This window comes from Thioalkalivibrio sp. ALE22 (assembly GCF_000381445.1).
GTDB lineage: Bacteria > Pseudomonadota > Gammaproteobacteria > Ectothiorhodospirales > Ectothiorhodospiraceae > Thioalkalivibrio.
Genome location: NZ_KB906505.1, coordinates 1 through 57431, shown reverse-complemented (window position 1 = coordinate 57431; position 57431 = coordinate 1). Strand labels below are relative to the sequence as shown.

Genomic DNA, 57431 nt, shown 5'->3' with positions numbered 1-57431 from the left:
CCCTGCACCACCGGGTCGTTGTCGGACTTGGACGCACCGTCATCGATGTAGTCGGTGAACACGCCGATGTTGAATTCGGCCTCGGCGGCCTGGATAGTCGGGATGCCAAATGCGAACACCCCAGCCACGGCTGCGGCCAGCACGCCGCGCTGGAAGTTGCGATGGTTCATGTCGATTCCTCTTCTATCAAACGTTCTTTGCAGGCGTGTTGCCGGATTCTGTCTCCGGCAACACGGTTCGGGTTCCCCGGCATTCAGGCCGGCATGTGCGCGCTCAGCAGCCAGGCGGCCATACCGAAGTACACAGCCAGGCCGGTGAAATCCTTGATGGTGGTGATGAACGGGTCCGCGCCCGGTGCATGGTCCACCCCGATCTTCAGCAGCACCCACGGCAGCAGGAAGCCCAGGATCGAGGCGGTGAACACCGAGAAGAACAGCGCCGTGCCAACCACGAAACCCAGCTGCGGGATGTCATTCGGCGCACCCTGCCAGAAGTAGGCGATCGTCCCGGCGAGCACCGCCATGATTACCCCCATGGCCAGGCCCACGCCCCCCTCGCGCACCAGATGGTTGCGGAAGAAGCGACCCAGGTTGATATGCCCCAGGGCAAGCCCGCGGGCGAAGATCGTGGTCGACTGCGTGCCGACGTTGCCGCCCATGTCCATCACCAGCGGGATGAAGATGGCCAGCGCGACCACCGCCGCCAGGGTGTCCTCGAAGAAGTCGATCACCCCGCCCACGGCCAAGCCGCCGGCCAGCGTCACCATCAGGAAGGCCATGCGCACCTTGACCGCATAGCCAATTCCGCCGGAGGTCAGCTTCTCCGAGCGCACGACATCCTTGTGATGCAGCAGGTCACCGATCCCCGCCTTCTTGTAGAAGTCCTCCGAGGTGTCCTCCTCGAGAACATCCATTGCATCGTCAATGCGCAGCACACCCACCAGCACGCCATCGGCATCCACCACCGGCAGGTACGGCAGATCCGTGCGCTGCAGCAGGCGAGCGGCCTCCACCTTGTCACCGTCGGGCGTGGTGCAGAAGTCCTCCAGCTCGATCAGCTCGCCGACCGCCTGGTCGGGCTCCGCGCGGAACATGCGGCCCAGGCGCACCAGTCCCTTGTAGTGATGGTCGCGATCGGTAATCAGCAGCGCCGCCCCGACATCGTCCGGCATGTTGCGATCCCCACGCAGGCGGGCAGTGACCTCGGCAACGGTCTCTTCCGGGGTCACCCAGAACACCGGGCGCCGCATCACGCGGGCCACGGTGTCCTCGTCCTGCCGCCACAGGGCACGCACCTTGTCGCGCTTGGCCCCGGGCAGGGCATTCAGGAGATCGTCCGCCAGGGCCTTGCCCACCAGCGTCAAAGACCGCGCCAGCGTGTAAGCCGGCAGGGCCTGGACCAGCTCACGCGCCTCCGGCTCGGGCATGTGTTCGAACAGGACCGCCTGCTCTTCATCGTCCATCGCCAGGAAGATGGCGCGGCGCTCGTTGGTATCCACGCCCTCCAGAATCACCCAGCGCGAACGCGGGTCCAGCTCGGACAGGCGATTGGCGGTGATAGCCGGCACCGGATGGATCATCTCGTCGCGGGCAGCGCCCACGTCGCCGGCATGAATCATTTCCAGGATCTTGTCGTTCATTGCAATGCTCCTTGTGCTTAAAAAATAAAAACGCACGCGGGGCATCACAAAAGACAAAAGAATCCCGTGACCGCTGGTGGCGGTCTTTTACAAAACCCCCATCAGCGAGACGAACACACTTTTACTTTTTTCACTGCCCCGCAGTGAATTTCCGGGCTAGACCCGGGGTCGTCGTCTTCAGGCGCTGGCATGGCGGCCTCCTGCTGGGTGTTCATGGGTGTGATCCATATCCGTTACGCGCACAGCAATGCACGCACCGGCCCGGTATCCGGGCAGAGGCAGGACAAATCGAATGGCATGGGAGCCCAACCGCCGCGCACACGGGCGGGCGCAGGGACAGGCTTCGGGGCTGGGGAGGCGCCCGCGAGGGGCGTTAGGGGAAAGGCGTTCTGTCACCCCCCCGGAGTCACGCATATCGCTGACACCGGGGAGACACCACCGCATTACCGGGTGACGGGACCCCGCTGGCAACGATATGCACGCTCGTACCGGCCACCGGCCCGACGCTCATGCATCCATCGACAACAGTCCATTGACAGACCTCTGCTACTCAAGATGGGCGCGATTGTAGTTGCGCATATTCAATGGCGCAACCCGGAAAAGTAAAATTCTAGCCAGTCTTTTGTTCAAACCGCTGGATCAGCGCTTTCAGCTCGGCGGCCTCGGCCTGCATGCGGGCACTGGCGTCGCGCGCGTGCACCGAGACCGATCCGGTTTCGCTGGCCACATCACGGATGGAGGTGACGTTGCGGTTGATCTCCTCGGAGACCGCGCTTTGTTCTTCGACGGCCGTGGCGATCTGGGTATTCATCTCGGTGATCTGGGCCACGGCCTCGCGGATCGTGGTCAGCGAGTCGCCCGCCGCCTGCGCCTTTTCCACCCCGTCGGCGGCCTGCTCCTGACTGGCTCGCATCGCGGACATCGCCTCGCGCGCGCCACTTTGCAGGGTCTCGATCATGTTGCGGATGGTCACGGTGGACTCGTCGGTGCGCTGCGACAGCGAGCGCACCTCGTCGGCCACCACCGCGAAACCGCGGCCGTGCTCGCCGGCGCGCGCGGCCTCGATCGCGGCATTCAGCGCCAGCAGGTTGGTCTGCTCGGCGATCTCGCGGATCACGCTCAGGATCTTGTCGATCTCCTCGGTGCTGGCCTCGAGCTTGCCCAGCTTCTCGGCGGTGGATTCCACCTCCGCCGCCATGCGATTGATCACGGACACTGTACCGTTCACGACATCCTGCCCGGCGCCGGTCTCCTTCTCGGCGTTGTTGGCGGCCTCGGCCGCGCGCGCGGAATTGCTCGCCATCTCCTGGATGGTCGAGGTCATCTCGTTCATCGCGGTGGCGACCTGGTCGATCTCGTTTTGCTGGCGCTCCACGCCGGAGGCGGTCTGCTCCACGCTGCTGGCCATGGCATGGGCATCGTCGTTCACCGCGTCGGCCTTGTCCTCGATCCGGCCCAGCACGGTGCGCAGCTTCGCCTCGCCGAACTGCTGCACCAGCTCCAGCGAAGCGCTGTCATCGCGGCGCCCGGTGTAGATGGCCTCCATTACCGGGTTGTCGAACTGCTCCCGGGCTCGATTGACCGCCTGGCGGATACCGGACGTGAACGCCAGCGACGCGATGCCGCCGGCGGCAAAGATCAATACCAGCAGGCCCGCCTGCACGAGTGGCGAGGACGCCAGAAACACGACCGCCAGCGCCAACAGGAAGCCGACGATCCAGGTCCCGGCGAGGCGGCAGGTGAGGCCGTGGTACCAGCGCCGAGCGAAGCTCCGGCCCCGGTTGATCGCGGCATACACCTTCTCCGCACGGGCGACATGCTCGCGCTCGGGGATCGCCCGCACCGACTCGTAGCCGGTCTTGCAGCCGTGCTCGTAGGCGGGGGTCACGAAGGCGTCCACCCAGTAGTGATCCCCGTCCTTGCGGCGGTTCTTGACGATGCCCATCCAGGCCCGGTCAGCCTTCAGGGTCTCCCACATGTTCGCGTAGGCGGCCTCGGGCATATCCGGGTGGCGGACGATGTTATGGGCGGCACCCTCCAGTTCCTCGCAGACGAACCCGCTGACCTCGACGAAATCACTGTTGGCGTAGCGAATACGCCCCTTCTCGTCGGTGGCCGAAATCAGGTCACCGTGCTGATCAATCGAGTACTCCGTCTGGGTGACGGGCAGGTTCTTGCGCATGTCGTACGTCCTTTTGATTGTTCCACGGGCTCGGGGCCCGTGGGATCAGCCATACGCCGTGGCCAACCCCTCGCGAATGCTGCGGATTATGATCGCCTATATACGACCCTGTACATGTATCGACCATCCCGCGACAGACTTGAGCCACCACCCCGCGCCCCGCCCCGGGGAGTACTCAGGGGCCGACAGGACGCGCGGCCGCGGCCAGCACGCGGCGAAACCCCTCGAAGGCCACCGGGGTCAGGTCCAGATCGTGCGCACGCCGGTCGGCATAGACCATGCCCAGCACGCGGTCGCCGTCGCACAACCGGGCGACCAGACAGTCCACCCCGCCGGTCAGGCGGCGGACAGCCGCCGGCATCTCGTCATGGATGCGTCGGCGATCCCACCACTGGGCGGCGTCCTCCTCCAGGACCCGACCCAGCGGTCCGAGCGCGGACCGGTTGATCACGAAGTGGCTGAACTCCGGTTCGTGCAGGGTCCCGACCAGGTGCTCGGCGCGCAGGCTCTCGCCATCGCGGGACAGGCGGGCGAACACCACCCGGTTCAACCCCACGCCGAACTGCATCACTCGCAGCATCCGGCGTATCCGGGCCTCGCGATTCGTTTCCTGTTCGAGGGCGCGGAGCCCGGTCTCCAGCAGGTCGGCCCGCGGCATCAGGGCCAGGCGCGGGCGATAGCGCCCGCCCAGCCAGACGCGACCGGGGGTCTGCGGGTCCAGCGGCGGCCGCTGATAGACGGCGACATCCTCGTTGAAACGCTCGATGACCGCGCCCACGCGGTCCGCGGCCTCCTTGTCCGTCAGCCCCATCAGGCCGGCCAGCAGCCCGAGGTCGCGATCGCCGCGCGCGGTGTCCATGCCGCGGAAGACCTGCCAGGCCACGGCGCTCGCAACCATGACCTCATAGGCCCGGTGGTGGGCCGCGTTGACCGCACGCAGCGTGCCCTGCACCAGTTCCGGCAGGGCCATCTGCTCCGCCATGGCACGTGACAGGTCGTCCGTCGCATACCCCAGCGCGGCGTAGCTGGCCTCGTCCGGCAGGGCGCTGAGCTCCAGCATCTCCAGCAGCCGATCCAGGCGCGGCTCGCCCTCGGCCAGCAACGCCAGAAGGCCCAGCTGGTTCAGCAGGGCCGCCAGCGCCACCTCGCCGGGCTCGGTGTCGTGGCGCTTGTGCGCAATCTCGCCTGCGATCATTGCCGCCAGCCGCGACTGCGCCGCCAGCTCGCGATAGGCCTGGGGTCTTGTGACCACATCCGCGACGCGCGGGGCCTCGGCCGCCTCCCGGTGCACGTTCTCCAGGCCCAGCATGGAAATCGCGTCGCCCACCGCGTGCACCTCCTGGCGCAGACCGCGACGCGAGGCGTTGGCCCGCCGCACCAGGCGCAGGCTCAGGCCGGGATCGCGCTCGGCGTAGCGCGCCAGTTCGCGCAGGGAACGATTCACCAGGGCATCCGGGTCCGCAAACACCGCATCGCTGGCTTCGAGAATCGGCCATTCCAGCGCCGCCAGGCGCGCGGCCTCTTCCATGTAGGGCGCGTCCTTGTCCAGGGACATGCTGTACCTCGCGCAGGGGAGTCGTTATCGTAAAGCCCGTCAACTATAGCAACGCATGCGGGCGGATACCCTGTCCGGCATGGCGCTTCAGCAATGTGGGGTCGCGGTCCGTGAAGTATTTTCTGGGTATCGTCATCGTTTTTTCTTCGGTCTTCGGTGGATACTACTTTCATGGCGGCGACCTCCGGGTCATGTGGCAACCCTACGAGTACTGGATCATCGGGGGCGCGGCGCTCGGGGCATTTCTGATCGCCAACCCGCCCCGCGTCGTCTTCACCGTCTTCAAGTCCATCCCCAGCCTGATGAAGGGCAGCAAGTACAAGTCGGACGACTATCTCGACCTGCTGGCCATGATGTACAAGCTGTTCACCAAGGCCCGGAAAGAGGGCCTGATGGCGGTGGAAGCCGACATCGAGGAGCCGGAAGAAAGCGAGGTCTTCAAGGCCCATCCCCGGATCCTGCAGGATCACCACGCGATGGAGTTCATCACCGACTACATGCGCCTGATCATCTCCGGCAGCATGAACCCGCATGAACTCGATGCCCTGATGGACCTGGACCTCGAGACCCACCATGAGGAATCGCACAAGCCCGCCCATGCGGTTCACCGCGTGGCCGAGGCCCTCCCCGGCTTCGGTATCGTGGCGGCGGTCCTGGGCATCGTGATGACAATGGGCAAACTCGACGGCTCCATCGCGGAGATCGGCTCGAGCGTGGCGGCTGCCCTGGTCGGCTCGTTCCTCGGGATTCTGCTGGCCTACGGCTTTGCCGGGCCGACCTCGACCGCCCTCGAGTCCCGTGCCCAGGAGGAGGCCAAGTTCCTGCAGTGCATCAAGGCCTGCATCCTCGCCAATGTCCAGGGCTACAGCCCGCAGGTCGCGGTGGAGTTCGGTCGCAAGACCATGGAAAGCGCGATGCGCCCGAGCTTTACCGAACTGGAAGAGTACGTGAAGGGGGCCTGACGGCCTCCGGATCACTACCATGGGAGTCGAGGACAAGACCCAGCCGATCATCGTCAAGAAGAAGGTGGTCCAGGGCGGCCACCACGGCGGCGCGTGGAAGATCGCTTTCGCCGACTTCACGCTCGCGATGATGGGCTTCTTCCTGGTGATGTGGCTGCTTGTTGCGCTGGATGACGAGCAGCGCGCCGGGATCTCCGAGTACTTCCAGAACCCCTCCGCCTTCGTGGGCGAAGCCGCTGCGCCGGGCCAGGCGCCCGGCGACGGAACCGGCGTGGACCCATCAATCATCGACTTCGAGGGTATGCCGGAGCTCATCCAGGACCCGGAGGCCATGGAGGCCCCGACAGGGATCGATGAAGAAACCCTCGACGAGCTGGCCGAGGCGCGCGATCGCGAGGCCCTGGAGACCCTGCAGGAGGCGCTGGAGGAGGCCCTGGACCAGAGCCAGGCGCTGGAGCCCTTCAAGGACCAGCTGCTGCTGGATATCACGCCGGAGGGCCTGCGCATCCAGATCATCGATCGCGAAAACCGGCCGATGTTCGCCAGCGCCAGCGCGCGCCCGCTGGAGCACGCGGACGCGATCCTGCGCGAGCTGGCCAGCCTGATTAACAAGGTCCCCAACCGCGTCTCGATCACCGGACACACCGACGCCCGGGCCCTGCTGCGCCCGGACTACACCAACTGGGAGCTCTCGGCCGATCGCGCCAACGCCGCCCGCCGCGCCCTGATCGCCGGCGGCACCGAGCCCGACCAGATCGCCCGCGTGGTGGGGCTGGCCGCCAGCGTGCCCTTCAACCGCGACGATCCGGAGGCCGCGATCAACCGGCGGATCACCCTGATTGTGCTGAACCAGGAAGCGGAAGAGGCGATGTACCGCAGCCTGGAAAGCGAAGGGACCGCCCCGGAAACGCTCCGCGACAGCCCGGAACCCTCCGGCAACGGGGCCGGATAGCATGCAGCGGCACCACGACATCCCGCTCAACCTGATCACCGGGTTTCTCGGCGTCGGCAAGACCACCGCCATCCGCCACCTGCTCGCGCAGCGCCCGGAGGGCGAACACTGGGCCGTGCTGGTCAACGAGTTCGGCGAGACCGGGGTGGACGGCGGCCTGCTGGCCGATACCGGCGTGGCGCTGGAGGAGATCCCCGGCGGCTGCCTGTGCTGCGTCTCCGCGCAGATGTTCACCGTCGGGCTCAACCGACTGATCCGCAGCCAGCGCCCCGACCGCATCCTGATCGAACCCACGGGCCTCGGCCACCCGGCGCAGATTATCCGCACCCTGACCGAGCCGCCCTACGCCGGGGTACTGGACCTGCGCGCCACCGTCACCCTGATGGACGCCCGCCACCTGGCCTCGCCGCGCCACCGGGAGCACGCGAACTGGCGCGACCAGATCGCCCTGGCCGACGTGCTGCTGGCCAACAAGGCCGACCTCTACAGCGAGGCGGACCGCGAGGCGTTGCAGGCCTTCGTCGCGGCGATGCCGCCACCACGCCCGCTGGTCGTGGAGACCACCCAGGGCCGCATCGAACGCGACTGGCTGGACCGCCCGCGACTGGATCGGGGCGGCGCCCTGTTCCCGGAGGCCCGCGACTTTCTCGCGTCCACGAGCGCGGATGCGCACGCCGACCACGACCACGACCACGACCACGACCACCGGCATGATGACACCGCCCATGCAGCCGACGAGTGGGTCACCATCGACACCCGCGGTGACGGCTACATCGGCCGCAGCTGGCTGCTGCCCGAGGGACAGCTCATCGACCATGCCGCCCTCGCGGGCCTGGTCGCGGATTTCACCGGTGATCGACTGAAAGGCCTGGTCGAGACCGACCGCGGCTGGCACCGCCTTAACCGGGTGGACGGCCACGGCGCCCTGGAACCGATGACCGCCCCGGCGGCCCGGCTGCGCCCTCGCATCGAGGCCATCCTGCCGGAATCCGCGACCGCCACGCTGGACGACCTCGCCCGCCGCCTCGAAACCGCCGTCACGCCAAGTCGCTGATCGGTACCCGCTGGCCGCGCCCCGCCGCCTACAGACGTGGCAGCAGCCAGGCGGGTTCGAGGAAGAACAGGGCGGTAACCGCAGCACCGATCAGGGTCACCACCTGGCGGTAGCCCGACTCGGGCAGCCGGCGCACCAGGATGATCCCGATACGCGCGCCCAGGATCGCGCCCGCCCCGACCGCCAGCAGCCCGGTCGCCACCACCTGCCCGCCCGCGATGTAGACGGCCACCGCCATCAGCGTCAGCACCGAGGACAGAACATTCTTCAGGGCATTGGCCCGCGCCAGATCCGCGATGCCCTGGCCCCGCAGGATCGCCAGCAGCAGGATGCCGACGCCGCCGTTGAAATAACCCCCATAGGCACAGCCCAGCCCCGCCCCCAGGGCGCGCAGCGGCCCCGGATGCGGCCGCGCGGCCAGACGCCGCAGCCAGGGTCCCAGCGCAAACAGCAAGGTCGCGACCAGCAGCAGCCAGGGGATCAGGACACGGAAAGCGGCGTCTCCGGTCAGCAGCAAGGCGACCGCGCCAACGGCCCCGCCGAGCACGCCCGCCAGCAGCAGCCCCCCGGCCAGCCCCGGGCCGAGGTCGCGCCAGGCGGCGCGCAGCCCGTGCCGATCCGCCAGCACGCTGGCCAGATAGCCGGGCAACAGTGCCGCGGTCCCGGTGGCATTGGCGGCCACCGGCGGGACGCCCACACTCATCAGCGCCGGGAGGGTCAGGAAGCTGCCACCACCGGCCACCGCATTCAGCAAGCCGGCGAAAAAGCCGGCGGCCAGGAGCAGCAGCGCAACACCGGAGGGCGCGAGATCCATGCGGGGCGGGCAGAAGCGCGGCTCAGATCACCCGGCGGTCGCTGAACTCGGCGCGATAGAACCACTCGTTGCCCGGCAGCGAATTGGGGTTGGGGAACACGATAAACCCGGGTTCCGGCGCCCGCACCTCGGTCCCGTCGGCGCGGACGCCGATCAGGTCACCCGCCTCCAGCGGGTCGAAGCTCTTCCACTCGCGCGCAAACCGGTCCTCCGGGTGATCGCGGTCGATCACCTCGACCAGGCGCAGGACCTCCGGGTCATCCTGGCCCGGCGTGGCCGGCGCCGGCAGCATGCCCAGGTGCGCGAGGGTATTGATGATCGCGTTGTAGGCGACCAACGGGGCCTGCGGGTCGTCGTGCTGCCCGCACTCCAGGGTCACGCCATAGCCGCCCTGGCTGCGCATGTACTCGGTGGTCCCGACCCCGTAGCTGGGATCGGTGCTCAGGATCTGCGCCCGGTGGCTCGCGTTCGGGTTCTTCATCCGCGCCGCCACGCCCCGGGCATAGGTATCCAGCCAGCCCTCGACCATGCGCCGCGGGCCCAGGCAGGCCGCCAGTGCCTCTTCCTCGCGCGCCTGCGCGAAGCCTTCCAGCGGGCCTTCGTTATTGCGTGGGCCGAGCATGATGAACGGCTGCCCGCCGGTGTGAAACGAGTGCAGGTCCAGCAGCACGTCGTGCGCCGCCAGCAGCGGGCACAACACGTTGGCGATGCGGTCCTCGAAATCCTGCGGATCCTCGGTCACCCGGAGGTTGCGGTTCAGGTTGCGTTCGCCCATGCGCTGTCCGAGGTCATAGGCCAGCGGATTGGTGCGCGGCACCAGCGTCAGGCTGCCACGCAGCAGATCCCGTTCGCGCGCCTCCAGCTCGGCATGGACCCGCTCGGCGGCCTGGGTCCCGCAAGTCTCGTTGCCATGCACCGCGCCCAGTACGATCAGGCGCGGCCCCGGCTCCAGCCCGTGAAAGGTGATCGAACGCAGCGCAGTGGGACGGGAGGGATCGGCCATCGGGGAAACTCCGGGCAAGGGGTAACGGATATCCTGCGGCGCAAAGGCTACCGGAGCCATCCGTCCGGCGCCACGGGAAGGCCGTCAGTCCACCGGTAGCGCGCCATGCTCGGTCATCCAGCCCTGCAGCACGTCGAGTTCCAGCGGCCGGCTGTAGAGGTATCCCTGCCCCAGGGCGCAACCGCGTTCGTGCAGGAAGGCGGCCTGCTCGGCGGTCTCCACGCCCTCGGCGATGACCTGCATGTTCAGGTTGCGCCCCATGGCGATGATGGTGGCGGCAATCTCGCGATCGGCGCTCTCGCTGGCCACCCCGTCGACAAAGCTGCGGTCGATCTTCAGCACGTCCAGCGGATAGGTCCGCAGCGCGGCCAGCGAGGAATAACCGGTGCCGAAGTCGTCGATGGCCAGGCGCACGCCCAGCTCCTTCAGTGCCGCGAGCCGCGCGATGGCCTGCTCGCCCTGCTGCATGATCGCGGTCTCGGTGATCTCCAGTTCCAGCTGCACGGCGGGGAAGCCGGTCAGCGCCAGGATCTCCGCCACCCGGTTCACGAAATCGCCACGCTGCAGCTGCACCGGCGACAGATTGACCGCGAGACTGAAATCCGCGGCCCCCAGATCCAGCAGACGCTTGGCGGCGTCGCAGGCCTCGCGCAACACCCATTCGCCCAGCGCGACGATCAGGCCGGTGTCCTCGGCGATCGGGATGAACCGATCCGGCGGGATCATCGGCCCGTCCTCCGGCTGCCAACGCAGCAGCGCCTCCATGCCGAAGGGCTGTCCATCCTCCAGGCGGACCTGCGGCTGGAAGTGCAGGCGCAGCTCTCCGTTCTCGGTCTCCAGGGCCTGTCGCAGGCGGTTCTCGAGCTCCAGGCGTTCGTCCGCCGCGCGGGTCAGGGCCTGGGTGTAGACGCTCCAGGTCTGGCGCCCGGAGGCCTTGGCCTGGTACATGGCCGCATCGGCATGCTGGATCAGTTCCGTCACCGAGTCGCCATGCTCGGGGTAGAGGCTGATGCCAATGCTAGCGTTCAGGTACACCGAACGCCCATCGTCCAGCACCAGCGGGCGCTCCAGGCTGGCCAGCAGGTCGCGGGCACAACGGGCCACGGTCTCGTCACTGGCCGGATTCTCCGCCACGATCAGGAACTCGTCACCACCCAGGCGGCCCAGTGCGTGGGAGGGCCCGACCGCCTCGCGCAGCCGCCGCGCAACCTCCACCAGCACCCGGTCGCCGACCGGGTGGCCCATGGAGTCGTTGACGTTCTTGAAGCGGTCGAGATCCAGATTCAGCACCGCGACGCGATAGCCGTGGGCCCGGGCGCGTTCCAGCGCCTGGCCCAGGATTACCTGCAGCTGCGTACGGTTGGGCAGATCGGTCAGAGCATCATGCCGGGCCAGGTGCTGGAGCTCTTCCTCCGAGCGGCGCAACTCCGACATATCCGTCAACACCCCGGCGTAGTGCAGGGCCTGGCCCTGCTCGTCGTAGACGGTATTGAGGCTCAGCCATTGCGGGGCCACCTCGCTGTTGCGCCGGCGGTTCCAGATCTCGCCCTGCCAGTGCCCCTCATGATGGAGAGCGTCCCACATGCGCTGGAAGAACGCCGCATCGTGACGCCCGGACTGCAGGAAACTCGGGTTGCGCCCCAGCGCCTCCACCTCGGAAAAGCCGGTGATATCGACGAAGGCCGGGTTCACCGCAATGATCCGCGGGGTCAGGTCGGTGATGATGATCCCGTCCCGGGTACTCTCGAAGACCGCCGCCATGCGCCGCAGGCCCAGCAAGGCCTGACGCCGTTCCAGTGCGGCGCCCAGGCTGGAAGCCACGATGCGCGCCAGACTCTGGTCCGCCGCGGTCCAGCGTTGCGCGCGCCGCACTCGATCGAGGGCCAGGAAGCCGCGGTATTCGCCCTCCACGTACAGCGGGACCAGCAGGGCCGCCTGGCTTTGCGCGGCCTCCAGGATCTCGCGTTCGGCCTCCGGCAGCTCCCGGGTCAGCACCTCGACCGCACCGCCCCCCTGCAGGATCTCGTGCCAGCGCGGCAGGACCGATTCCAGACTCAGGTTGCGCAGCGGCGGCGGCCGCACTACCTGATCAGTGTCCGTGCGCACCCAGTAGTAGCGATGGATATCCAGGGCCTCGCGCACCGCATGGTCCAGCTCGGCCACCAGCACGTAGGCCCGATCGGCATGCGCCTCCTGCCCCAGTTCGGCCAGCAGCCGGTGGATTACGCTCGCGGGGTTGTCCTCGCGCAGCAACTCCACGGTTAGCTCGGCCGCGGTGCGCAGCGCCCGCTCGCGCTCGCCCAGCGCCTGCGACACGCGCAGCTTCTGTGCCGCCAGGCCGGCGATCTGGGTGAACTCGTCGATCAGCACGCGCTCGCCGGCATGCGGACCGCGGGCCCCCGCTACATAGATCCCCAGCGTGCCCAGCACGCTGCCATCGGCATCGCGGAAGGGGAACGACCAGCAGGCCCGGAACCCCGCGCCATGCGCGAGATCGCAGAACCCGACCCAGTTGGGGTGGGCACTGCAATCCTCGATGATCACCGGCTCGCCGCTCCAGGCGGCCTCGCCGCAGGAACCCAGACCCTGCTCGGCGCGGATGCGGCGGGTGGCGCTGCGCAACGGATCCGGCACCCGCGGGGCTGCCACACCGTGCAGCTCCCGGGTGTCGCCGTCCAGCAGCATGATGCACCCGTGCAGCTCCGGGGCCAGGGCCTCCAGCCCCTTGACCACGTCCTCCAGCAGGCGCGGGTCACGCTCGCCGGTGGCCAGGCGCCCGAGCACGTTCGCGCGGACCTCCTGGATCCGCTGGTCCAGGACCCGCCGGGTCACGTCCACCAGGCTGCCGGACAACCCGATCGGCCGCCCCTCGGCATCCAGATTGGCCTGGCCACGCAGCTCCAGCCAGCAAAGGGACCCATCCGCCGTGCGCAGGCGGATCTCGGTCTCCAGCCGTCCGTCGTCGGACTCCGCGGCACGGGCCAGCAGCCGCGCCGCCATCGCGCGATCCTCCAGTGGCATGAAGGCCAGCATCTCTTCGCCGAGCGCGGACTCCACCGCATGACCGGTGATCGCCGTCCAGGCGGGATTCAGGAAGCGCCAGCAACCGGCGGCATCGGTCTCGAAGACGATGTCGCCGGCGCGCTCGATCACCTCGCGGTACCGGCGCTCGGAGGCCGCCAGGGCGGCCTGTTCCCGGCGCAGGCGGGCGCGCGTATGGACCTGGTCCAGCAGCACCGGGAGCATCTTCAGATACCCCTCGCGCTTGACCGCGTAGTCGTCCACGCCCATGCGCAGGGCGCGGGCCGCCAGGTCCTCGGTGCCCTGCCCGGTCACCAGAACGGTGGGGAGATCCAGCCCGCGTTCCTCGCGCACCAGCCGCGCCAGCTCCAGGCCGTCGAACCCCGGCAGGCGGTAGTCCACCAGCAGCAGGTCGAAGCCGACAGCGCCGGTTGCATCCGGCGTCAGCGCCGCCAGGGCCTCCTCCGCGGTGTGCACCGTCTCCAGCTGGATGTGGGGGGCGGTATGCGCGAGCTCGCGGCGCGTCAGCCCCACATCGAAGGCATTATGCTCGGCATACAGCACCCGCAGCGGCTCGTGCCCGTTGGCCACGCTCAGTTCCCGGCGAGCACGGGCATCGACCACGCGCGCCGGCAGACGCTCCAGGTAGTCATCGGACTTGGTCAGGTAGTCGTCGGCACCGGCCCGGAAAGCCGCGACCACGGTCTCCTGTTCGCCGTGGCCCGTCAGCACCAGCACCGCCTCGTCGCGCCCGGCGGCCTGCAGCTCGCCGATCAGTTCGAGGCCGCTCCCGTCCGGCAGGCGCAGGTCCTCCACCACACAGTCGAATCCCGCAGCGCCGGCCAGCGCGCCCCGGGCCTCGGCCAGCGACGCCGCCAGGTGCACCTCGGCACCCGGCACCTCGCGCTCCAGCACCCGGCGCTGCAGATCGGCATCCGCCGGGTTGTCTTCCACGAGCAGGATTCGCATCAGGTCTCTTTCGGGGGCAGCCGCATGTTCAACTCGGCGGGTGATTGAGCAGGCACCAGTACAGCTCCACCTGCTCGGCGACATCGACAAACTTGGCGAAGTCCACCGGCTTGACGATGTAGGAATTGGCCCCGCAGTCGTAGGCGGTCGCGATGTCGCGATCCTCGCTGGAGGAGGTCAGCATGACCACCGGAATGCGGCGGAAACGCTCGTGTTCGCGGATCCGGCGCAGCACCTCCAGCCCGTCCACCTTGGGCAGCTTGATATCCAGCAGGATCACCGCCGGCAGCGCCAGTTCGCCCCGCTCCCAGCACTCGAGGAACGCCAGGGCCTCCACTCCATCGCGCGCGATCTCCAGGGGGTTGGTGAGGTTGCGCCGCTCGAAGGCGCGCCGCATCAGGTCGATATCCACCGGGTTGTCCTCGACCACCAGGATGGACGGTTGACGCGCGGCCGTGCTCATCGCGGGAACTCCACGTGGAAGCGGGCACCCGCGCCCGGCGTACCCTCGGCGCGGATCTCCCCGCCCAGGCGGTTGACCGCTCGCCGCACGAGCGCAAGGCCGACACCGGTTCCCGGGTAGGCCTCGGCGCGGTTCAGGCGCTGGAAGATATCGAAGATGCGATCCTGAAACGCCATGTCGAAGCCGATCCCGTTATCCTGTACCGAGATCCCGAGTGTAGCGCTGCGGGATTCGGCCTGCACCGTCACCTGCGGTGTCTCGCGCTCGGCACTGAACTTGAAGGCATTTTCCAGCAGATTGCGCAGGATTAGCGCAACGCCATCGGGGTCGCTCTGGAACACCAGATCGGGATCGATCTCCAGCGTCACCTCGGCGCGGCTGCGCAGCTTCGGGTCCACCGACTCGAGCACCTCCTCCACCAGCGCGCGCACACGAACCTCCCGTTCCTCCAGCGGCCGGCGCTCCATACGTGAATAGGCCAGCAGATCGGAGATCAACTCGTTCATCTGCGCCACGCCCTGGCGGATGTTGCGCACGAACGTACGCCCCTCGCCCTCCAGCTGCTCGCCGTAGTCCGCCTCCAGTAGCTGGCTGTAGCCCTCGATTCCGCGCAACGGGGCCTTCAGGTCGTGCGAGACCGCGTAGGAGAACGATTCCAGTTCCTGGTTCAGGGCCTGCAGAGCCGCCGTGCGCTCCGTCACCCGCTGTTCCAGCGTGGCATTCAGGTCGCGCAGTTCCAGTTCGCTGCGCTTGAGTTCGGTGACCTCCAGCACCGTGCCCTGCACGTAGTGCATGCCGTCGGCCCGCTCGAGCGGGGCCTCCATGGTGATGCTGAACCACGCCTCCGCGCGAACCTCCGGGCGCGCCTTCAGCAACAGCCGCCGCGGCCCGGGATGTCCGCCGGCGATCAGCGTTTCCATGGCATCGGAAAAGCTCTTCCCGTCCGCGGAGTCGAGATCGAAGAAATCCCGGGCGAAGGCCTCCAGCGTCGGGGTGCCATAGCGGGCATCGCACCCGAGCAGGGCATACAGCCGATCCGACCACCACAGCTCGCGGGTCTCCAGCATGAACTCCCAACTGCCCAGCCCCGCATGGCGTTCCGCCTGGCTCAATCGGTCCACCTGGCGCGCCAGCGCCGCCTCGGCCTGCTTGCGCGCCTCGATGTTGCGCAGAGTCACCAGCAGCAGCCGCTCGCCGGCGATTTCGGTGGCCTGCAGGTTGGCCTCCACCCAGAAGCCGTGGCCGTCGCGGTGGCGCGCCCGCCACTCGAAGACCAGTTGTTCGCCGCGCCGGGCGCGCTCCATCAGCGCCTTCTGACGCTGTACGTCGTAGCCGCCTTCGTCCGCGCTCAGGTCATCCACGCTGCAGGCGAGCAGTTCGGCCCGGCTGTAGCCGTACATTCGCTCGGCGGCGGCATTCACCCCGATCAGGGCCTCGGTATCCAGGTCCTGCAGCAGGATCGCCTCCTGAATGTTGTCGAAGATCGCGCGGAAGCGGGTCTCCGAGTCGCGCAGGTCCCGCTCGGCGCGCACGCGTTCGCTCACATCCAGCAGCAGGCCGTGGATGCGCGTCACCCGCCCGGCCTCATCGCGGGTCAGCCAGGTCCGGTCTTCCAGCCAGACCCAGCTGCCCTCACCGCTGCGCAGGCGGTAGAGCTGGGTATAGCGATCCGGGCCGTGCTCCATGTGCGCGGCCACATCCGCCACGATGCGGTCGATGTCCTCGGGGTGAATCAGCTCGGCGTAGGTCACGTCGCCCTGCAGCAGGGCATGGCGATCGATCCCCCAGCGGGCGATGTTCGGTGACACGAAGGTGACCGGCCAGCCGGGCGTGGTCGCCCATTCAATCGCGACCACCGGCGAGCGCTCGACAATCGCGGTCAGCCGACGCGCCTCGCGCGAGGCGCGGTCGCGCGCCCGCAGCGGGTAATACACCAGCAGGAACAGGCCCGCGGCGGTGACCGTCACGTAGCCCCATCCCTTCAGGGTCTGTAACTGCGCCAGCAAGGCCACATCGTCGACCATCAGCAGCAGGGCGCGGTCGGACAGTCCGATCCATGCCAGCCCGAAGACCAGATACACCACGGCAATGATGGCCGCGGTCCGCCCCGCGCTGGGCCTGCGTGCCCTCTGCCTGTCTTGCTCCATCTAGCCTCCCGGCTGCCGTGGAGATCCGCCTGGCTTACCTGCCTGCCTCGAGCATCGACCACCCGGGGCCGCCGCGCAAGGCCCGTACCCACCGCGCCCCTGCCCGGGCTTCGGGAGCCCCGGGGAAAATGCTATTCTTCGCCGCTCCCGCAAGCGGACGCAGCGATGTTCAAGCAACTCGAAGGCGAACCCCGTGGCGAACGCCACCCGATCTCCGACGTCCTGGACCGCCTGAAGCTCAATGCCGATGGCCTGATCCCCGCGATCGCCCAGCAGCACGACACCGGCGAGGTCCTGATGCTGGCGTGGATGAACCGCGAGGCCCTGAACGAGACCCTGGCCACGGGGCGCGTGTGCTACTACTCGCGCTCGCGCCAGGCGCTGTGGCGCAAGGGCGAGCAGTCGGGCCAGGTCCAGCAACTGCACTCCCTGCACCTGGACTGCGACGGCGACACCCTGCTGCTGAAGGTCGACCAGACCGGGCCGGCCTGCCACACCGGACGTCGCAGCTGCTTCTACCTGCAGGTCGAGAACGACAGTGTCGTGGTCACCAGCGACCCCGAGATCGCGCCGGAGACGCTGTACGGCAAGGGAAACACCGAATAATGAGCGAGCCCCGGACCCTCACCCTGCACAACACCCTGGGCGGGCACGACGAAGCCTTCGTGCCGCAGGACCCGGAGCGGGTGACCCTCTACGTCTGCGGCCCCACCGTGTACAACCGGGTGCACATCGGCAACGGGCGCCCGGTGGTGGTGTTCGACGTGCTGTTCCGCGTGCTGCGCGAACTCTACGGTCCGGACCACGTGGTCTACGCGCGCAACATCACCGACGTCGACGACAAGATCAACAAGGCCGCCGCCGACAACGGCGAGCCGATTGCCGCCCTGACCGAACGCTTCACCCGCGCCTTCCACGAGGACATCGCCGAGCTGGGCACGCTGGAGCCCACCCTGGAGCCGCGCGCAACCGAACACATCCAGCCGATGATCGAGCTGATCGAACGCCTGATCGAACGCGGCCATGCCTACGTGGCCGACGACCACGTGCTGTTCGACGTGACCTCCTACCCGGACTACGGCGCCCTGTCCGGGCGCTCGCTGGAGGACATGCAGGCCGGCGCCCGGGTCGAGGTCGCCGACTACAAGCGCCACCCCGGCGACTTCGTGCTGTGGAAGCCGGCCGCCGCGGGCGAGCCCGGTTGGGACAGCCCCTGGGGCAACGGCCGGCCCGGCTGGCACCTGGAATGCACCGCGATGATCCGCAGCCACCTGGGGCCCATGATCGACATCCACGGCGGCGGCCACGATCTGGTATTCCCGCACCACGAAAACGAGATCGCCCAGGGCTGCGCGGCCGAGGGCTGCCACGAACACGGCACGCACTACGCCCGCTACTGGGTGCACAACGGCCACCTGACCATCGACGGCGAGAAGATGTCCAAGTCGCTGGGCAACTTCCAGCTGCTGCATGACCTGCTGCAGCACTACCCCGGCGAGGTCCTGCGCCTGGCACTGCTGTCGCGCCACTACCGTGCGCCGCTGAACTTCTCGGAAGAGACCCTGACCCAGTCGCGCAACAGCCTGAACGGGCTGTACCGCGTGCTGCGCGACGCCGCCGGCATCGAACCCGCCCCGGTCGCCGCCGCCGACACCCCGGTGTTCGCGGCGCTGCTGGACGACCTGAACACCCCCGCCGCGATCACCGCGCTGCACCGCATGAGCGATGCCCTGGCCGCGGCCGGCGACGACGCCGAACGCGCCCGGCTCAAGGGCGAGCTGCTGGCCGGGGCCGACCTGCTGGGCCTGCTGCAGCAGGACCCGGGCGTCTGGTTTCAGGGCGATTCCGGCGACGACGAGCTCGCCGCCTGGGTGGAGGAACGCATCGCCGCGCGCCAGGCCGCCCGCAAGAACCGCGACTTCGCGACCGCCGATGCCATCCGCGACGAACTGACGGCCCGCGGCATCGAGCTCGAGGACACCCCCGACGGCACGCGCTGGCAGCGCGCCACCTGACGCCGATGCGTATCCGCCCCTGGTTCCTGCTGATCCTGGGCCTGCTGCTGCCCACGGGTGTGTTCGCCCACCCGCATGCCTGGATCGACCTGCGCGTGGGACTGGTCTTCAACGAGGCCGGCGAGCTGCTACGCATGGAGCAGTCCTGGCGCATCGACCCCACCTACAGCCACATGCTGCTGGAGGACCTGACCGGCCAGCTCGACGGGGACACCGACATTGACACGGCCCTGGAGCACGCCGCCCAACGGATGCGCGAGAACCTGGCCGGGCATGACTACTTCACCGAACTGAGCGCCGGCGAGCGCGACCTGGACATCCCACCGGCGCGCAACGCCCGTCTGACGCTGGAGGACCGCCGCCTGCACCTGCGCTTCGAGCTGCCGCTGGCGGACCTCGACATCACGGCCGGGGACCGCTTCAGCTACCGCGTGTTCGATCCCGAATACTGGATCGAGATCCTGCACGACCCGGAGGACATCGTCTTCGTCGAGAACCGGCCCGGCTGCGCGGTGACGATCGACGAACCCCGACCTGACCCGCAGCTGATCCGCTACGCCGCGACCCTGGAACGCCAGGATCGCAGCCCGGTCGACAACCTCGGACGCCACTTCGCGGAGACCGCCACGCTGGAATGCGACTGAGGGGGATGCCGCTTCACAACCGGACGGCGCGCACACACCACCCGATGGCTCGTGTGTTATACAGTAACGCCATGCACCAGGTAACGCATCGAATCCGGAACCCACTGCAGCCCGCCCTCCCGGGCCTGCTGATGCTGCTCGCGCTGTGCCTGCTGTTCGGCGGTCCGGGCCTCGCACAGGCCGCGACCGGTCATCCACTGGGTGCCCCCACCGAGGCGCCCGCCGAGCGCGCGGCGCCGCCGCCCCCGGACCGCCTCGACGCCCCGGCCCCGCTGGCCGAACCGCCCGGCCCCCTGGAACGGCTGACCGGCTGGATGCTCCAGACCCAGCGGCAGCTCCACCGCAGCCTGACCGAAGGCCTGCACGCCCTGCGCGACGGCCCCACCGCACACACCGCCGGGGCGCTGATCCTGGTCAGCCTGCTGTACGGGATCTTCCATGCCGCCGGCCCTGGCCACGGCAAGGCGGTCATCAGCGCCTACCTGCTGACCCAGCCGCAGAACCTGCGCCGCGGCATCCTGCTGTCCACCGTCTCGGCGCTGGCACAGGGCGTCACCGCCATCGTACTGGTCGGCGTGCTGATCGGCCTGTTCGGCTGGCTGGCGCGGGATACCCTGGGCCAGGTGCGCACCCTGGAGATCGCCAGCTTCGCCCTGGTGGCGCTGCTCGGGCTGTGGCTGATGGCGCGCGCCCTGCGTCACGCGTGGCGGCTGCAGCGCGCGCATCGGGTCGCGCCCGTCCATGGACACGACCACGAGCATGGCCACACCCATGGACATGACGCCCACTGCGGCTGCGGGACCCCGCACCACGTGGACCCCAACCACCGCGGCACCTGGTGGGGTACCGTGCTGGCGGTCGGCATCCGCCCCTGTTCCGGCGCCGTGCTGATCATGGCGGTCTCCGCCGCTTTGGGACTGGCCTGGGCCGGCGTCGCCGCCGTACTGGCGATGTCCCTGGGGACCGCCGCCACCGTCTCGGTGCTGGCGACCCTCGCCGTTTCGGCACGCGACTGGACCCGGCGCTGGCTGGGCTCCACCCGCATGGGCCGGCTGACCTACATCGGCCCGGCCCTGGGAATGGCCGGTGGCGGCGTGATCGCCCTGATCGGTCTCAGCCTGGTGCTGGGTGCCATCGCCTACCAGCCCGTGGCCCATCCCTTAGGGATTCGCTGATCCATGTACACCCTCGCGCTCGAGTCGCTTTTGCGTGCGAACAAGGCGCGGTGACTGCCGTGCAGTCATTCTGCACAAGGGAGCCGCAACGCCGTGCGCGCGCAAAAGAGGCCGAGCCCCGTCTTTCAATAGCTTGTGGGGGTTGGCACCCCAGGTTCCCCGATCCTGCGTTGCGCCCCGAAGTCATCAAAAACGGGCGGGTAGAACCACTACCCGCTGCGCGACACGCCTTGTCTCGGAAACGCTGGGGTGCCAACGCGAGCGTGTCCATTGATCAGTGTATCCCTGGGTATCCGCTGAACCGCACCGGGCTTGCCCCGCCCGCGTGCGTCCTCTAACGTCCGGGACAACCGAACCCCGCTTGCGAGGACGCCATGCCGTCGACCACGATCACCCCGGAACAGGCCCCGACCCTGCCCGCGCTGTTCCGCACCCGAGTGTCCATGAGCCCGGATGCGCCGGCCTATCGTCACTTCAGCGCCGCCGACGAGACCTGGAAGCAGACGACCTGGAGTGAAATGGCCGCAATGGTCGATCGCTGGCAGGGGGCGCTGGCGCGCGAGGGCTTCAAGCCCGGCGAACGGGTCGCGCTGATGCTCGGCAACTCGCGCGAGTGGGTCGCCTTCGACCAGGCTGCCACCGAACTGGGGCTGATCACCGTCCCGCTGTACACCGATGACCGCCCGGACAACGTCGCCTACATCATCGGCCAGACCCAGGCGCGCCTGCTCCTGCTGGGCGAGAGCGCGCACAGTCGCCGCCTGTCCGAACACTTCGCGAACATGCCCTCGCTCAAGCGCATCGTCTGCCTGGGCCACACCGACGGCCAACCCGAAGACGATCGGGTGATGGACCTCGAGACCTGGCTGGAGCGCGGCGACCCCGAGCGTGTACACCGCCCGGACCTCGACCCGCTGGCCCTGGCCACCATTGTGTTTACCTCCGGCACCACCGGCCGGCCCAAGGGCGTGATGCTGTCGCACCGCAACATCCTCGACAACGCCTCCGCCTCCGCCACTGCCGGCCCGCTGTCGGATGCCGACCGCTTCCTGTCCTTCCTGCCGCTGTCGCACATGCTGGAGCGCACCGGCGGCTACTACATGCCGATGCTGATCGGTGCCGAGGTCGCGTTCGCCCGCTCCATCCAGGGGCTGGGCGAGGACCTGATGTCGGTCCAGCCGACCGTGCTGATCTCGGTTCCGCGCATCTACGAACGCGTACATGGGCGCATCCAGGCCGGCCTGAAACAGAAATCCGCGCTGGGTCGCGGGTTGTTCAAGGCCACCGTGGCCATCGGCTGGCGCCGCTTCGAATACCAGCAGGGGCGCGCGTCCTGGTCGCCCGGTTTCCTCCTGTGGCCGCTGCTGGAGCGCCTCGTCGCGCACAAGGTCCTGGACCGCCTGGGCGGCAAACTGCGCTTCGCGGTCTGCGGCGGCGCGCCCCTGCCGCCGCCGATCGCCCGGTTCTTCATCGGTCTCGGCCTGCCGGTGCTGCACGGCTACGGCATGACCGAATCCAGCCCGGTGGTCAGCGTGAACACCCCGGACGACAACCTGCCCGCCTCCATCGGCAAGCCGCTGCCCGGCATCGAGGTCAAGATCGGCGAGATGGACGAGCTGCTCACCCGTTCCAGCTGCGTGATGCTCGGCTACTGGAAGAACGAGGAGGCCACCGCCAGCACGATCGACGAAGATCGCTGGCTGCACAGCGGCGACCAGGCACAGATCGACGACGATGGCCACATCTTCATCACAGGACGGCTCAAGGATATTCTCGTGCTGACCAACGGCGAGAAGGTCCCGCCGGCGGACATGGAAATGGCGATCGCCCTGGACGCCCTGTTCGACCAGGTCATGGTCGTGGGGGACAGCCACGCCTTCCTGACCGCCCTGGTCGTCCCCGAGCCCGAGGCCTGGACCACCTTCGCCGAGGACCAGGGGCTTGACCCCGGCGCCTCCGGGCGGCTGCCGCGCTCCGCCGAACGCGCCCTGCTGCAGCGGATTCAATACCAGCTGCGCGACTTTCCCGGCTACGCCAAGATCCGCCACGTGCACGTAGTGCATGAACCCTGGTCGGTGGACAACGGCATGCTGACCCCGACCATGAAGCTCAAGCGCCCGGTCATCTCCCAGCACTACGCCGACGCCATCGAGGCCATGTACGCCGGCCACGACTAACCCCTCGCCCGCTTTTCACGAAGTAGGTCAAGGGCGATTTACAGGAAGATGGGAAGGTTGGAAGGTTTATTGGGATTGAGGGCCCGCCGTGCCGTGGTGTGGCGATGGGGTAACGCGCGAGCATCCGCTATCGCCCTTGATCCTTGAACCCTTCCGATCTTCCCACCTTCCTGTGAATCGCCCTTGACCTACCAAGCGCCCGAAAACGAAAAAGGCCCCGCAGCGTGACGCTGCGGGGCCTTGAGGGCGCGTCAGGCGCGCCGCCGGTTCAGATGAACAGGCAGATGTCGGACTCGCCGGCGAACTCGAAGAACGCCGCGGCCCCGGCGTATTCCACGCCGTCGATGAATTCGCTGGTGTCCATGTCGAACAGGTCCACCGTCATCTGGCAGGCAATCATGCGCACCTCGGCCTCCAGGCACAGCTCGCGCAGGTCGCCCAGATCAGAGACGCCCTTCGCCGCCATCTTCTTCTTCATCATCACGGTCATCATCTTCTGCATGCCCGGCAGGGCCTGCAGCATCACCGGCATGGGCATCGGCATGGGCATGCCCGGGTTGCCCAGCGAGGTCACCTGCAGATCCAGCTTCTTGCGCAGCAGTTGCAGGCCATAGAAGGTGAAGAACACCTCGCAGTCATAGCCCAGGGCAGCCGCGGTGGAGGCCAGGATGAACGGGGGATAACCCCAGTCCAGGCTGCCCTTGGTGGCAATGATGGCCATCTTCTTTTGATCACTCATTTCTACTCTCTCCTCCAGTGGTATCAGGAACCGGATCCGCCACAGCCCCCTGCGCGACCCGTCCCCGGTTGGTTAAAAGCCCGTGGGCCGACCGGCTCACTGCCCCGACGCCTGGCGCCCCCTGCGCCAGTCACGGATCAGTGCACATCCGGCACAAACCCCCAGCGCCGCCATGCTGGCCCATACCGAGATTGGGACCAGAATCATGGCCAGCGCAAACATGAGCCACGCCAGTATGGTCATCGTGCTCCTCCTGCACAACATCTACGGCTAATATAGCCGCCCCCCGGCCTGTGCCGGCTTTGGGGGTGTGGCGCGAGCCGGCTAGCGCTTCTCCGGTGCCTCCGGCTCGGCGTAATCGCGGGGCGGCTCCGCGCCCGGCGTCGGTTGCGCGGCCGGGGCCTCCGGCTGCGGCGGGTTGTAGGTATCGGTGGCCGAGGCGCGTCCGCCCTGGCGCGAGACCGGACTGGCATCCACGAACTGGTTATTCAGGCGCTGGATATAGGCCTCGGCGCGGTCGCGCAGCTGATGCAGGCGACTGATCATGCGGCGCCCCAGGCCCAGTGGCGCCCGTCCCATCATCGGCTGCCAGGGGCGCGTGTTTTTCTCGAAGGCCGCGCGCCAGTTCCCGGCGGCGGTCTCGGTCGGCAGGGTCCGCGCGATGCGCCGTGCCAGCCAGCGGCGGTTGAAGAAGTGGATGCCGCCCAGCACGATCGCCAGCACGACGAGCCCGAAGCCCGTCATCAGCGGACGCTCGCCCATGGCCTGCCAGACGCTCCCGTCGGTCCAGGGCGCGATGCCCCCTGCCGACTGGTACCCGACCAGGCCCAAAAGCACCGCGACCACGGCGAACATCCCGGCATCGAACTGCACCACCCGGCGGCGCCACTTCTCCAGCGCCTTCTTCAGGGCCGGCAGGGCGTCCATCTCGATGGATTCGGCGATGGCCTGCAGCGAGCCCAGGATGCGGTAGGAGCGCGAGGAGCTGATCTCCTGGATCTTGGCGTGGATCTCCTCGCGATCGCGGCGGGACTTCTCCTCGTAGCGCTCGCGCACCTGCGGATCGCCGATCTCCACCGCCGCGCTCTCGTTGTACAGGCAGTAGAAGCGCCCGGTCGCGTTGCCCTGGCGCACCACGGCCCGCTGCCAGGCGGAGACGACCTCTTCCAGGTTGTCCTCGCGCCAGGTGGTGTCGATCTGGTTGAGGATGAACACCAGCTTGGTGAAATCGTTGCGCTCGGCGACACGGTTGACCAGATGCTCCAGGGTGTCGCGCATCGCACCCGGCTCCGGGTGGCGGGCGTCGAAGAACACCAGCACCAGGTCGGACAGGTCGATGATGTGATCGGTCAGCTGCAGGATGGTCGCGCGCTGCTCGTCGGCATCGAAGCCGGGGGAGTCGATGATGATGCGCCCGCGCAGACGCTCCGAGCGCGCGGTCTTCATCGCCAGGAAGTGGTCTACCGTGCGCCCGCCGCCGTCGGTAATCCGCTCGATCTCGTCAGACACCCGATAGAACGGGAAGCGCGGATCGCCGTCCAGAGCCAGCCCCGGGAGTTCCTGCACATGCTCGCTACCGCCGTAGCTGATCACGGTGAACTTGTCGTCGACTGCCTGCGAACCGCTGCGCTGTACGGTCGTGCCCACGTACTCGTTGATGAACGTGGACTTGCCGGCGGAGAAGGTGCCCAGCGTGGCGATCATCGGCCACCAGGAGATGCCAAAGGCGTAGGAATCCTCCGTGGGATCCAGGAGGCCGGCCGCATAGCCGACCCGGTCCAGATCCCGGAACGGATCGACCACGCCTTTCAGGACCGGATTCTCTTCGGCAAGGCGGTCGCTCAGCAGCTTGAGCTGCTTGCGCACGCGAGGGCCAGGACGATTGAACATGCGGACTCCGTCAGTCAAAACGCGCGATCAGCGCGGGTAATACGGCCCCGGGGAACCCCGGACCGGACCGCCCTGATCGGTGAATGGGTTGAACATGTTCATCATACCCATGGGGCCGCCCACATTGCGATTCAGGCTCCACATATCCTGCTGCATGCCCGTGATCGAGCCCGCCATCACGCGGGTATCGCGCGTCATCGAGCCGATGTTGGCGTCCATCGACTGCGTATTACCGGCGATCACCGCGACCTCGTCGTTCATCACCCGCATGGTGTTGTTGATGTCGGTCATCTGCCGGTCCATCGACGCCATATGCCCCGCGATGGTGGACATGTCGCGGTCCATCACCTGAGTCATCTGGGTGATCTCCTGGGTAAGCTGGCCCACATCCCGGGTCAGGCTGGTGATCAGCCAGAAACCGTAGATGGCCAGCACGATGAAGGCCACCAGTGCGGTGTAGACGATCAGTTCCAGACGCCGGGAACGGGCATCCGCCTTGTCGGCCTCGTCACGGACCTCTGCAAACTCGCTGCTACTTTCTTCACTCATTGAACGCCCTTTGCTGTTTCATGGAAACGGGAGCCATCCCCGTCAGAAGGCGCCAACGGCAGCGCGATCGATAATTTCCTCCAGGGATTCCTTCACAAACACCGCCTGCTCGTGCAGATCCTCGGGCAACGGCCGCCCCCCGTGGATCATCGGGTTCAGGTCCAGGGTCATCAGCCACAGATTGCCCTCGGCATCCTCCTGCAGCACGATCCGGCAGGGCATATAGGCCGCCATCGCCGGGCTGTGTCGGACCATCTGCGCGGCGATGGCCACATCGCAGAACATGTAGATCTTCAGGAACGGGAAGTCCTCGCCGGTCACGCTGCGGACCTCCTCGCCCATCGGCAACTCGCCGACGTTCCGAATATTCAGCTCGTTGGCCACCAGGCGCAGCACATCCTCCACGTCCTCGACTTCAAGCCCCTCGTCCACCTGGCGCTTGTAGACCATGGCCTCCGCGGCATCGCCCGTCTCCAGTACCGTCCGGGCCATCTGCGAATAGACCTTGGGCGCCTGGGCGTCCAGGGACCGCGCCTGGCTCAGGTAGGGCTCGAAGGCGAAGATGGCATACCCCACGCCGATCAGCGCCAGGAGCCCGATCACGACCAGTGCATTGCGGATGAAACGCATGAAGCTCTCCTCCTTCCATCGCGTCCGCAGCCCGGCAGCCCCGGGCGCGAATCGTTATTGTTTTTTGCGGCGCCGCCGCCCGAACAGCGCCACCGCCAGGGCATCCAGCTCGGCGGCGGCCTTGCCGCGGGGCTCCAGCTCGCGCACCGACAGCCCCTCACTGAACGAGCGCCGGAATGCCATGCGCTGCTTCAACCGCGGCTTCAGCAGGCGCACGCCGTCGATCTGCCGCAGCGCATCAAAGGTCTCGTCGGTCTCGCGCACGGCCTGATGCGTGTCCGCGCGGTTGATGAACGCCAGGATCTCCGGGCGTTCGCCGGATCCACGCTGCTCCTGAATCCTTTGCACAAAGCGATGCGTTGACCAGACATCCGCCTGACTGGGGGGCACCGGGATCAGCACGCGGTCCGCCCCTTCCACCGCCGCCATCAGCGAGGCCATGTCCGACGCGCCGACATCGATCAGCACCTCGTCGTACTCACCGGCGCGGACACGCGCCGCGTCTAGGCCCTCCACCGCATCCAGCGCCGGTTCATAGCCCTCCTCCCGCCGCACCTCCAGCACGTCGCTGAGGGTGCGCTGGGGATCCAGGTCCACGGTCAGGGCCCGGCGGCGCCCCTCCAGCAGCCACAGGGCCAGATTGAAGGCCACGGTACTCTTGCCGGTACCGCCCTTGAGATTGGCGACGACGGTCTGCATGGCGTCTCCTTGGAACATTGCGGATTGACGGCTGCGTGCAGCCCGTCAATCCGCAACACTCCGGAAAAAGGGCCTGCCCGAAACGGGCAGGCCCGAACAGCGGGATGGACTTAGTTGCCCTGACCCTGCTGCTGTTGCTGGGGCATCTGACCCTGCGGACCCCAGCCCTGCGGACCGTAGCCCGGACCATAGCCATAGCCAGGACCGTAGCCGTAACCCGGATGGCCGTATCCATGGCCATAACCGCGGCCGTAGCCGTCGCCGTAACCGTGACCATACCCGTGGCCATGGCCGCGACCGCGAGCGGAGAAGTCGAAATCACCCCCGCCCATCATGTCGCTCATCATGTCGCCCATACCGTGGCCGCGGCCATAGCCCGGGCCACCGAAGAAGGGCATGCTGGGGCCATAGCCGTAGCCGGGGCCGTAATGGCCGGGACCGTACCCGTAACCCGGGCCGCCCCACTGGGCGGAGGCCATCATCGGGGCGGCCAGGCCACCCAGGGAAACGGCGAGAACTGCTGCCTTGACGAACTTGTTCATGGTGCTACCTCCTGAAGGAGTCATGCCCTCAATTTGAATGCGCGCACGCGGGGAGGGCTTCCCGAATACGCGCCTTACCGGTCAGGGGAACGGAAAACCGCCCATCCCCCAGGGGAAGGCCGAAAACGGCCCGCCCATTCCCGGATACCCGGGCGAACCCGGATATCCGTATGGATACCCTCCTGGCATCCCGCCAGGGGGGTGGAACGACGGAGAACCCGGCGCCCAGTAAGGACCTTGCGGCCCGTAGCCCCGGTACCCCGGAGCATGCGGCGGCGGGCCCGGCGCCTCCCGCGATTCGGCCCGTCGGGACGGGTCGTAGTCGCGGTCCGGGAAGCGCCCGCGCGGGCGTTCCGGGGCCGAGCGCTGTACCTCCGGCGAACCGGAGGCCCAGGGGTTGTGGCGATCACTCGCCGCCAGGTCGGCGACCGGCAAAAGGAACCCCGCAGCCAGCACGACCCCGAGCATCGGGATCGTGCTGACTCGCGTGCGTTTCGATTGACCGGACTGCCTGCCCTGCATGGCGAACCGCCTCCGTCTGGCTTCCACTACGACGGGCCTGCGTGCCCGTCGATCTGCGATGACTGATCCGCGGATCAGTAGCCGCCGCCTTCTTCCATGGCTTCACGACGCTCGCGCATCATCTCCATGCGTTGCTCGCGCTGGCGCTCCATCTCTTCTTCATACGCGGCACGGCCGGCCTCCATCGCCTTCTGGCGTGCCTCGCGCATGGCCTGCATCTCTTCCATGCGTTCCTGGCGCTCGGCATGCTGCGCCTGGATGCGCTCGCGCATCTCTTCCGGCATGTCTTCCGGCAGGTTGTCCGGATCGAATTCCGGCATCTGGCCGTAGCCCGGGCGCTGCTGCATGCCGTAGCCCGGCTGCATCATCCCGGGATGGCCGAAGCCGCCCTGCTGCGGGCCGGGACCGTAGCCCTGGCCGTACCCGGGGCCGTAGCCATACCCGGGGCCGTAACCCTGATGGCCACGCCCATAACCCTGCCCGTACCCGTCGCCATGGCCACGGCCATAGCCCTGGCCATGGCCTCGCCCGGACATGCCGAAGCTGAAGTCACCGGAGCCTTCGCGTTGCTGCATCATCCCGCCGCCGGGATGCATGCCCATGCCCTGGCCATAGGGGGCGTGACCGTAGGGACCGGGCACCGGACCCTGCTGGCCCATCGCCGGACCCTGGCCGTAGCCCTGCTGCTCGTCGGCCTGGGCCACACCCAGGGCCAGCACGGATGCCACAGCGGCGCTGGCCAGCGTGGTACCGATCGTTCGGGTGTTGAATCGCTTCTTCATCGGGAACCTCCTTGAGGTCTTGCTTGCGTGATCATTTGAGTCGAATCCCGCGCCGGGCGCGGCCCTTGCCGGGCGTACCCGACTTGCCACCCCCCTTGGGAGTGGTGCCGCTCTCCTTGCGGCCGGTCTTGCTACTGGTCGAGGCGGATTTGGCGGTTCCGCCGGTCTTCTTGTTGGACGCCGGCGCCGTGCGCTTGTTCGCCGCGCCACCACTTGATTTGGGTCCGCTGGCGGCCTGGCCGGACGTGCTCGCACGCCCTTTGCTCTGGCTACCCGCGCCGCCGCTAGTCGTCCTGGCCTGGGACTGCGTCTTGGCCTTTGTCTTTGTCTTTGTCGTGCCACTGGACGCCTTCTTCGCGGTCTTCGTACCCGCGGCACCGCTCCCGGCCGCGCCGGCCGCGCGGCTGGAGCCGCCCTTCGCAGACCGCGATTCCGTGGCGCCGGACGCGGACGTCGCCTTCGCCGACGCCGCGCGGGATGCCCCGCCGGCGCGGGACTTCGCTTTCTTTGGAGGCGCCGCGTCCTCGGCCTTCACATCCGCGTTGTCGGTGGCCGCCGGCGGGGTCGCCGTGCCCCAAGGCTCGGCGGCGGGCTCCGGCTCTTCCGGGCGACCCGCCGGTTGGGGTGCCTGCGCGACCGGCTCCGAATCCGCGGGACCGGCCGATTGGCGGTCCTGCGCCTTGCCCGCAGCCGGGCCGGAGCCCGTGTCCGACGGCCCGCCACTCGCCGGACCGCTACCGAAGCCCGGGGTGGAGCCGCCGCCCGACGGGCCGCCCGGCCCGCCGCCACCGTCGCGACGGCGCTCCAGCAAGGACCGGATCAGGCGCCACAGGGCGAACGCGAGATCGCGCAGGCCCTCGAGGAAGGCCAGGGCCAGGCACTTGAGGTACAGGCCGGCATACTGCACCGCCTGGGTCACCGGCCCGCCCTCGCGCGGGCCGAAGAGGTCGTTGCCCGCGGCGCCGGCGGTCGCGCCCGGAGCCGGGGCCGCCCCGCCGCCATGGCCGTTGCCGTGGCCATTACCGTTCGCGCACACCGCAGCCGCCTCGCCGTTTTCGTCCAGGCTGGTCGGGCAGAAGGCGCGGCGCCCGGAGATGCAGCCCAGCGGGATTACCAGCAGGGTCAGCAGGGTGGCCACCACGGTGCCGAACATCAGCGAGATCGCCATGCCCTGGAAGATCGGATCGAACAGGATCACGCTGGAACCGGCCAGCAGGGCCAGCGCGGTGATAATGATCGGGCGGGTACGCGCCTGACAGGCCAGGATCATCGCGTCGCGCACGTCGTGGCCCTCGTCCACCGCCTGGCGGCCGAAGTCCACCAGCAGTATCGAGTTTCGGACGATGATGCCCGCGAGTGCGATGAAGCCGATCATCGAGGTCGCGGTGAACTCGGCGTTCATCAGCCAGTGGCCGGGGATGATCCCGATCAGGGTCAGCGGGATCGGGGCCATGATGATGCCCGGCAGCACGAAGTTGCCGAACTCCCAGACCACCAGCATGTAGATCAGGATCAGCGCGATCGCGAAGGCGATGCCCATGTCGCGGAAGGTCTCGTAGGTCACCGTCCACTCGCCGGCCCACTCGAACGCGGTGGAATCGTCATTCGGCGGCGGTCCCAGCCAGTGCGGCTGCACCTGGCTGCCATCCGGAAGCCGGTAGTCCTCCAGCTGCTCCTGGACCTCCAGCATCCCGTACACCGGCGCGGCCAGGCGGCCGACCACCTCGCCGGTCACGTACTCCACCGGACGCAGGTTCTTGTGGTAGATCGGCTCGTCCTGCGGGCGCTGGACAAACTCGCCGAGCTCGGCCAGCGGGATGGACCCGCCCTGCCGGGTAAACACGGGCAGCATTTCCAGCTGCCGGATGTCGTTGCGCGTGGCCATCGGCAGGCGCATCTCGATCAGGTGCGGCTCAACCAGCGACTGCGCCTTCACGTCGCCCAGGATCTGTCCGCCGATCGCGGTCTCCAGGGTGCGGTTGATGGTCTCGACGGTCACGCCGCGGCGCAGGGCCTTGTCACGATCCACATCAAAGTGCCAGACGTCGTGCGGCGCCTGCAGGAAGCTGTCCACGTCCGCTACGTGCTCGGCATTGGCGAACATGCCTTCCAGATCACGGGCGACCGCACGGCGGGTTGCCGCGTCGGGGCCGTAGACCTCGGCCACCACCGACTGCAGCACCGGCGGGCCCGGCGGCATCTCGACCACCTGGATACGCGCACCGGCGGCGCGAGCCAGCGGGGTCAGGCGTTCGCGGGCCTCGGTGGCGATCTCGTGCGAGGTGCGGCCGCGGTCGCCCTTGTCCACCAGCTGCACCTGGATATCCCCCTGCCAGGGTTCGTCGCGCAGGTAGTAGTGGCGCACCAGGCCGTTGAAATTGAACGGCGACGCGGTGCCAACATACGACTGCAGGCCCACCACCTCGTCCATCTCGCGCAGCACCTGTGCCATGTCGTGGCTCAGGGTGGCGGTCTCGGTCAGGGCGGTGCCCTCGGGGAAGTTCACCACCACCTGGAACTCGGGCTTGTTGTCCAGCGGCAGCATCTTCACGCGCACATCGGTGGTCATGAACAGGCTGACCATCAGGAAGAAGATCACGATCACGCCGATCAGGAAGGCATAGCCGCGCACGGGGTTATCCGCCAGTCCCGGGATCGCCGTGCGATAGAACCGACCCAGCTTCTCGGCCTGGCGGTGTTCCTTGTCGGTGGCCTTTTCGAGGTAGGCCATGCTGGGGCGCAGGCGCTGGGTCAGCCACGGGGTAAAGACAAAGGCCGCGACCAGCGAGAACAGCATGGCCACGGAACCCAGCACCGGGATCGGCTGCATGTACGGGCCCATCATCCCGGAGACGAAGCCCATCGGCAGCAGCGCCGCGATCACGGTGAAGGTGGCCAGGATGGTCGGATTGCCGACCTCGCGCACCGCATCTACCGAGGTCTCGGTATCGATGCCGCGCTTCATCAGCCAGCGTCGGTAGATGTTCTCCACCACCACGATGGCGTCGTCCACCAGGATGCCGATGGAGAAGATCAGCGCGAACAGGCTGACGCGATCGATGGTATAGCCCAGGACCCAGGCGCTGAACACGGTGAACAGGATCACCACCGGAATCACGATCAGCACCACCAGCGCGGCGCGGATCCCGAGGAACAGCCCGACCAGGATGGTCACCGCGAAGGTCGCGATGAACAGCTTGAAGATCAGTTCGTTGACCTTCTCGTTGGCGGTCTTGCCGTAGTCGCGCGAGACCGCGACCTCGACGTTGTCCGGGATCACACTGCCCTTCAGGCGTTCGAGACGTTCGAGGACATTGTTGGCCACGGTCACGCCGTTGCTGCCGGGCTTCTTGGCGATCGCCAGGGTCACCGCCGCCGCGCCCTCCGGCGCCGCGTCCGGATCCACGGCGGCCGGCCCGGAGTAGTGCCGCACGAAGCGGTCCACCTCGCCCGGTCCGTAGGTCACCTCCGCCACGTCACGCAGATACACCGGCTGACCGTCACTGACCGCCACCAGCAGCTGCTCCAGATCCGCCGCCCCGGTAAAGAACCGCCCGGTGTACACCGCGGTGCTCAGGCCATCGCTCTCGATGCGTCCGGCGGCGCCCTCGACGTTCGCGGACTGCACGGCCTGTGCGATCTGGTCCAGACTGACATCGAACCCGGCCAGGCGCTCCGGCTGCACCTCGATGCGCAGGCGCTCCTCGCGCCCGCTGACCACGAAGCTCTGACTGGTATCGGGGACCTCGTTCAGCTGTTGCTGCGCATCCAGCGCGATTTGGCGCAGCAGGGCATCATCCACCTCGTGCGACCAGAAAGTCAGGTTCACCACCGGCACATCATCCGCGCCCTTGGCCTTGACCATCGGCTCGCTCACACCCGGCGGCATCAGGTCACGATTGGCAAACAGCTTGTCGTGCACCTTGACGATCGAGGACTCCATGTCCTCGCCTACATCGAACTGCACGGTCACCATCGCCTCGCCGCGATGCGATACGGAGTAGACGTTGTCGACACCGGAGAGCTCGCTCATCAGCCGCTCCAGCGGCCTTGCCGCCAGGCTCGCCACCTGCTCCGACGGCACGCCCGGGTAGGACACCATGATGTCCACCATCGGCACGGAGATCTGCGGATCCTCCTGGCGCGGCGTCACCATCAGGCCGAGGATGCCGATCGCGATACTGGCCAGCAGCAGCAGCGGCGACAGCGGCGAATGGATAAACGCCGCCGCCATGCGCCCGGCAATGCCGGGGTCGCCGTGCTTCTGCCGGAAACCGGTCTCGGATTGTCTGTCGTCTTCGGCCATCGAGCTTGAACGGTCCTGTTGTCGGTCTGGCGTCCCGGGCACCGCCAGGGGCGGCGCCTTGCCACCGGTGCGCCTGCCAGGGGCGCCTGCCGGTGCTGTGAATCCGGTTTTGGGCCGGAGAGGCGTCCCTACATGCGGCTCCAGGGATCGGCGTCACCCCCGCGGCGCCCGGCGCCCGCATCCGGAGAGCGTCCACCGACCGGCTGGCCGGAGCGCACGCCGGCATCCGGCCGCGCGAGAATCTGCATGCCCGGCTCCAGCCCGGAGGTCACTACCACCTGGTCCCCGCGCGACCCCCCAAGACGCACCATGCGCACCCGCACATGGCCCTCGCCGTCCAGCACGGCCACACGCGGCAAGGCGCCCCCCGGGATCAGGGCGGAACGCGGGATCACCACGCGGTTGCCCGGCGTACCGGCCTGCGGCAGATGCACCGCCGCATGCATGCCCGGCCCGCCGCGCACGCCCTGGGGCAGATCGAACTTGACGGTCACGGTATGGCGCTGGGGATCGGCCAGGGGGAAGATCCGGGCGACCCGGGCCTCCACCTCGTCGCCGGTATCCAGCCGCACCTGCACGTAGTCGTCTTCCTGCAGGCTGCTTACCAGCCGCACCGGCACCTGGGCCTCGATGCGCAGGAACTCGACATGGCCGAAGCTGACGAGCGGCTGCCCGGGCTGCACGGTGTCGCCTTCTTCGACGTGCTTGTGCATCACCAGGCCGTCAAAGGGGGCCTCGGAGCGGGTGTCGCGAATGGCGGCGTCCAGCTCGGCCACGCGGGCCCGGGCCTGTTCCCAGCGCGCCTGGGCCTGGTCCACGCCGATGTAGCGGGAGTAGAGATCCGTGCGTCGGTCCAGCGCGGGGTCGCCCATACCCATGAACTGGCCCATCGGCTGGGTAAACATCTGGTCGAACATCGATGGCACGCCCATGCCGGGCATCTGCCCGATGTTGCGCGACTGCGGCGAAATCATCTCGCGGCCGTACTGCATCTGGGCCTCGCGGATCGCAGCCTCGGCGGTACGCATCTCGGCCTCGGCCGCCTGGCGCTGGGCGCGCAGCCGGTCATCGCTGATCGCCACCAGCACGGCTCCCTGTTCGAAACGGTCGCCCTCGGCACCGGCTACGTCGACCACGCGCCCGGAGGATTGCGCCGTCAGCGTGACCTCGCGGAAGGGAATCACCGTGCCACTGACCGACTGGGTGGCCGCCTGATCCGGCTCCACCGTGAGGACGGGGCCGGAGGCATGCACCACCGACAGGCCCCACAGAGGCAGTGCCAGTGCCGCACCCAGCAGGGTCCGAGCCAGAAGGCGTCGGGAGACTCGAGCAATCATGATCGTCCTACCTCGCGCCGAATGCCGCGATGAGAGAGGGGGTACCGGGCCTGCGCGCCTGCACGCGCCGGGGCCCGGGCAAACGATGGGCCGCAGCCGACCGACTGCCGGGGGAAACGGCAACGAGCCTGGTCCGGCGACCGGTGTCAGCCGGATGACCACCGAAGCGGGTATCCATATCCCAGTATGTAGAAGAACTCATGCCCAACTACAAGCAACGTATATGCCAGTATTGTGACATTCTTATAAATCAATCACTTGATTCTGATTTACTGATATTCAGGGCATACCTGTTGCAACACCCCCGTTTCGCGCTATAACCGAGACAGGGATTGGCGAAACGGGGGATTCCCGGGTGTTGCAGGAGGCCCCGGGTGTTGCAACACCGTCCCGCTGCCGCCGGCCCCTCCAACAAGAAAAAGGAGGCGGGATGACCACAACCGAACTGGCCGAGATCTGCATCCGACACAGTCGGGATCCACACCTCATCAGCGATACCCGGGGCCGGGTCCTGTTCGCCAACCCGGCCTTTCACCAGACCCTGCAAATCCCCCCGGATACCCCCCTGACCCTGGACCAGCTCGGGTCGCTGAATCTCGAGGCACATCTGAAAGAGGCCGCCGTCGCCGCCGGCGACGACGACGCCGACGCCAACCGCACCCCGCACGCCCTGCACTTCTCGCTGATGGCCGAACTGGAGGACGAGACCCTGCCACTGGAGGTCATCAGCCAGCCCCTGCGCCTGAACGACGACGCCCGCGCGCTGCGCCTGATCACCCTGCAGCCGCAGCGCCGGCGCACCACCTCGGTGGAGACCGTGAGCGAGGATGGTCGGGACGGACTCGATGACAGCCACTTCCACTCTCATGACGCCCATTGCCGCCCCACCCTGCAGTTCGCGCGGCGGGTCGCCGCCAGCGATGTGCGCGTGATGCTGCTGGGCGAATCCGGCACCGGCAAGACCCGCCTGGCCCGCGCCATCCACCAGGCCAGCCGCCGCGCCGAGGCGCCGTTTGTGGAGATCAACTGCGCGGCGATCCCCGAGGAACTGCTCGAATCCGAGCTCTTCGGTCATACCCGGGGTGCCTTCTCCGGGGCGGTCAGTGACCGCATCGGGCGCTTCGAGTCCGCCGACGGCGGCACGCTGTTTCTCGACGAGATCGGGGAGATGAGTCAGCGGCTGCAGGCCAAGCTGCTGCGCGCCGTACAGGACGGCGCCTTCGAACGCGTGGGGGAGAACACCACCCGGCAGGTGGACGTGCGCATTCTCGCCGCGTCGAACCAGGATCTGCGCAGCCAGGTGGAGGCCGGCGAATTCCGCACCGACCTCTTCTACCGACTGGCCGTCGCGACGGTGGACATCCCGCCGCTGCGCGATCGTCCCCGCGATCTCGCGGCCACGCTGCAGGCCTACGAGGTGCATCACGGCATCCGCATCGCGCCCCATCTGAAGGAAAAGCTGCAGGAACACCCCTGGCCGGGCAACTTCCGCGAACTGGAGAACGTCTTCGAATGCCTGACCCTGCACGCCCGGGATGGCCAGGTCGACGACTTCCCCCTGCCCCAGCCGATCCGGGTGGATGCAGACATGGGCGACACGATCCATGCCCCGCGTACCAACGGGCATGACGACGGCCGCACCGCCAGTGCCGAGCCGAATAGTCTTGGCGCCAATGGCACCCAGGCCAGCGAACATCCCGAGGCGCGGCGCCTGCGCGAGGCGCTGGTGGCCCATGCCGGCAACCGCTCGCAGACCGCGCGCGCCCTCGGCATGGATCGCAGTACCCTGTGGCGCAAGCTGCACCGCTACCAGTTGGTTTGAGGAGCACCAGCCGGACGCGGCGCCTCCACACGACAAAAGGCCCCGGAGATGTGCATCTCCGGGGCCTTTTTGATCGCCCGGGCACGGCGGCCCGGGATCGCTACTACCGGAACTGGCGCAGGTGACGCGCCCCGTCCCGGTGGTGACGGTCATACACCGGCGCCAGGCGCTCGACCATCACGCGTCGCTCGCCGGCGGGCAGCAGGTCCAGGGCGCTGTCCCAGGCCCGCATGGCCCCGCGGGCATCCCCCGCAGCATAGAGGGCGTTGCCCAGCTCGCCGTAGAGGTCGGCACGCTGAGCGGCCGTCGCCGGAATGTCCGCCAGCGCGGTCCGCAGGACAGCGGCCGCGGCCTCCGGCCCGTCACTCCAGTACGCGGCGCGACCGTTCTCCAGCGCCTCCTGCACCTGGCGCGCGACCTGCTCCTCGCTCACCGGCTCGCCGTCGGCCGTGGTGCGCGGCTGCTCCCGCGGGTCCGGAATCGGCCGATGCATGCCGGTGTCGTCGTCGCGCTCGTAGGCCTCGCCGGTCATCGGGTCCATATCGCCCTCCGACAGGCGGCCCTCGCGCGGCGGGCTCGCGGGCGTGCGCGCCTCGGCCGCCGGGTCATCCTCCGCCACGGCCACGGCCTCGACGTCTTCGTCCTCCGGCACCGCCTCCACGCTGGGCGCCAGCACGTCCCGCGCCGACCAGGCGATCAGCCACAGCACGATCACGATCAGGATCCACCAGCGACTCAGGAAACTTCTCTGCTTTTTATCTGCCTGTTCCATGCCTCACCTTTTCCGGTTATCCCCGTCCGATTCTATCCTGCACGGGTTCAACGTCCAGCGAAACGGGTACCGGGATTTCCTGCCGAACCCCGCGATTCACCCGCGCGCCCAAGCCGGCGGCAATCCCAGCACGTCCTGGTGACCGACCACCAGCTCGACCTCGCCCCGGGCAAGGGCACGCGCCCGCGACTCGCCCCAGGCCCGCAACGCGGCCGCGCGGTGCGGCACGACCTCGCAGGCCGCATCCACCCAGCCGTCGATCAGGGCCGCCCCCAGCTTCGCCTGCCCGGCATCCAGGCGCCAGTCGCTCGCGCGCGTTTCCACGCGATACCCGTGCGCCTCGAGCCGGGCCGCGCAGACCGACGCGGCCGTCGGGCCCAGCGCCGGCCCCAGGCCCTTGTCCGAACGCTGATGCCGATTCACCGCATCCCCCAGCTCGGCATCCAGGGGCTGCGGATCTGACCAGCGGATCCGCCCGTCATAGCTCAGCGCGAACAGGACCGCCGTCCCCTGGCGGGCACAGCCCTCCAGCAGCCGGGCAAGCCAGGCTTCGGACACCAGATCCAGCAACGCCGCCCCCGTCACCAGCGTCTCGTCCCCCGCGAGCGCCGCCGCCGGACCCGCCGCCAGATCGGTCACCCGCCGCTCGAGCGCGACCCCGGGGCCCGGGGCCGCCGCGCGCTGCAGCAACCCCTTATCGTGATCCACCAGCCGCCAGTGTTGCGGGGTCGGCAGCCGGGGCGCGAGATAGCGCAGGTTGGAGCCGGTCCCGCTGCCGAGATCGGTGGCCCTCAGGGCACCCCCCGTCATCCGGCCGGCCAGTACCGCGCCCAGTGTCGCAACCAGCGCGTCCGGGCGCGCCGCGTGATCCACGGGTTCGCGCAGGGCGAGCCAGTCGGCGTCGAAGGTCTCGGTCATCGCAGCCAGTCCTCCAGCGTTCGCTCCAGCGCGGCCACCGCACCGTCCCAGTCCGGTCGTTCCGTCATGGCCGCGCGCGCCTCCTGGCCCATCCGTTCGCGCCCCCGCGGGTCGCGCAACAATCCCTCGATGGCCCCAGCCAGCGCCTCGCTATCGCCCGGCGGCACCAGACGTCCGGCCGCCTCGGGGACGGTCCCCGGGATCGCACCACCAGTGGTCCCGATCACCGGAAGTCCCCGGGCCATGGCCTCGGTGTAGGCCATGCCAAAACCCTCGTAGACACTGGGCAGGACGAACACCGACGCCTGCGCGTACCAGCCCTCCAGCATCGCATCGTCGCACTCGCCGGCCCATTCGATGCGACCCTCCAGCCCGGCCGCCGCGATCGCCGTCTCCACCCGCCGGGCATACGCCGCATCCCGATCGCGCGCACCCACCAGCACCACCCGCCAGTTCTCGGCGTCGAGCCGGGCCAGGGCCTGCACCAGTTCCAGCTGCCCCTTGCGCGGGACCACCGTCCCCACGCAGAGCAACAGTGGCGACGCGCCGGGCGCCGGACCGGTGGCGGGCGGGCGCGGCTCGACGCCGGGCGGGATTGCCTGCAGCCGCTTCCGGGGCATGCCCCAGGCGGCCACCTGCGCGGCGGTAAAGGCACTGGTCGCGACCACACCCTGGACATGCCCGAGGGCAGCGCGCTCCCGCGCGAGCAGGTCCTCCGACCGCGCCGGCGCCAGGCCGGTCTCCAACCCCAGCGGATGATGCAGCAGGTAGATCAGGCGCAAGCGCGCGGCATGTCGGGCCAGCACCTCGGGAAAGGCCCCCGCCGCCAGCCCGTCCAGCAGTACGCCCCCGGCATCGGGAATGCCCGCAAGCGCGGTATCCAGCGCCGCCGCGGCCTCGGGATCCGGCCCCGGGAAGCAACCGTCCAGTTCGTGGACCGCGACCCGCCAGCCTCGCGCCCGCAGACCCGCGACCATGCGCGCGTCGTAGCGATAGCCCCCTGTGCGCTGATCCAGCGCCCCCGGGACCACGAACGCTAGGGAAACACTGATCAATGTGCCCGCTCGCGCTCGAGTCGCTTTTGTGTGCGTTTAATGCGCGGTGACCGCCGTGCAGTCATTCTGCACAAGGGAGCCGCAACGCTGTGCGCGCGCCCGTTTTTGATAGCAACGGGCGGCCGAGCCCCCGCTTTTACTGCCTTGTGGGGTTGGTACCCCAGATTCCCCGATCCTGCGTTGCGACGCTTGCCGGTAGAACCACTACCGGCTGCGCACCGCGCCTTGTCTCGGAAAACCTGGGGTACCAACGCGAGCGTGCACATTAATCAGTGTTTCCCTTGTTCGCGCATTCCGCTCAGGGCGCGGCCTCGTAGCTGGCCCAGGCAATATGCGACTCGTTCAGCGTTACGCACACCGCATCCAGCTCGCGCGCGGACTCGCCCAGCTCGCCGGCATGGATGGCGCTTGCCACGCGCTGGTGCAGCGCGTGGGCCAGAAACTCGGTGGTCGTGTTCTGGCCGCGAAACTCCTCGCGCTCGTCCAGGTTCTGGTAATTGAGATCCGCCAGGAGGGCCTTTACGACCTCGCTGGCGCGGCCGATATCGACCACCAGTCCGTCCGCGTCCAGCGCCCGGCGGCGGAAGGTGACATCGACCACGTAGGTCGCGCCGTGCAGCTTCTGCGCCGGACCAAAGGTCTCGCCGGCGAAGCTGTGGGCAATCATGAAGTGGTCACGCACGTTCAGGCTGTACATCGGGTGGTTCCCCGTCTTGAGAAATAAAAGATCAGTAGCGGACGCGGTGGCAAAGGGTGCGGGCGGCCTCGGGCCCCGTGACGCGGGCCATCGCCGCGGGCAGGTTGGCGAAGGCATCCTCGCCAGTGATCAGCGCGTCGAGTGCGGGATCGGCCAGCAGGGACAATGCAAGCGCCAGGCGGCGACGGTAATCCCAGCGCGCCGCGCGCTCCGGCGGGATGCGGCCCACCTGTGAACTGCGCAGCGTAAGCCGCCGCGAATGGAACGCCTCGCCCAGCGGTGCCGGCACCGGCTGGTCGCCGTACCAGCTCATCTCCACCACCCGCGCCTCGACCCCGGCCAGGTCCAGGGCCTGCGCCAGCCCGGCCGGGTTGCCGCTGGCATGCACCACCCCGTCCAGCCCCTGCAGCTCCGGGTTCCCCCGCGCCGCCTCCGGCGTACAGAGCGACAATCCCAGCGCCGCCGCCACGGGTTCGCGGGCGGGATTGGGGTCGATCAGCGTGACCTCGGCGCCCGGGATCGCCCGCAGCAACCCGGCCACCAGCAGGCCCACCACGCCGGCGCCGATCACCGCGAGGCGATCCCCCGGACCGGGCTGCAAGTCCCAGACCGCGTTGATGGCCGTCTCCATGTTGGCCGCCAGCACCGCGCGCCCCGAAGGCACGGCATCCGGTATCGGCACCACCGCGGCGGCCGGCACCGTGTAGGCGCTTTGATGCGGATACAGGCAGAACACTCGCTGCCCGTCCAGCCCGTGCGCCGCGCCACCCGCCTCAACGGTGCCGACGCTGATGTAGCCGTACTTCACAGGCCACGGGAATTCGCCGGCCTGGAACGGCGCGCGCATCGCCTGATACTGGCTCTCCGGCACCCGACCGTGGAACACCAGCGACTCGGTCCCGCGGCTGATCGCCGAGAACTGCGTGCGCACCCGCACCGCGTCCGGGCCCGGCTCCGCCAGTGCCTCCGGACGCAACGCGCCCGTGCCCGGGCCGGTGACCCAGAAGGCCTGTTCGGAGCCGGCCGTGCTCACCGGGAGGGTCCCGGAAACGGGGTGCGCTGCCACGCGATCATCCGCGCAGTGTGGGCGAAGGGCGCAGCAAGCGGCAACTCCCGGTGCCCCGCATGGTCGCAAGACCAGGGAGTGCCACCCGCGCGCCCCCAGGACCATCGCCAACGGAGCGCTACAATCCCCGCATGGAGTCTTCCCCTGCCAAGCCTTCCCCGTTGCGCCTGCAGGCCGGCCTGCGGGTCTGGGCGACCGACTGGCTGCTCGCGGGCCTGGCCGGCCTCGCCGTAACCGGTGCGCTGGTTTGGCACGCGCACGCGGGCCTGCCAACCGTCGCCGGTTTCGTCACGCTCTGGCTGGTGCTGGGTGCCATCCTCGCCAGCCGCACGCCGGCGGCCGGAGTGGCGTCTGCCGGGCGCGGCCCTGGCCCGGCCAACCGGGTCACGCTCCTGCGCGCCGCGCTGACCGCCCCGCTCGGCGGCCTGGTCCTGGCCGCCCCCACCCCGGACGAACCGGTGCTGGCGCTGTGGGTGATCGCCCTCGCGGGCCTGGCACTGGTGCTGGACGGGGTGGACGGGGCCGTCGCGCGCCGCACGGACAGCGCCACCGCGTTCGGCGCCCGCTTCGACATGGAGCTGGACGCCGCCATGATCCTCGCCCTGTCGATCCTCGTCTGGCAGATGACGGCGGTGGGGCCCTGGGTGATCCTGATCGGCCTGATGCGCTACGCCTTCGTGCTGGCCGCCCGCCCCCTGCCCTGGCTGGCCGCGCCGCTGCCGCCCAGCCGGCGCCGCCAGGCCGTCTGCGTGTTGCAGACCGTGGTCCTGCTACTGGTCCTGATCCCCGGCCTGCCCGCACCCGCCGCCATCACCATCGCCCTGGCCGGCCTGCTGGCTCTGGGCCTGTCCTTTGCCGTGGATATCCACTGGCTGTACCGCCACCGACCGGAGGTGTGTCATGACTGACGCCCGCAACAACCGCCGCCCCGCCCGCCTGCGCCGCCTGCTGCTGGGTGGCCTGCTGGCCACGGCCCTGGCGCTGCCCGCGCAGGCCCTGGCCGATGCCGACCGCTGGGTCATCGACCCCGACCACTTCGCGGTCGGCTTCCTGGTCGATCATGCCGGCTATGCCAAGGTCCTGGGCATGTTCCTGGAAGCCGAGGGCGAGTTCGTCTTCGACCCCGACACGGGCGAGCTGGGCGACGGCCATTTCGTCATCCAGACCGACAGCGTGTTCACCAACCACGCCGAGCGCGACGACCACCTGCGCAACGAGGACTTCCTGAACGTCGAGGAATACCCGGAGATGCGCTTCACCGCCACGCGCTACGAGCCGACCGGGGAGAACACAGGGCGCCTGAGCGGCGGGCTCGAGCTGCTGGGCGAGACCCGGACCATCCACCTCGACGTGACCATCAACAAGGTCGGGCGCTACCCGTTCCCGCTCGGCGGCCTGTTCGGGCGGCCGTACGTGCTCGGTGCGTCCATGCGCGGCAGCTTCGACCGCTCCGACTTCGGCATGACCTACGGCCTGACCCGCGACATCGTCGGCGACGAGATCGAGCTGATCATCGAGTTCGAGGCCCAGCGCCAGTAAAGGCCGGCGGACTGAATGTATTCACCACGAAGCACACGAAGGCACGAAGAAGGGCCAGGGCGGATTGCACCACAGAGGGCACAGAGGACACGGAGGAATTCGAACGGGATCCGTGGGAAAACCCTTGCGTAGGAAATTGAAAAGTCGGGCGATAACCCAGTAACGAGAAGGCCCCGGGCATGATTGCGCCGGGGCCTTCCTGGATCGACGGTACGGAACGTGTCAGGCCGTGGTGTTGATGTTGGTACCCACGTTGTCCGGCAGGCCCTGAGTGGCGGCCTGCATCTCGCCGATGTCGGGCATCGCCTGCAGCAGGGACTGGGCGGCCATTTCCTGCGATTCCATCGCCTTCTTCTGAACAGCCACATCCTTTTGCATCGCCAGCTGCTGCTGGCTGTTCTGCGTGGCCATCGCGGCAATTGCGCTTGCGTCCATCACGCTACTCCCAGAATCTGAATGTACAGGCCCGCATGCGCTCAACACGGTACGAACCTGCCCCCGGTGACGGCTGAATCCTCGCAGACTTGAGCCCTCGAACCGGATTTTTTCAAGGCAACGATTTTCACCAGGATAGCAGCGCGTCCCGCATCCCCGCTCCCGAATTTCTCCGTGTCCTCCGTGACCTCTGTGGTTACACGCCCTTGCCCTTCCTTCGTATCTTCGTGCCCTTCGTGGTGAAAAAAGCGCCCTTGCCCTTCAGCCCTGATCCCCGGCATTCCGCCCGGACGCATCCGCGGGCGCACGGCAGACCCGCGCGGCGAAGCGCCGCATCACGCCCCGCGCCACTCGACCCTCGGGCTCGATGCAGAAGCCGGCCTGTTCCACCGCGGCCTCGGTATCGCGGTTCGGGTGGCAGCCGCCGGTGATGCAGGTCCAGGCCGGCTGTACGCGGTCCTGGGCACGCGCCAGCAGCGGCCGCTTATGGCGCACATGCTCCAGCATGCGCAGTTCGCCCGCCTCCGCCAGCACCCGGCGCACCTCGCCGAGTGCCCGTGACGGATCCTGCACGCTGCAGAACACCAGTCCGGAGACCACGGTATCGAAGGCCCCGTCCGCGAACGGCAGGGCCTCGGCCCGCGCCACTACCAACGGCACGGAAGGCGCCCGCCGGCGAGCCCGGCGCAGGGCCGCCAGGTCCGGGTCCATGCCGATGACCCGTTGCGGGTCCGCGTACAGCGGCAGGTCGCGCCCGGTACCACAGCCCACCTCCAACACCCGGCCGTTCGCGCCCGCCACCAGGCGCCGCCGCCAGCGACGCAGGCCCAGCAGCTCGGCACCGGCCATCAGGCCGTCGTACAACCAGGGGATCTGTTCAAGACCGCGCATCGAGGCTCCCGGGGACAGGGAAATGTGATGCCCGCCACATTCTTTCGACGAGTGCCAGGAACCTGTTCCCACAGTCCCTGTCCACGTATACAAGTTGCGGAAATTGCCGGCTCGTGGCAACGGCAGTCGGCAATCCGCCGTTCGGACCAGAACCCTCCATCACACGGGTGTCCGGACGATCTTTGGCCCGGCCTTTGCGCCGGGCCATTTTTTTGTTTGGCTGCGCCGCCCGGCAGCGGTCAGTTGCCCGTGGGGCCGATCAGGTTGAGGAACTCGCGCCGGGTCCGGCCGTCCTCGCGGAAGGCGCCCAGCATCACCGAGGTCGCCATCGAGGAATGCTGCTTCTCCACCCCGCGCATGGTCATGCACATGTGCCTGGCGTCCACTACCACGCCGACCCCCTTGGCATTCGTCACCTGCATCAGGGCCTCGGCGATCTGGCGTGTCAGGCTCTCCTGGATCTGCAGGCGCGCCGCGAACATGTCGACGATGCGGGCGATCTTGGACAGCCCGATCACCTTGCCATTGGGCAGGTAGGCCACGTGCACCTTGCCGATGATCGGCAACAGGTGATGCTCGCACAGGGAGTACAGCTCGATGTCGCGCAGGAGCACCATCTCGTCGTTGTCCGACGAGAACAGGGCCCCGTTGACGATACTGTTCAGGTCCTGGTGATAACCGCGGGTGAGATACTGCATCGCCTTGGCGGCGCGCATCGGAGTATCCAGCAGGCCCTCGCGCTGCGGGTTCTCGCCCAGGCCGGCGAGGATGTCGCGGTAGCGCTCGGCGAGCTGTTCCGGGGCCGCCAGCGGCTGGCCCGTGGAATTGGTGGCCGTTGGCTCGTCGGCCGTCCGGGCGTCTGCATCCATCATCGAATCCTTGTGTTCGCTCATTCTTGCGTTTTCCTCTGTCCCGGCTCCCGGCTCAGGCCGTCAGCGTGACCGCGAAGCCGGAGGCCAGCGCCAGCATCGCCCCGGCGGTCAGCACCAGGCGCAGGCCCAGGTACCCCCGGGGCAATGCGCGGCGATACAGGCTCAGCCGGTCTACCCACAGCACCCCGAGAAACAGCACCGTCAGGGTCATCAGCGCCTCCGGCAGCGGCTGCAGCACCGCCAGCCAGGCCAGGATGGACGGCACCACCGCCCATACCGGGGCCGCGAGCGGGCCTACCCGGTGCTGCCGATCCGCGAGGAAGATCCCCCAGTGGATCGCCCCCAGGAACGACAGGATCACCGCACCATAGAGCGCCAGGGCCTCCAGCGCGAAAGCCTGCCATTCGGGCTGGGCCATCCATGCCTCCACCCCGAAGAATGCGAAGGGTAGCAGCCCCCCCACTCCGAGAACCTGCAAGGCCGGAGCCGGCGCGTCCGGTCGCGGTCCGTCGCCACGCGCCTGCAACGCCCGGTGCCCCAGGTACTCGCGCAACTCGGGCAGCCCGCCGATCACGCCCTCGCGCGCGATGAACAGCGGCAGCACAGCCGCGCCGGTGGCCTGTTGCAGCGCGTGGAACTGCTCGCGATTGTGTGCCGACCCCATGCCCCACTCCAGCCGCTGCCAGCGGCCCGGAGCCGTCGCCTCCAGCAACGCCTCGGCATCGCGGAAGTCCGAGAGGCCGGACGTAATGCCCACGATCTCGTGGGTGGCCAGGGCCTCTCGCACCTCCGGCGGCCATTCGGGGGCGCCTGCCTGTGTCATGTCGTCTGTCTTCACGGTCCGTGTCTCCATTGCTGCCGGTTGCCTGGCGAAGCGTCCCCGGCACTGGAACCCCGGGAACTTTCGACCGTCACCATTTACAAAGATTGTACAGCTATTGTATAAGTTGTACATCACCTTTCGGGTCCGGAGAAGCACCACCATGAAACGCTCGCGCATCGCCGTCATCGGTGGAGGCATCGCCGGCCTGTCCGCCGCCTGGATTCTGCAGACCCGTCACCAGGTTCAGCTGTTCGAGTCGGGACCGGAGCTCGGCGGTCATGCGCACACCGTAGCGGTTCCCGACCCGCAGGGTCCCACACCCATCGACACCGGGTTCGTCGTCTATAACGAGCGCAACTACCCGCTGCTGACCCGGCTGTTCACGGACCTGGGCGTCGCCACGCAGGACACCGACATGTCCTTCGGCTACTCGCGCCAGCCCGACGGGGTCGAATATGCCGGCTCCGACCTGAACACCCTGTTCGCCCAGCGCCGCAATCTGGTGCGCCCGCGCTTCCTGCGCATGGCGGGCGATATCCTGCGGTTCAACCGCCTGGGCAAGGGCCTGTTCGAACGTCACGAGAGCCCGGAAGGCACGCTCGGGGCCTTCCTCGACCGGCACCGTCTGGGGCGCGGCTTCACCGAGGACTACCTGCTGCCGATGGCCGCCGCGATCTGGTCCTGCCCGCCGGAGGCGATCCGCGAATTCCCGGCCGCCAGCTTCCTGCAATTCTTCCACAATCATGGGCTGCTGGATCTGCGCGACCGCCCGCAGTGGCGCACCGTGGTCGGCGGCAGTCGCGAATACGTAGAGCGTCTCGCGCAGCGCCTCGAACCGGGCTGCGTTGTCCACCAGCCTGTGCGCGCGGTGATGCCGGAGTCCGGTCAGTGGCGCGTCCTGACCGATGCCCAGGGCACCGGGTTCGACGCAGTGGTGTTCGCCTGCCACGCCGACACCGCGCGCGGGCTCCTGAACGGCGCGGTCCCGGCGCGCGACCGGCTCCTGTCCGCCTGCCGCTTCCAGGCCAACCACGCCATCCTGCATACGGACCCGGCCCTGATGCCCCGCTCGCGCCGGGTCTGGTCTTCCTGGAACTACCTCTCCGGGCGGACCACGCAAGCCCGGGACCGCGTCTCGGTGTCCTACTGGATGAATCGCCTGCATCGCCTGGAGCGCCGCCAGGACTACATCATCAGCCTGAATCCCTGGCGCGACCCGCATCCGACCCATGTGCTCGGCGAGCAGCACTGGGAACACCCGGTCATGGATACCGCGGCGGAGACCGCCCGCCAGCGTCTTGCGGCGACTCAGGGCGAGGATGGCCTGTATTTCGCCGGGGCCTGGATGGGCTATGGCTTCCACGAAGACGGGCTGCGCTCGGCCGTGCACGTCGGTCAGGCTATGGGCATCGAACCGCCCTGGTCGCGGCCGTTGCACGCCGCCGGCGAATCCGCGCCGCAACCCGCGGCGCACGGCGACGCCCCCGCACCCGCAGCAGGCGCTTCGGCCGCACGCTCCAGGGCCGCCTGAATGGACGCCGCCCTCGTACACGGCACGGTGCTGCATCAGCGGTTCTTCCCGCAGCAGTACCGCTTTCGCTACCCGGTCATCAGCGCGCTGTTCGATATCGACCGCCTCGCCGAGACCACCCGGCGCTGCCGCTTGTTCTCGCGGGACGGCTTCAACCTGTTCAGCCTGCGCACCCGGGACCACGGGCCGCGCGACGGCCGCCCCTGGCGGCCCTGGATCGAGGCGCATCTGGCCGATTACGGCATCGACCTGGCCGGCGGTCCGATCTATCTGCTGGCCATGCCGCGCGTCCTCGGGCATGCCTTCAACCCGCTGAGCGTCTGGTATGCCTGGCACGCCGACGGTGACCTGCGCGCGATCCTGCTGGAGGTGCGCAACACCTTTGGCGAGCACCACCACTACCTGCTGCACGAGCACGGCGCGCCCATGGCCGGTCCCGTGCGCCAGGAGAAGCAGAAGGCCTTTCACGTATCGCCCTTCATCGACATGCACGCGCGCTACGCCTTCAGCCTGACGCCGCCGCGTGCGCAGGTCGGGGCATCCCTGCGGATCGCGATCAACGAATACCAGGATCAGGACCTGATGCTGACGGCCACACAGCATGGCCGCCTGCGCCCGTTCAGCGACCGCACCCTGCTGGGCGCCTTCCTGAAACAACCCTGGATGACCCTCAAGGTCCTGCCGCTGATCCACTGGCAGGCGCTGAAGATCTGGTGGCGTGGCGGGCGCTACCACCCGCGGCCGGCACCCCCCGCACAGGAGATCGACTAATGGCCCTCAACCACCTCGACACCCCGCAGGACGAAACCACCCGGCCGGACTGGGCCCTGCGCCTGATCTCGCGCGCACTGAAGGACATCGACACCGGGCAGATCACCCTGATCGGCCCGTCGGGCGACCGCATCACCCTGCGCGGGCGCAAGGCCGGAGCCGAGGCCGTCTGGCACTTCCGCCGACCGTGGCGCGCGATCCTGCGCCTGCTGCGCCACGGCGACATCGGCTTTGCCGAGGGCTTCATCAGCGGCGACTGGATCACCCCGGACCTGCCAAGCCTGCTGCGCTTCGCCACCGACAACGAGCCCGCCCTCGCGCCCCTGGCGGATCGTCCGGCCTGGCAGCGCGGCCTCGACCGCCTGCGTCACTGGCGGCACCGCAACAGCCGGCGCGGCAGCCGCGCCAACATCCGCTTCCACTACGATCTCGGCAACGACTTCTACGACCTGTGGCTGGACCGCACGATGAGCTACTCGTCGGCCCTGTTCACCCGCGGCGACGAGGCCCTGGAACAGGCCCAGACGCAGAAGTATGCCCGCCTGCTGGATCAACTGGACGCCGAACCGGGCGCGCATATCCTGGAGATCGGCTGCGGCTGGGGTGGCTTCGCCGAGATGGCGGCCCGGCGCGGTTATCGCGTGACCGGCGTCACCCTGTCGCAGGAGCAGCTCGACTACGCCCGCGAGCGGATCGAACGCGCCGGCCTGAGCGATCGCGTGGAACTGCGCCTGCAGGACTACCGCGACCTCGACGGGACCTTCGACCACGTGGTCTCCATCGAGATGTTCGAGGCGGTGGGCGAGCAGTGGTGGGCGACCTACTTCGACAAAGTGCGCGCCTGCCTGCGCCCCGGCGGCCGCGCGGCGCTGCAGGTGATCACCATTGCCGAGCACGCCTTCGAGCACTACCGCCGCAATGCCGACTTCATCCAGCTCTACATCTTCCCCGGCGGGATGCTGCCCTCGGTCCCGCGCTTCAACGCGGAGGCCGAACGGGCCGGGCTCGCCGTGACGGACCAGGCCTTCTTTGGCGCGGACTACGCGCGCACCCTGCGCCACTGGCACCAGGAGGTGCGCCAGGCGGAGCCGGTGATCGAGGCGCTCGGCTATTCACAATCCTTCCTGCGCATGTGGCGCTACTACCTGGCGTACTGCGAAGTCGGCTTCGACACCGCCCGCGTGAACCTGATGCAGGCCGTCCTGCAAAACCCCGCCGATGCCACCGCCTCGGGCAGCAATGCCCCCGCGACTCGATGAAGTGAACACCCTGCGCTGGCCGCGGCTGTTCGCCTACGGCGGTCTGGGTATGCCCCTGGCCGTGCTCGGTCTGCCGCTGTACGTCTTCCTGCCCGCGCATTACGCCGAGCACACCGGCCTGGGCGTCACCCTGGTCGGTCTGCTCCTTCTTGCGGCGCGGCTGCTGGATGTCGTGACCGACCCGCTGGTCGGCCACCTGTCCGATCGCATCCCCGGGGCCTGGCGCCGGCGCGCGGTGATGCTGGCCGGCGTGCCGCTGCTGTTGCTCGCCGCGCCGTTCCTGTTCCGCCCGCCGGCCGAGGCCGGCGCGGGATACCTGCTGCTGTTCAGCACCCTGGTCTATCTGGGCTGGACGCTGGTCGCCCTGCCCTATGCGGCCTGGGGCGCGGAGCTCTCCGGCGACTACCACGAACGCTCGCGCATCACCGCCGCGCGCGAGGGCTTCGTCGTACTGGGTACGGTCACGGCCGCGGCACTGCCGGCGGTCCTCGGCCTGCAGGACGATGCCGGGGCCGCGCTCGCAGCCCTCGCGGTGCTGCTGTGGGTGCTGCTGCCGGTCGCCTTCCTGATCCTGCTGTGGCGCGTGCCGGAACGCCCCGGAAGGCTCGCGCCCGTGCCGTGGCGCGCTGGCTGGGGCCTGCTGCTGGGCAACCGCCCCTTCCGCCGACTGATCCTGGCGTGGATCCTGAACGGCACCGCCAACGCGATCCCCGCCACGCTCTTCCTGCTGTTCATCACCCACGTGCTGGAGGCGCCAGGCCATGCCGGGCCGCTGCTGCTGGTTTACTTCGCCACCGGCATCCTCGCCCTGCCGCTGTGGCTGCGCCTGGCGCGGCGCCTGCCCAAACATCGGGTCTGGACACTCTCGATGCTGCTGGCCTCCAGCTTCTTCATCTGGGTGCCGTTCCTCAGCGCCGGTGACGTGCTGGCGTTCTACGCCATCACCGTACTGACCGGGCTCAGCCTCGGGGTCGATCTCGCCCTGCCGGCCGCGATGCAGGCCGATGTGATCGACCAGGACACCGCCGACGGCGGCGGCGAGCGCGCCGGGCTGTTCTTCGGTCTGTGGGGCATGGCGACCAAGCTGGCCCTCGCGCTGGCCGTCGGCCTCAGCTTCCCGCTACTGGGTGCGGCCGGATTCTCGGCCGATGGCGACAACAGCCCCACCGCCCTGCTCGTCCTGGCCCTGGCCTACGCCGGCCTGCCGGTCCTGTTCAAGCTCGCGGCAATGGCCCTGATCTGGCGCTTCCCCATCGACGCCGACGCCCAGCACACCCTGCGCGAACGCATCCACGCGCGCGAACAAGCCACCATCCCCGCCCAGCCCGGAGGCACCCACCCATGATCCACCGTATCCGACCCTCCCGTTTCGTGGCCTCGCTTCTGGCCACCGTGTTGCTGACCCTGTCGCTCGCCGCCCCGGCCGCGGCCGCCACCGAGATCGACGGCGTGCGCTTCGCCGAATCGGTCACCATCGACAACACCACAGTGCCCCTGCGTGCGGGCCGGCTCTATCGCTACACAGTGTTCCGCGTCTACGTCGGCGCGCTCTACGTACCCGAAGAAGTCGCTCCGGAGGATGTCCTGACCGCCGACGTGCCCAAGCGCCTGGACCTCGAATACCTGCGCGCGATCAGCGCCGACGACTTCCGCCGCAGCGGTAACAGCCTGCTCGAGGACCAGCAGGACGCGGAAACACTGGCGGCGCTGGCCGACCGGCTCGACACCTTCAACGCCGCCTACCGCGACATGGAGGCCGGCGACCGCTACGCCCTGGAATACCGCCCGGGCCACGGCACCCGCCTGCTGCAAAACGGTACCCCGCTGGTCGAGGTCCCCGGCCACGACTTCGCCGAGGCCTATTTCGGCATCTGGCTGCACCCGGAAGAACCCCTGTCGCGCCGCTTCCGCGACACCCTGATCGGCGCACGCTGATCGCCGAACAGCAACGACCAGTCATTGCGAGGCGCGAAGCGCCGCGGCAATCGCCCAGCCTCTGGCACCGCGCCCATGCCGTGCCCGTCAACGCGAGGCACCATGCGCCGTGGCGATCGCCTCGCGGTGCCTCACGACAAAATACCGGTCACCACGCAGGGCCCGCAGTACCCCGCCCTCCTGCCGGCCAAGCCCGGCATCGAACACCCACCGTTCCGAGAAACCCTTCACAGGAAGATTCCCCCAACCTGAACTAGACTCTTCCGTCCGGGGCCAGGGTCAGGACGGCCGGGGAGCCAGCCACGCAATCGGATTGCTGGCACACGCGGGCGCGGCTCTCCTTTACGGCATGCCGGAGGAGGATACCCATGCAACATCGCATCACCTTGCGGGAGGCCACCTGGCCTGCCGACGCCGACGCACTGTCCCTGATCCGCCGCGAGGTCTTCGTCGAGGAGCAGGGCGTACCCGAGGCCCTGGAATTCGATGGCCTGGACGCCGCCGCCCTGCACTGGCTGGCGACCGGGCCGGAGGGTGAACCGGTCGGCACCCTGCGCCTGCTGCCCTCCGGCCAGATCGGCCGCATGGCCGTGCGCAAACCCTGGCGCGGGCACGGCATCGGCTCGCGCCTGCTGGACTGCGCCATCCAGGCCGCCGCCCGCCACGGCTGGCGCGAGGTCTGGCTGAACGCCCAGAACAGCCGTATCGGCTTCTACGCCCGCCACGACTTCTTCGTCATCAGCGACACCTTCGAGGACGCCGGCATCCCCCACCGCCGCATGCTCCACCGCATCCACACCCCAATCCCGCGCCCGGCGGCACCCTATTCCCATGCCACCCACACCCACGCGGCCCAGTCACTGTAACTCCGCTGGCGCCCCGTAGGAGCCGGCTTGCCGGCGAAGCCCCTGCCCGCGCCCGACTTTGGCAGGAGCTTCGCCGGCGAGCCGGCTCCTACAGGGGATATGCACGGATCTCACAGATCTTGCCTATCCGCCTCTGCCACCGTACTCATATCTCTGATTCGCGCCCGAAACGCTCCCCTAACCCCCGGGGGGAACCGACCCCGCGCAATGATGCGAACCCACCCCCACTCCCCTATGCTGAGGGAAAGACCGTCAACCCGAGCGAGACCCCGATGACCGCCCCCGAACGCGACCCGACCCTGATTGACGCCGAGGCCCTGCTGGCCGAACTCCTGGCCGCCACCCGCCGACGCCTCTGGCTGCATGCCCGCGTCGCCCTGCTGGCCGAGATCGCCGGGCCCGACCTGGGCGCGGAACTGGCCGGGATCGCACGCCGCCACCGGCATACCGATATCCGCCTGCTGGTCGACGACGACCTGGCGCTCAAGGAGCAGCTTCCGAGCCTGGTGGAGAGCATCAAGCGCCTGCCCAGCGCAGTCTCGGTGCGCCGCCTGGAGGCCGCCGAGGAAAGCCCGCTGACCGTCACCGCGATTGCCGACCACAGCGGCTGGATGCAGCTCACCCAGGCCGGCGGGCGCCGCATACTGCGCGGCGACGTCGACGATCGGCCGGGCACCCAGCGCGCCGTCCAGGACTTCGAGGCCAACTGGAGTCTCAGCGATGAAGCCGTCGAACTCCGCCGCCTCCTCGTCTGAGCCGCCCGACATGACCGAGCGGCGTTACCTCCTGCGAGCCGCCCTCGCGCTGGCGGCTGGCACCCTGCTCCCCGGCCTCGCCGGTGCACGCGACACCCACGCCGAGGTCGCCGTGCTGCCGCTGCAACACCGACCGGCGAACAGCCTGCTACCCGAGCTGCAGGCCCTGTTCGGCGACACCGCCACCCTGCGCGGCGACGGCTTCCGGCTGCTGGTACGCGCCGACGCCCGCACCCTGCAACAGATCCGCGAAGTCGTCGCCGAACTCGACACGCCGGCCCAGGACCTCGTCCTCTCCGTACGCCGCCACCGCGACGCCCCGCGCACCGAACGCGGCACCGGCCTCGAGTTCGAGAGCGGCCCGGAGGGCACCGAGGGCCGCATCTCCAGCCAGCGGCTGCGCACCACCCGCCGCGACGACCAGACCCAGCACCTGCGCCTGCGGGAAGGCACCGAGGCCATCATCCTGGTCGGCGAGACCCGCGCCGCCGGCTTCCGCATCCTCCACGGCCGCGCCGGCGTCGGCATCGAACCCCTGCTGCAGGACACCGCCCGTGGCTTCCGCGTCCGCCCCCAGGTCCAGCCCGACGGCCGCATCCGCATCGCCATCTCCCAGCTCCACGAAGGCCCCCTCCCCCGCGGCGCCGTGGACCGCGACGCCATCGACACGCAACTCACGCTGGAGCCGGGCACCTGGCACACCCTGGGCGGCGTCCACACCGAAACCGACGTCACGGAACGCGGCCTCGCCTCCCGCCGCACCACCCGCGACCGCGACACCCTCACCCTCGAAATTCGCGTCGATCCCGCCCGCTAGCCCGCTCCCATGATGCGATTCGCTTCGCTCATCGGCATCCTACGGAATAGCACTGCCCGTAGGGTGCGTTGACCCCACGAAACGCACCCACAACGGCGGGAGCCACCCCTTCGACCAAACCCGCCAGATGGCACGCCGACACACCCGATCATCGTCCCGGAAACCGCAACGCGGTTATCCGGGATGTCCCCCGCCCGCCCGAACATACCCCTCTGGCACGCCCCCACACCGTGGTGATACAGTCGTTTAAACAATGTCTATACATCTTGCGGGTGGAGCAATGGCCGAGACACGACTGAACATCAAGCGCTGGGGCAACAATCTGGGCGTCCGGCTTCCTGCGGCCATCGCGCGCGCAGCGCACCTGGAGGCGGACCAATCCGTGATCGTCTCCGTCGAAGGCAACCAGATCGTAATCCGTCCGGAAACCACTCCATCCATGAGCCTGGAGGAACGCCTGAAAGGATTCGACCCGGACAAGCATAGCGGCGAGGCCATGTGCACGGACGTGATTGGAAATGAACGATGGTAAAGCGTGCAGCACCCAAGGACTGGGTACCCCGGCGCCGTGACGTCATCTGGATAGACTGCAACCCTCAGGCCGGGCGGGAAATGCGAGATATTCACCCCTTCCTCGTCCTGTCGCCGACCCAATTCAACGCCCGCACCTCGCTGGTTCTGGGGCTCCCCATGACCACTGCCGATTACAATGCGACCAACCCCTTCGCCGTGGTGGCGGGCACGACGCCGGATGCAAGAACCAGCTACATCCTCTGCCACCAGGTAAAGTCCTTCGACTGGCGCCAACGCAACGCGACACCCCATCCAGCCGGACAAGTGCCGCAGGGGACCTATCAGGAAGCCTGCGCGGTCCTCAACCAGATCCTCGAACTCTGCCCCGATCCCGCCTAGCGGGGAACCGACGGAGTCAAACCTTGCCTTTTGCCCCCGCGCACGAACCGACGGGGTCCGAACCGACGGGGTCTACCTTTGGATTTCGCAGGCCGGCGAAGGGTGTTGAGGTGTTCTAGACTCGAGGCGGCGGCGGAGGTGTGGCTTGTGGGGTCCGCACTCCGCTTGGACGTGCTCGGTTCTGAAATACCGCCTTCGCCGCCCCTGCATCATCCGGAGCGTCCCACGTGGATGGTGCCCACTCCTCTGGAGTGATGGCTGAAAGGTAGACGAGACGCCGGATGAGTTTTGGCGTCGGATCTTGCCTGGAGGTCACCGCTATGGATACCCCTCTTCTTGTAGCCGTGGATGTCGGCAGTCGTTTCCACCAAGTGGCGGTCGGCGATGGTACGGGACATGTGCTGGACGAGTTCCGCATCGATCACGAACCGTCTGGATTTACAGCGTTCTTCGAACGAGTGGAACGCCATCGTCGGTCGCCGGACCAGAGGGTCCAGGTGGCGATGGAAGGTTACAACGGCTGGGCACGCCCGCTGGATAGCCAGACCCTGGCCCGCGGTTGGGCGCTGTACAACGTCAATAACTTGAAGCTAGCACGGTATAAGGAGATCTTTCCGGCTCCTGCCAAGACGGACGCGATCGACTCGCGCCGCATGCTCGAGCTATTCGCGCTGGATCAGCAACCCGGGGTGGCCCGCAATGCCCTACAGCGGGTGACGCTGATCCCAAAGGCGCACCGCCATCTGAAGTATCTGACGCGCCGGCGGCGGGTGCTGGTACAGGAGCGGGCTGGGCGTCTGACGCGGCTGAACTGCGATCTACAGGCGCTTTGCCCGGGCTTGCTGTCGATCACGGGTTCGATCGACAACCGGTGGTTCCTCCGCTTCCTGACCTGCCGAGACCGCCTCACGGCGTTGCCACGAGTACGCGCCTCGACGCTGTTAAGGATACGGGGTATTGGGCGCGCTTATCTCGCCAAGATCCAGGCATGGCAGCCGACCGCACAATTTGGCCCGGATATCGCCTTCGGCGATATGGATGTGGTCACCGATGCACGATCGATCCTGACGCTGAGTGAGCGGATCACGGAGTTGGACACCGAGCTCGAACGCTTGGCGTGCGAGAGCCAACCGGCTCGGCTCCTGCGATCCATCCCCGGTTTCGGCCCGACGGGTGTTGCGGAGTTAGTGGGCGAGATCGGCACACTGGATCGGTTCACCAAGGAATCGGGGCTGGCCGTCTATGTGGGGATGGCCCCGCTAGCGAACAGTTCGGGCGTTCGCGATCGGGGTAAACGCCCCCGCTCCGTTAATACCCGATGCCAGAATGCACTGATGACCTGCGTGGCACGGCACATGGCCCATGTGCCCGAGTCCCGCGCGTACTATGACCGCAAACGTGCTCAAGGCAAGACGCACAATCAAGCGGTACGAGCCCTCGGCCGTCACTTGATCCGAATGATCTGGACGATGCTCCGTCAAGGACGGGAGTACCACCGCCTCCCCACATTCGAGACGCCCAAGCCTTGAAAATCCGAGAGGGATGTTCAAACCTTGCCTTTTGCCCCCGGAACCGACGAGGAGCCGACGGGGTCAAACCTTGCCTTTTGCCCCCGCGGACACGATTCGACTCACTCGCGAATAATGCAGACCGAAATGGTCACCGATAGCTTTCAGCGTGTAGCCACCGGACGCATACGCGCGCCGAATGGCTTCATTCCTCGGGAAGCTGGCCTCCAGGACTTCGAGCGTCGGCGGCACAGGCCGCTGCTGGGCCCTGGGGTATTCCGGGTCCAAGTCCTGCCTGCCGGACTGACCTGCCAGCCGCGCCTCGACAAAGGCCTCGGAGCCAAGAAATAGCTGCGCATGCAGATCATTCCAGGGGGAGGTACGTCCGATTCCCTCATGGACAAACCGCCGATAGGCCTGCTGTCGGGAGGCGGCCGGGCCGAATTCGTCCAGCACGCGATCCGTCGATAGCCACGAGACGGCGTCCGAAAGGCCCGCGGTGGGCCGGTAGCTGCTCCACTCCCAGTCCGCAGGATCGTCGATCAGATGCGCACGCACCGGATTGAGGACGATGTAGCGCGCCAATTCCAGAAGATACGACTCGCGCTCGACCAGGATCGCCTTGTACCGGCCTTGAAGCACATGACCCACACGCCGGTGACGGCGGTTGAACCGCTGCGTGTAAACGCCGTTCAGCCACTGCATCCCCCGGCCCAGGTTCGCATCCGGCGTCTCTACCAGAAGGTGATAGTGGTTGCCCATCAGGCAGTACGCAAAGACCACCCATTTGAAGCGCTCGACCGCCTGCGCCAGCGTTTCTTCGAAGCGCCGATGGTCAACGTCATCCAGATAGATCCAGTCCCGCCGATTGCCGCGCGCCGTCACGTGATACAGCGCCCACGGATACTCCAACCGCACCGATCGAGCCATCCCTGCTCTCTTCGTCTTGTCCCTGACCCCCGCTAGTACACCCTAAAGCCGACCGCGCCGACAAGCCGAGCACCGCCGCCCACCAGCCAGCCGGGCAAAAGGCAAGGTTTGACCCCTGGGGTTCCCAAGGTTTGACCCCGTGGGTTCGCAGGTGGCGAACCCACCAGCCTCAAACACAAAAAAGGCCCTGAACCGTACCGACTTTTCCGGAGGCTCTGATCCTTGGGAGGATAGAGCGATGAGTGAGACGACACGGTATAGCCCGGAGGTCCGGGAACGGGCGGTGCGGCTGGTGTGGGAACACCAGGAGGAGTATTCGTCGCAGCATGCGGCGATCCAGTCGATTGCACCGAAGATTGGCTGCACGGGCGAGACGCTGCGGCTGTGGGTCCGCCGCGCGGAGCGCGAGCGGGACGATGCCTCGGCGTTGTCGGATAACGAACGGGCACGCCTGAAGGCGCTGGAGCGGGAGAACCGCGAGCTCAAGCG

The 57431-nt window shown here is 68.2% G+C and carries 51 protein-coding genes (1 of these 51 running past the window's edge); 23 read left to right on the top strand and 28 right to left on the bottom strand.

Features of this window, described 5'->3' with window-relative positions:
* The 4 genes from F793_RS0108305 to F793_RS0108290 all read right to left on the bottom strand — a co-directional run.
* Positions 1-170 carry the beginning of a TorF family putative porin gene (locus F793_RS0108305; protein ID WP_018877930.1) on the bottom strand. It extends 487 nt beyond the left edge of the window, so the window shows 170 of its 657 coding nt (coding positions 1-170); the start codon lies at positions 168-170; the stop codon falls past the left edge of the window.
* 83 nt (positions 171-253) lie between these two features.
* Entirely contained in the window at positions 254-1639 is a 1386-nt protein-coding gene (mgtE, locus tag F793_RS0108300) for a magnesium transporter (protein WP_018882293.1), read from the bottom strand.
* Between the two features lie 610 nt (positions 1640-2249).
* Positions 2250-3821 (bottom strand): PAS domain-containing methyl-accepting chemotaxis protein, encoded by a 1572-nt coding sequence (locus tag F793_RS0108295; RefSeq protein ID WP_018882292.1) that lies wholly within the window; start codon positions 3819-3821, stop codon positions 2250-2252.
* Positions 3822-3996: 175 nt separating this feature from the next.
* Positions 3997-5376 (bottom strand): HDOD domain-containing protein, encoded by a 1380-nt coding sequence (locus F793_RS0108290; protein WP_018882291.1) that lies wholly within the window; start codon positions 5374-5376, stop codon positions 3997-3999.
* A gap of 110 nt (positions 5377-5486) precedes the next feature.
* Here F793_RS0108290 and motA point away from each other — a divergent pair, with 110 nt between their 5' ends.
* Genes motA through F793_RS0108275 form a run of 3 tightly spaced genes read left to right on the top strand, consistent with a single transcriptional unit; the run spans position 5487 to position 8344 of the window.
* Positions 5487-6338, top strand: coding sequence for a flagellar motor stator protein MotA (gene motA / locus F793_RS0108285; RefSeq protein ID WP_018866481.1), 852 nt, complete (start codon positions 5487-5489; stop codon positions 6336-6338).
* Between the two features lie 19 nt (positions 6339-6357).
* Positions 6358-7290 (top strand): flagellar motor protein MotB, encoded by a 933-nt coding sequence (motB, locus tag F793_RS0108280; RefSeq protein WP_018882290.1) that lies wholly within the window; start codon positions 6358-6360, stop codon positions 7288-7290.
* A 1-nt stretch (position 7291) separates the two neighbouring features.
* A complete protein-coding gene (locus F793_RS0108275; RefSeq protein ID WP_018882289.1) occupies positions 7292-8344 on the top strand; it encodes a GTP-binding protein in 1053 nt (350 codons plus the stop codon).
* A 28-nt stretch (positions 8345-8372) separates the two neighbouring features.
* Here F793_RS0108275 and F793_RS0108270 read toward each other — a convergent pair whose 3' ends face one another.
* The 5 genes from F793_RS0108270 to F793_RS0108250 all read right to left on the bottom strand — a co-directional run bounded on the left by F793_RS0108270 (position 8373) and on the right by F793_RS0108250 (position 16698).
* Positions 8373-9158: a sulfite exporter TauE/SafE family protein gene (locus F793_RS0108270; protein WP_018882288.1), complete on the bottom strand. Its 786-nt coding sequence runs from the start codon at positions 9156-9158 to the stop codon at positions 8373-8375.
* A gap of 22 nt (positions 9159-9180) precedes the next feature.
* Positions 9181-10161, bottom strand: coding sequence for a M14 family metallopeptidase (locus F793_RS0108265; protein WP_018879614.1), 981 nt, complete (start codon positions 10159-10161; stop codon positions 9181-9183).
* Between the two features lie 84 nt (positions 10162-10245).
* Positions 10246-14151 carry an EAL domain-containing protein gene (locus F793_RS0108260; RefSeq protein WP_018882287.1) on the bottom strand — a complete coding sequence of 1302 codons (3906 nt, stop codon included), beginning with the start codon at positions 14149-14151 and terminating at the stop codon, positions 10246-10248.
* 28 nt (positions 14152-14179) lie between these two features.
* Positions 14180-14614 (bottom strand): response regulator, encoded by a 435-nt coding sequence (locus tag F793_RS0108255; RefSeq protein WP_018866475.1) that lies wholly within the window; start codon positions 14612-14614, stop codon positions 14180-14182.
* A complete protein-coding gene (locus tag F793_RS0108250) occupies positions 14611-16698 on the bottom strand; it encodes a PAS domain S-box protein (RefSeq protein ID WP_018882286.1) in 2088 nt (695 codons plus the stop codon). Before F793_RS0108250 ends, F793_RS0108255 begins: the two co-directional genes overlap by 4 nt.
* 228 nt (positions 16699-16926) lie before the next feature.
* Here F793_RS0108250 and hisI point away from each other — a divergent pair, with 228 nt between their 5' ends.
* The 5 genes from hisI (at position 16927) to F793_RS0108225 (ending at position 22772) form a co-directional block, all read left to right on the top strand.
* Positions 16927-17367 carry a phosphoribosyl-AMP cyclohydrolase gene (hisI, locus tag F793_RS0108245; protein ID WP_018866473.1) on the top strand — a complete coding sequence of 147 codons (441 nt, stop codon included), beginning with the start codon at positions 16927-16929 and terminating at the stop codon, positions 17365-17367.
* On the top strand, positions 17367-18776 hold the full coding sequence (gene cysS / locus F793_RS0108240) for a cysteine--tRNA ligase (RefSeq protein ID WP_018882285.1): 1410 nt from the start codon (positions 17367-17369) through the stop codon (positions 18774-18776). The genes hisI and cysS overlap by 1 nt, the downstream gene beginning before the upstream one ends.
* A gap of 5 nt (positions 18777-18781) precedes the next feature.
* Positions 18782-19420, top strand: a complete 639-nt coding sequence (locus F793_RS0108235; RefSeq protein WP_018882284.1) for a DUF1007 family protein — start codon at positions 18782-18784, stop codon at positions 19418-19420.
* Between the two features lie 71 nt (positions 19421-19491).
* Entirely contained in the window at positions 19492-20595 is a 1104-nt protein-coding gene (locus F793_RS0108230) for a nickel/cobalt transporter (protein WP_051074727.1), read from the top strand.
* Between the two features lie 374 nt (positions 20596-20969).
* A complete protein-coding gene (locus F793_RS0108225; protein WP_018882282.1) occupies positions 20970-22772 on the top strand; it encodes a long-chain fatty acid--CoA ligase in 1803 nt (600 codons plus the stop codon).
* Between the two features lie 268 nt (positions 22773-23040).
* On the opposite strand, the gene F793_RS0108220 is transcribed toward F793_RS0108225, so the two are convergent.
* The 9 genes from F793_RS0108220 to F793_RS0108175 all read right to left on the bottom strand — a co-directional run bounded on the left by F793_RS0108220 (position 23041) and on the right by F793_RS0108175 (position 34768).
* Positions 23041-23511 (bottom strand): DsrE/DsrF/DrsH-like family protein, encoded by a 471-nt coding sequence (locus F793_RS0108220; protein ID WP_017941517.1) that lies wholly within the window; start codon positions 23509-23511, stop codon positions 23041-23043.
* A 324-nt stretch (positions 23512-23835) separates the two neighbouring features.
* Entirely contained in the window at positions 23836-25401 is a 1566-nt protein-coding gene (locus tag F793_RS0108210) for a dynamin family protein (RefSeq protein ID WP_018882281.1), read from the bottom strand.
* 27 nt (positions 25402-25428) lie between these two features.
* Complete coding sequence (locus F793_RS0108205) at positions 25429-25950, bottom strand: hypothetical protein (RefSeq protein ID WP_018866465.1); 522 nt, start codon at positions 25948-25950, stop codon at positions 25429-25431.
* A 42-nt stretch (positions 25951-25992) separates the two neighbouring features.
* Positions 25993-26580: a DUF302 domain-containing protein gene (locus F793_RS0108200; protein WP_018866464.1), complete on the bottom strand. Its 588-nt coding sequence runs from the start codon at positions 26578-26580 to the stop codon at positions 25993-25995.
* Between the two features lie 54 nt (positions 26581-26634).
* Complete coding sequence (locus F793_RS0108195) at positions 26635-27279, bottom strand: ParA family protein (protein ID WP_018882280.1); 645 nt, start codon at positions 27277-27279, stop codon at positions 26635-26637.
* A gap of 110 nt (positions 27280-27389) precedes the next feature.
* Positions 27390-27821 carry a sulfur globule family protein gene (locus F793_RS0108190; RefSeq protein WP_018866462.1) on the bottom strand — a complete coding sequence of 144 codons (432 nt, stop codon included), beginning with the start codon at positions 27819-27821 and terminating at the stop codon, positions 27390-27392.
* Between the two features lie 596 nt (positions 27822-28417).
* Positions 28418-29125: a sulfur globule family protein gene (locus F793_RS0108185; RefSeq protein ID WP_018866461.1), complete on the bottom strand. Its 708-nt coding sequence runs from the start codon at positions 29123-29125 to the stop codon at positions 28418-28420.
* Between the two features lie 31 nt (positions 29126-29156).
* Positions 29157-33431 carry an efflux RND transporter permease subunit gene (locus F793_RS0108180; protein WP_018866460.1) on the bottom strand — a complete coding sequence of 1425 codons (4275 nt, stop codon included), beginning with the start codon at positions 33429-33431 and terminating at the stop codon, positions 29157-29159.
* A gap of 128 nt (positions 33432-33559) precedes the next feature.
* Positions 33560-34768, bottom strand: a complete 1209-nt coding sequence (locus tag F793_RS0108175) for an efflux RND transporter periplasmic adaptor subunit (RefSeq protein WP_018866459.1) — start codon at positions 34766-34768, stop codon at positions 33560-33562.
* A 430-nt stretch (positions 34769-35198) separates the two neighbouring features.
* On the opposite strand from F793_RS0108175, the gene F793_RS0108170 reads away from it, so the two are divergent.
* The gene (locus F793_RS0108170) at positions 35199-36590 is read left to right on the top strand and encodes a sigma-54-dependent Fis family transcriptional regulator (RefSeq protein WP_018882279.1); all 1392 of its coding nucleotides are present in this window, start codon (positions 35199-35201) and stop codon (positions 36588-36590) included.
* Positions 36591-36693: 103 nt separating this feature from the next.
* Here F793_RS0108170 and F793_RS0108165 read toward each other — a convergent pair whose 3' ends face one another.
* From F793_RS0108165 to F793_RS0108145, 5 genes are all read right to left on the bottom strand, one after another.
* A complete protein-coding gene (locus F793_RS0108165; RefSeq protein ID WP_018882278.1) occupies positions 36694-37362 on the bottom strand; it encodes a hypothetical protein in 669 nt (222 codons plus the stop codon).
* 96 nt (positions 37363-37458) lie between these two features.
* Positions 37459-38280, bottom strand: a complete 822-nt coding sequence (locus F793_RS0108160; RefSeq protein WP_018882277.1) for a hypothetical protein — start codon at positions 38278-38280, stop codon at positions 37459-37461.
* Complete coding sequence (locus F793_RS0108155; RefSeq protein WP_018882276.1) at positions 38277-39311, bottom strand: glycosyltransferase family 4 protein; 1035 nt, start codon at positions 39309-39311, stop codon at positions 38277-38279. The genes F793_RS0108160 and F793_RS0108155 overlap by 4 nt, the downstream gene beginning before the upstream one ends.
* 322 nt (positions 39312-39633) lie before the next feature.
* A complete protein-coding gene (locus F793_RS0108150) occupies positions 39634-40032 on the bottom strand; it encodes a 6-carboxytetrahydropterin synthase (protein ID WP_018876148.1) in 399 nt (132 codons plus the stop codon).
* 31 nt (positions 40033-40063) lie between these two features.
* A complete protein-coding gene (locus tag F793_RS0108145; RefSeq protein ID WP_018882275.1) occupies positions 40064-41065 on the bottom strand; it encodes a zinc-binding alcohol dehydrogenase in 1002 nt (333 codons plus the stop codon).
* Between the two features lie 164 nt (positions 41066-41229).
* On the opposite strand from F793_RS0108145, the gene F793_RS0108140 reads away from it, so the two are divergent.
* Complete coding sequence (locus F793_RS0108140; protein WP_026280281.1) at positions 41230-42006, top strand: CDP-alcohol phosphatidyltransferase family protein; 777 nt, start codon at positions 41230-41232, stop codon at positions 42004-42006.
* Positions 41999-42637: a YceI family protein gene (locus F793_RS0108135; RefSeq protein WP_018882274.1), complete on the top strand. Its 639-nt coding sequence runs from the start codon at positions 41999-42001 to the stop codon at positions 42635-42637. Before F793_RS0108140 ends, F793_RS0108135 begins: the two co-directional genes overlap by 8 nt.
* Positions 42638-42859: 222 nt before the next feature.
* On the opposite strand, the gene F793_RS0108130 is transcribed toward F793_RS0108135, so the two are convergent.
* From F793_RS0108130 to F793_RS0108115, 4 genes are all read right to left on the bottom strand, one after another.
* Positions 42860-43072 carry a YjfB family protein gene (locus F793_RS0108130; protein WP_019592801.1) on the bottom strand — a complete coding sequence of 71 codons (213 nt, stop codon included), beginning with the start codon at positions 43070-43072 and terminating at the stop codon, positions 42860-42862.
* A gap of 261 nt (positions 43073-43333) precedes the next feature.
* Positions 43334-43963, bottom strand: a complete 630-nt coding sequence (locus F793_RS0108125; protein WP_018882272.1) for a class I SAM-dependent methyltransferase — start codon at positions 43961-43963, stop codon at positions 43334-43336.
* A gap of 239 nt (positions 43964-44202) precedes the next feature.
* Positions 44203-44856: a GTP cyclohydrolase I FolE gene (folE, locus tag F793_RS0108120; protein ID WP_018882271.1), complete on the bottom strand. Its 654-nt coding sequence runs from the start codon at positions 44854-44856 to the stop codon at positions 44203-44205.
* Positions 44857-44887: 31 nt separating this feature from the next.
* Positions 44888-45688 (bottom strand): DUF3429 domain-containing protein, encoded by an 801-nt coding sequence (locus tag F793_RS0108115; RefSeq protein WP_019592800.1) that lies wholly within the window; start codon positions 45686-45688, stop codon positions 44888-44890.
* A 130-nt stretch (positions 45689-45818) separates the two neighbouring features.
* Here F793_RS0108115 and F793_RS0108110 point away from each other — a divergent pair, with 130 nt between their 5' ends.
* The 11 genes from F793_RS0108110 to F793_RS0108055 all read left to right on the top strand — a co-directional run bounded on the left by F793_RS0108110 (position 45819) and on the right by F793_RS0108055 (position 56033).
* Positions 45819-47189, top strand: a complete 1371-nt coding sequence (locus F793_RS0108110) for an NAD(P)/FAD-dependent oxidoreductase (RefSeq protein WP_018882269.1) — start codon at positions 45819-45821, stop codon at positions 47187-47189.
* Positions 47190-47960: a DUF1365 domain-containing protein gene (locus tag F793_RS0108105; RefSeq protein WP_018877903.1), complete on the top strand. Its 771-nt coding sequence runs from the start codon at positions 47190-47192 to the stop codon at positions 47958-47960.
* On the top strand, positions 47960-49219 hold the full coding sequence (locus F793_RS0108100) for a cyclopropane-fatty-acyl-phospholipid synthase family protein (protein WP_018882268.1): 1260 nt from the start codon (positions 47960-47962) through the stop codon (positions 49217-49219). Before F793_RS0108105 ends, F793_RS0108100 begins: the two co-directional genes overlap by 1 nt.
* Positions 49200-50564, top strand: a complete 1365-nt coding sequence (locus F793_RS0108095) for an MFS transporter (RefSeq protein WP_018876140.1) — start codon at positions 49200-49202, stop codon at positions 50562-50564. Before F793_RS0108100 ends, F793_RS0108095 begins: the two co-directional genes overlap by 20 nt.
* Positions 50561-51154, top strand: a complete 594-nt coding sequence (locus tag F793_RS0108090) for a chalcone isomerase family protein (RefSeq protein WP_018882267.1) — start codon at positions 50561-50563, stop codon at positions 51152-51154. Before F793_RS0108095 ends, F793_RS0108090 begins: the two co-directional genes overlap by 4 nt.
* 368 nt (positions 51155-51522) lie before the next feature.
* Entirely contained in the window at positions 51523-52020 is a 498-nt protein-coding gene (locus tag F793_RS0108080; protein ID WP_018882266.1) for a GNAT family N-acetyltransferase, read from the top strand.
* A 272-nt stretch (positions 52021-52292) separates the two neighbouring features.
* On the top strand, positions 52293-52775 hold the full coding sequence (locus tag F793_RS0108075) for a hypothetical protein (RefSeq protein WP_018876137.1): 483 nt from the start codon (positions 52293-52295) through the stop codon (positions 52773-52775).
* The gene (locus tag F793_RS0108070; RefSeq protein WP_018877876.1) at positions 52741-53592 is read left to right on the top strand and encodes a secretin N-terminal domain-containing protein; all 852 of its coding nucleotides are present in this window, start codon (positions 52741-52743) and stop codon (positions 53590-53592) included. The genes F793_RS0108075 and F793_RS0108070 overlap by 35 nt, the downstream gene beginning before the upstream one ends.
* A gap of 280 nt (positions 53593-53872) precedes the next feature.
* Positions 53873-54124 (top strand): AbrB/MazE/SpoVT family DNA-binding domain-containing protein, encoded by a 252-nt coding sequence (locus F793_RS0108065; protein ID WP_018882265.1) that lies wholly within the window; start codon positions 53873-53875, stop codon positions 54122-54124.
* Entirely contained in the window at positions 54118-54504 is a 387-nt protein-coding gene (locus tag F793_RS0108060; protein ID WP_255349380.1) for a type II toxin-antitoxin system PemK/MazF family toxin, read from the top strand. The genes F793_RS0108065 and F793_RS0108060 overlap by 7 nt, the downstream gene beginning before the upstream one ends.
* A 320-nt stretch (positions 54505-54824) precedes the next feature.
* Positions 54825-56033 (top strand): IS110 family transposase, encoded by a 1209-nt coding sequence (locus F793_RS0108055; protein ID WP_019592799.1) that lies wholly within the window; start codon positions 54825-54827, stop codon positions 56031-56033.
* 63 nt (positions 56034-56096) lie between these two features.
* On the opposite strand, the gene F793_RS0108050 is transcribed toward F793_RS0108055, so the two are convergent.
* The gene (locus F793_RS0108050) at positions 56097-56942 is read right to left on the bottom strand and encodes a transposase (protein WP_018882263.1); all 846 of its coding nucleotides are present in this window, start codon (positions 56940-56942) and stop codon (positions 56097-56099) included.
* A gap of 238 nt (positions 56943-57180) precedes the next feature.
* Between F793_RS0108050 and F793_RS0108045 the strand changes: the two genes are divergently transcribed.
* A partial coding sequence (locus tag F793_RS0108045; RefSeq protein ID WP_026333048.1) for a transposase occupies positions 57181-57431 on the top strand: 251 nt, incomplete at its 3' end.

Excerpts from the sequence above, each read along its gene's own strand:
- F793_RS0108130 (WP_019592801.1), bottom strand. The coding sequence starts at position 43,072 with ATGGACGCAAGCGCAATTGCCGCGATGGCCACGCAGAACAGCCAGCAG.
- F793_RS0108275 (WP_018882289.1), top strand. The coding sequence starts at position 7,292 with ATGCAGCGGCACCACGACATCCCGCTCAACCTGATCACCGGGTTTCTC.
- motB (WP_018882290.1), top strand. The coding sequence starts at position 6,358 with ATGGGAGTCGAGGACAAGACCCAGCCGATCATCGTCAAGAAGAAGGTG.
- F793_RS0108230 (WP_051074727.1), top strand. The coding sequence starts at position 19,492 with ATGCACCAGGTAACGCATCGAATCCGGAACCCACTGCAGCCCGCCCTC.
- F793_RS0108115 (WP_019592800.1), bottom strand. The coding sequence starts at position 45,688 with ATGGAGACACGGACCGTGAAGACAGACGACATGACACAGGCAGGCGCC.
- F793_RS0108075 (WP_018876137.1), top strand. The coding sequence starts at position 52,293 with ATGACCGCCCCCGAACGCGACCCGACCCTGATTGACGCCGAGGCCCTG.
- F793_RS0108265 (WP_018879614.1), bottom strand. The coding sequence starts at position 10,161 with ATGGCCGATCCCTCCCGTCCCACTGCGCTGCGTTCGATCACCTTTCAC.
- F793_RS0108200 (WP_018866464.1), bottom strand. The coding sequence starts at position 26,580 with ATGCGTTTCATCCGCAATGCACTGGTCGTGATCGGGCTCCTGGCGCTG.
- F793_RS0108060 (WP_255349380.1), top strand. The coding sequence starts at position 54,118 with ATGGTAAAGCGTGCAGCACCCAAGGACTGGGTACCCCGGCGCCGTGAC.
- F793_RS0108080 (WP_018882266.1), top strand. The coding sequence starts at position 51,523 with ATGCAACATCGCATCACCTTGCGGGAGGCCACCTGGCCTGCCGACGCC.
- F793_RS0108170 (WP_018882279.1), top strand. The coding sequence starts at position 35,199 with ATGACCACAACCGAACTGGCCGAGATCTGCATCCGACACAGTCGGGAT.
- mgtE (WP_018882293.1), bottom strand. The coding sequence starts at position 1,639 with ATGAACGACAAGATCCTGGAAATGATTCATGCCGGCGACGTGGGCGCT.
- F793_RS0108160 (WP_018882277.1), bottom strand. The coding sequence starts at position 38,280 with ATGACCGAGACCTTCGACGCCGACTGGCTCGCCCTGCGCGAACCCGTG.
- F793_RS0108125 (WP_018882272.1), bottom strand. The coding sequence starts at position 43,963 with ATGCGCGGTCTTGAACAGATCCCCTGGTTGTACGACGGCCTGATGGCC.
- F793_RS0108235 (WP_018882284.1), top strand. The coding sequence starts at position 18,782 with ATGCGTATCCGCCCCTGGTTCCTGCTGATCCTGGGCCTGCTGCTGCCC.
- F793_RS0108135 (WP_018882274.1), top strand. The coding sequence starts at position 41,999 with ATGACTGACGCCCGCAACAACCGCCGCCCCGCCCGCCTGCGCCGCCTG.
- F793_RS0108270 (WP_018882288.1), bottom strand. The coding sequence starts at position 9,158 with ATGGATCTCGCGCCCTCCGGTGTTGCGCTGCTGCTCCTGGCCGCCGGC.
- folE (WP_018882271.1), bottom strand. The coding sequence starts at position 44,856 with ATGAGCGAACACAAGGATTCGATGATGGATGCAGACGCCCGGACGGCC.
- hisI (WP_018866473.1), top strand. The coding sequence starts at position 16,927 with ATGTTCAAGCAACTCGAAGGCGAACCCCGTGGCGAACGCCACCCGATC.
- F793_RS0108140 (WP_026280281.1), top strand. The coding sequence starts at position 41,230 with ATGGAGTCTTCCCCTGCCAAGCCTTCCCCGTTGCGCCTGCAGGCCGGC.
- F793_RS0108100 (WP_018882268.1), top strand. The coding sequence starts at position 47,960 with ATGGCCCTCAACCACCTCGACACCCCGCAGGACGAAACCACCCGGCCG.
- F793_RS0108150 (WP_018876148.1), bottom strand. The coding sequence starts at position 40,032 with ATGTACAGCCTGAACGTGCGTGACCACTTCATGATTGCCCACAGCTTC.
- F793_RS0108180 (WP_018866460.1), bottom strand. The coding sequence starts at position 33,431 with ATGGCCGAAGACGACAGACAATCCGAGACCGGTTTCCGGCAGAAGCAC.
- F793_RS0108210 (WP_018882281.1), bottom strand. The coding sequence starts at position 25,401 with ATGTTCAATCGTCCTGGCCCTCGCGTGCGCAAGCAGCTCAAGCTGCTG.
- F793_RS0108255 (WP_018866475.1), bottom strand. The coding sequence starts at position 14,614 with ATGAGCACGGCCGCGCGTCAACCGTCCATCCTGGTGGTCGAGGACAAC.
- F793_RS0108190 (WP_018866462.1), bottom strand. The coding sequence starts at position 27,821 with ATGAACAAGTTCGTCAAGGCAGCAGTTCTCGCCGTTTCCCTGGGTGGC.
- F793_RS0108290 (WP_018882291.1), bottom strand. The coding sequence starts at position 5,376 with ATGTCCCTGGACAAGGACGCGCCCTACATGGAAGAGGCCGCGCGCCTG.
- F793_RS0108260 (WP_018882287.1), bottom strand. The coding sequence starts at position 14,151 with ATGCGAATCCTGCTCGTGGAAGACAACCCGGCGGATGCCGATCTGCAG.
- F793_RS0108110 (WP_018882269.1), top strand. The coding sequence starts at position 45,819 with ATGAAACGCTCGCGCATCGCCGTCATCGGTGGAGGCATCGCCGGCCTG.
- F793_RS0108295 (WP_018882292.1), bottom strand. The coding sequence starts at position 3,821 with ATGCGCAAGAACCTGCCCGTCACCCAGACGGAGTACTCGATTGATCAG.
- F793_RS0108105 (WP_018877903.1), top strand. The coding sequence starts at position 47,190 with ATGGACGCCGCCCTCGTACACGGCACGGTGCTGCATCAGCGGTTCTTC.
- F793_RS0108205 (WP_018866465.1), bottom strand. The coding sequence starts at position 25,950 with ATGAGTGAAGAAAGTAGCAGCGAGTTTGCAGAGGTCCGTGACGAGGCC.
- F793_RS0108175 (WP_018866459.1), bottom strand. The coding sequence starts at position 34,768 with ATGATTGCTCGAGTCTCCCGACGCCTTCTGGCTCGGACCCTGCTGGGT.
- F793_RS0108070 (WP_018877876.1), top strand. The coding sequence starts at position 52,741 with ATGAAGCCGTCGAACTCCGCCGCCTCCTCGTCTGAGCCGCCCGACATG.
- F793_RS0108090 (WP_018882267.1), top strand. The coding sequence starts at position 50,561 with ATGATCCACCGTATCCGACCCTCCCGTTTCGTGGCCTCGCTTCTGGCC.
- F793_RS0108165 (WP_018882278.1), bottom strand. The coding sequence starts at position 37,362 with ATGGAACAGGCAGATAAAAAGCAGAGAAGTTTCCTGAGTCGCTGGTGG.
- F793_RS0108065 (WP_018882265.1), top strand. The coding sequence starts at position 53,873 with ATGGCCGAGACACGACTGAACATCAAGCGCTGGGGCAACAATCTGGGC.
- F793_RS0108220 (WP_017941517.1), bottom strand. The coding sequence starts at position 23,511 with ATGAGTGATCAAAAGAAGATGGCCATCATTGCCACCAAGGGCAGCCTG.
- cysS (WP_018882285.1), top strand. The coding sequence starts at position 17,367 with ATGAGCGAGCCCCGGACCCTCACCCTGCACAACACCCTGGGCGGGCAC.
- F793_RS0108195 (WP_018882280.1), bottom strand. The coding sequence starts at position 27,279 with ATGCAGACCGTCGTCGCCAATCTCAAGGGCGGTACCGGCAAGAGTACC.
- F793_RS0108225 (WP_018882282.1), top strand. The coding sequence starts at position 20,970 with ATGCCGTCGACCACGATCACCCCGGAACAGGCCCCGACCCTGCCCGCG.
- F793_RS0108050 (WP_018882263.1), bottom strand. The coding sequence starts at position 56,942 with ATGGCTCGATCGGTGCGGTTGGAGTATCCGTGGGCGCTGTATCACGTG.
- F793_RS0108055 (WP_019592799.1), top strand. The coding sequence starts at position 54,825 with ATGGATACCCCTCTTCTTGTAGCCGTGGATGTCGGCAGTCGTTTCCAC.
- F793_RS0108185 (WP_018866461.1), bottom strand. The coding sequence starts at position 29,125 with ATGAAGAAGCGATTCAACACCCGAACGATCGGTACCACGCTGGCCAGC.
- F793_RS0108095 (WP_018876140.1), top strand. The coding sequence starts at position 49,200 with ATGCCCCCGCGACTCGATGAAGTGAACACCCTGCGCTGGCCGCGGCTG.